Here is a 54,825-nt window from a genome sequence, read left to right as displayed (position 1 = left end):
GTGCTCGCCATCGCCGACTACAAGAAGGACCTCGGACTCGCCGAGTAACGCCGGGGGTGAGCCGCATGCCGAAGGCCCCCGCCGCACTGACCGAGGAAGAGATCGACGCCCTCGAACCGAGCTTCCTCGGGCCCACGTGGCTGCGGGAGCCGGACGGCTCGTGGACGCTTCCCGAGCACACCATCGGCTGGCAGGTGGCCGGCTGGGCCGCCGAGTACCTCAAGAGCGAGGACGGCGGCCCCTGGCGATTCACCCGCGAGCAACTGCGCTGGGTGCTCTGGTGGTACGCGGTCGACGACACCGGCCGCTTCGTCTACCGCAAGGGTGTGTTGCAGCGGCTCAAGGGCTGGGGCAAGGACCCCTTGCTGGCAGTTGTGGCCCTGGTCGAGTTCGTCGGCCCCAGCCGCTTCTCGCACTGGGACGAGGACGGCCGGCCGGTCGGCGTGCCGCACCCCCAGGCGTGGGTGCAGATCGCGGCCGTCAGCCGCGACCAGACCCGCAACACCATGACGCTGATGCCGAGCCTCATGAGCGACAAGCTCATCGAGACGTACGGCATCAAGGCCGGCGCCGAGCTGATCCGCGCCCACGGCGGACGCCAACGACTTGAGGCGGTGACAAGCAGCTACCGCGCCCTCGAAGGCGCGCGCTCCTTAGTCCACGTTCACCGTTCTCAATGAAACGCACCACTGGGTCACCGGCAATGGCGGCGACCGCATGTACGAAACGATCGACGGAAACGCGACGAAGAAAGATTCGCGCTATCTGGCGATCACCAACGCATATCTTCCCGGCGAGGATTCCGTCGCCGAGCGAATGCGCGAGGCATTCGAGAAGATCCGCGAAGGCCGGGCCTCGGACATCGGGTTCATGTACGACTCGATCGAGGCCCACCCCGCGACCCCGCTGACGCCCGAGGCGATCCGGATCGTCCTGCCGAAGATCCGCGGCGACGCCGTCTGGCTGCGGGTCGAGACGATCCTCCAGTCCATCCTCGACACCACGCTGGCGCCCTCGCGCTCGCGCCGGATGTGGCTGAACCAGATCGTCGCCTCCGAGGACGCCCTCCTCGGCCCGGCCGACTGGGACGTGCTCCGCGACGACGCCAAGGTGCTCAAGCCCGGCGACGAGATCGTGATCGGCTTCGATGGCGGCCTCCGCGACGACAGCACAGCTCTGGTGGCTCTCCGCGTGAGCGACATGACCGCCTTCGTGCTGGGCCTGTGGGAGAAGCCCGACGGCCCGCGCGGCGACGGCTGGGAGGTCCCCCGCGACCTGGTCGACTCGGCGGTGCACGACGCCTTCCGCGTTTTCAACGTCCAGGGCATGTACGCCGACGTCGCGCTCTGGGAGTCCTACATCTCCGAGTGGTCCGACACCTACGGCGAGGGCCTGGCCGTGAAGGCCCCCGGCCGGGACGCGATCGGCTGGGACATGCGCTCCTCGCTCAAGGCCAGCACCCTCGCGCACGAGCGTCTCCTGCGCTCGATCCTCGACCGCAAGCTCCGCCACGACGGCGACCGCGCCTTGCGCCGGCACGCCCTCAACGCGGTGCGCCGCACCAACAACTACGGACTGAGCTTCGGCAAGGAGTCGAAGGACAGCCCCCGCAAGGTCGACCTGTACGCGGCCCTGATGCTCGCGCACGAGTGCCTCGTCGACCTGCGCGCCCGAGGCAAGAAGGTCCGCGTCCGCTCCGGCCGCGGCTTCTTCCTGTGACCCGATGGTAAGAGTGCAACGAAGGCGGTGATTCCCCTGGCCGCCTCCGTCTCTCCTGCCGCGCTCGCGCGGCAGCTCCTCGCCGTCCTGGGCCGCGACGGTGCCCGACTGCGCCGGATCGACGACTACCTCCACGGCCAGCACGACGACCCGTACATGCCGCCGCAGGCCGACGACGAGTACCGGCTGCTGGCCCGGCGAGCGGTGTCCAACTGGATGCCCCTGCTCGTCTCGACGCCCGCCCAGGCCCTGTACGTCGACGCCTTCCGGCCCGGCGAGTCGGGCGGGGGCGTGCCGGCCGCTGCGGACTCCACGACTGTGGAGTGGGAGCACTGGCAGCGCAGTCGGCTCGACGCCCGGCAGGCCGCGGTGTACCGGGGCGCGCTGACGTACGGCCACAGCTTCACGCTGACCGAGCGGGCCCGGAACGGGCAGGTCCGCACGAAGGGCCTGTCCGCGCTGCGGACGGCCGCGCTGTTCGAGGACCCGGCCAATGACGAGACGCCCTTCGCCGCGCTGACGGTCGTGACCTGGCCGATGGGCGACGATCCGGGCCGGGCCCGGCTGTGGGACGCCCGCAACGAGTACGTGGTGCGTTTCCTGTCGCTGGACGACCCGGACAGCGTCACCGTCTCGGACCTGCGGCGGCACGGCGCGAGCGAATGCCCGGTCACCCGCTTCGCCGCCTCCGTCGACCTGGAGGGCCGCACCGTCGGCGTGATCGAGCCGATGATCGCCCTCCAGGACCGCATCAACCAGAGCGTCTTCGACCTGCTCCTCGCGCAGACCTACGGGTCCACGAAGGTGCGGACGGTCTCCGGCATGGCGCCGCCGATCCAGCGCGACCCGGAGACGGGCGAGCCGGTTCTGGACGCGGCCGGCAACCCCGTGCCGCTGCCGATCAACCACAACGCCAAGCGGTTCTTGTTCGCCGAGGACCCGGACGTCCGGTTCGGCTCGCTGGACGAGACCCCGTTGCAGGGCTTCATCGACTCGATCGACATGTCCGTGCGGCACCTGAGTGCCGTCTCCCAGACCCCGCCGCACCATCTCCTGGGCCAGATAGCCAACTTGAGTGCCGAGGCTCTCCTGGCAGCCGAGACGGCCCTGAGTAGGAAGATCGCGGAGTTCCGCGTCGCGTTCGGCGAGTCGTGGGAGAGGGTCTTCCGGCTCGCGGCCGAGCTGTCCGGCAACATCACTTCGGCCGGGGACTACCGGGGCGAGGTCATGTGGCGCGACATGGAGTCCCGCAGCCTCGCGCAGTCCGCCGACGCGCTCGGCAAGCTCCGCGAACAGCTCGGCATCCCGGCCCGCGGCCTGTGGGCCCGCGTGCCCGGAGTCACCCAGACCGAGCTGGAGGACTGGGAGCACAAGGCCGAACAGGACGACTCGGTCGGCCAGTTGGCCAGCGCTCTCAAGCGGGCAACGCCTGAGCCGGCGGCCCGGCCTGCCCCGGTGGCGGCGTGAAGCGGCAGGCCGAAGCCGACCAGGCGGCCCAGGCGTTCCACCTCGCCCTGAGCCAGATCGGCGTCGAGACCACCGCCGAGGCGTTCAAGCTCTGGTCGGAGGTCCCGGCCGCGCAACGCGCGGCTACGGCGTCGGGCTGGCTGCGTCGGGCGATCACGCTGGTGATGGGCCGCAGGCGCATGGCCCGCGACCTGGCCCGCGCCTACTACCGCCTCGCCCGCGCGCTCCAGACCGGTACGACGGTCGCCGACCCGTACCACCCGGAGCCCTCGACGGTGACGCTCGGCGACTTGCGCCGCCAGTTCGCCACCCTGGCCGGCACCTACGAGGCACCCGCCCCGGCCCCGCCCACCGGCGGCTCCGACCGCCTGGACAAGGCTGCCGACCAGCCGATCAGCGAGCAGGCCAGCCGCATCGAAGACGACGCCCGGGAGGCGCTGCAGAACGGTGACGAGCACCAGCTCGACGACCACGCGGAGGACTGGGAGCGCATCCTCGTCGAGGAGCTGGAGGGCCTGCGCGACGAAGAGGAGCGGATCGAGCGGGAGGCGGAGGAGGAACTCCGTACCGTGCTCGACGCGCTCGGCACCCGCAACCTGGACAAGCGGCTGGCGCAGGTCGACGACCAGCAGGCCGCCAAGGACGCGGACCGCCAGCGCGAGGAGGCCCACCGCCAAGCGGCCGCCCAGCAGGCCGGAGCCGCCTCCCGGGTCGCGATGAACGGCGGCCGGTCGGCGATCTGGAACCACACCAGCCGCGACCGCCGGGCTCTCGGGTACGTGCGGCTGTCCCGCACCGGCACCCCGTGCGGCTTCTGCGCGATGTTGATCAGCCGCGGAGTCGCCTACAAGAGCGAGCGGTCCGCCACCTACAAGGACGGCGACCTCTTTCACGACAACTGCCACTGCTACGCGGAGCCGGTCTTCCGCCGCGACCAGTTCGACGGCAGCGGCCTGTTCGAGCTGAACCGGCAGTACCAGGCGCTGTGGCCAGAGGTCACCAAGGGCTACAGCGGCAAGGCCGCGCTGAACGCCTGGCGCCGCTTCCTGCGCGCCCAGCAGCGCGCACACCACCAGGCCGAAGCCCAGGCGGCGCGGCCCCCCGACGACCACAGCCCAGGAGGCGTGACCCGTGTCTGAGCAGAACGACCCGAACGACCAGACCAAGCCCGACGAGCAGCCCCCGCCCGCCCCGTCGCCGGAGGACGAACTTCCCGACTGGGCTCGCAAGGAGCTGTCGAAGGTCCGCACTGAGGCTGCGTCGTATCGCACACGCCTGCGTGACGCTGAGTCGCGGCTGACCGAGGCCAAGAGCACCGAGGAGTTCGAAGCCGCGCTCGCCGAGGTGAAGGCGAAGAACGCCGAGCTGGAGCACTCCCTCGTGGTCGCCCAGGTCGTCCGCCGCTTCGAGCTGCCCGAGGCGCTCGCGGCCCGGCTTCGCGGCACGACCGTCGAGGAGCTGGAGGCCGACGCGAAGGCGCTCCAGTCCTTCCTCGCCCCGCCGGCACCCGAATCCCTGGGCGGCGGCCTGAACCCGTCCGACGAGGACGACGGGGAGATGGACCCGCGCAAGCTCGCTCGCCGCTCCCGGCGCTTCTAGCGCCATGCCCCCTTCCTTCTTCTGACCCCTGTGCCGACCGGCCGGGGGTTTTCTCATGCCCCCGGAGGTAAGCCCTAGTGGCCGTTACTCAGCACCAGGTCATCAAGCCGCAGAAGCTCGTGAACACTGCGGTCGGCATGCTCGAACAGGAGCTCGTCATCCCGCGTCTCTTCCGGCGCGAGGGCATCGACCAGTTCAAGGGCGCCGAGAACGACACCATCAACATGACCGTCGAGGGCATCCTGCCCTTCCGGGACTACGCGTTCCGCAACGACCGGTCCAGCCCGATCCAGTTCGACACCTACGCCGAGCGGAAGATCTCCGTCACCTTCGGCGGCAACGTCTACTCCGCGGTGCAGCTCACCGACGAGCAGTACGATTTCGACCTCGACGGCTGGTCCAAGCTCCTGCGCCCACAGGTCAAGGCCGTGGCTCGCGGTCTCCAGCGCCGGGCCGTGAACATCCTGACCGGCCAGACCTACCAGGTCACCATCGGCAACGCCCAGCAGAACCTTCGCGGCGCGCTGATCGAGGCCCGGCGCGTGCTGAACGCCTTCAACGTGCCGGACGGCGACCGCTACCTCCTGGTCGGCACGCAGTTCGAGTCGGCCCTGCTCAACGACGACAAGCTGAACCTCGCTCAGAACGTCGGCGAAAACGCCGCCGAGTCGGCCCTGCGCACCGCGACCCTGGGCCAGCGGTTCGGCTTCAACATCATCGTCGACCAGACCATCCCGGCCGACACCGCGTACGCCTTCGCGTCCAGCGCCTTCGTCTTCGTGACCGGCGCCCCGGCGGTGCCGCAGTCCGTCCCGTACGGCGCCACCACCTCGTTCGAGGGAATCGCCGCCCGATGGGTCCGCGACTACGACCCCACCTACATGATGGACCGCTCCGTCGTGAACACCTACGCCGGTTTCCGGTCGGTGACCGACGTCCTCGTGGGCTGGGACGGCGCGAACAACAAGGAGAAGATCAGCGCCTCCGAGTACTTCGTGCGTGGCATCCAGCTGAAGCTCGACGCGAAGTCCGACTACCCGGCCGCCGCGTCCGAGCTGGCCACCATCACCGGTGTCTCCGACGCCCAGGTGTGGACCCCCGCCGGCTACAAGGCTGAGACCGACCCGGCCAACGTCTAACCCCCCGAATGCAGGGGCCAGCCCGCTTGAGCTGGCCCCTGTCGGGCCCTGCCCGAAAGGAGGCTCGCCATGGCCTACGCCACTGTCGACGAGCTCAAGGGCCGCCTCGACTGGGAGCTCGACGAGGACGAACTGCGCATCGCCGCTGCGGCGCTGGTAGACGCGTCGGACCTGGCGGCCGAGTACGGCCGGGACTGGCCGGCCGACAAGGCGCCCCGCCTGGTGAAGACCCTCGTCCTCAAGGCCGCGGCCCGCTACCTACGCAACCCCGGCGGCTACACCCAGTCCCGCGCTGGCGACGAGACGCTGGCCTGGTCGGACATCGGCCGGGACGCCGGAACCGTCTACTTCACCCGCGAGGAGATCCGCCTCCTGGCCGAGCTCGGCGGACGCAAGCCCGGCCTGTCCAGCGTGGCCATCAGCGCCTGGGACTCCAAGATCCGCCCCGGCGCGGGCGGCCTCGTCCCCGTCAGCTACGGCGGGGACCGCTTCCCCCTCTTCTCCGACGATCGGGGGCCCTGGTGAGCGTGCAGCGCCGACGCGGCCAGAAGGCTCGGATCTGGAAGACCACCACGGTCACGGACAAACGCGGCAACCAAGTCCTCGTCGCGGACGGCGACGGGCCGCACGAGGTGCGGGCAGCCTTCATCCCCCAGCGGTCCTCGAAGGCCGAAGTGCCCGGCCAGCAGCAGATCAACATCGTCCGCATGCTCGTCGACCCCGCCCTGACCGACGTGACCCTGTGGTCCCGCGTGGAGTTCGACGGCCGGCAGTGGGACATCGTCTCCCCGCCCGCCTACCACCACGGATCGCGCCGCACCCGGCACTGGGGCATCGACATCCGGGAGCGCCCCTGATGGCCTACCTCTACGCCAGCGTGCGCGGCCGGAAGTTCGAGAAAGCCCTCGCCCTGAACGAAGGGGTGCAGGCCGCCCTGGAGGCCAAGGCGTTCGAGATCGGCGTCCGGGCCGAGGAGCTCCTCATGGCCCACCGCGCCGAGGGCATCGCGCACATCGAGCTCGACGAAGGCGACGTCGACAAGTACGTCATCCTCGTCGACTCGAACACCTCCAACCGGCCCGAGACCCCCACCGAGAGCTACGCGAACTCCGCGGCCTCGATCGAATTCGGCCGCTCCGGCTACACCGCCGTCCGCAAGGATAAGTTCGGCAACGAGTTCGAGGTCCAGGTCGGAGCCATGGAGGGCCTGTTCATCCTCACCCGGGCCTCCAACCTGCCCAAGAAGCGGCGCCCGCGCGTGAAGGTCCCCAACGAGAAGGCGAGACGCAAACCGTAGTGGCCGGCCTTCCCGACCAGATCAAGGCACTCGCCGAACTCTCCCCCGTCGAAGACCTGATGCTCGCCGTCCTGCGCGAGGGCCTGCCCGGCATCCGGGTGCAGTCCCTGATCGCCAAGGACCAGAAGTTCCCCCTCGTGCTCGTCCGCCGCGCTCCCACCTTCGGCGAGTGGAACGGCGACACCCGCTTCGTGGACTCCGCCCTCGTCACGATCCACACCTTCTGCGAAGACCCCGACGGCGACGAGGACGCGGCAATCCTCGCCGAAGCCGTCCGCGTCGTGCTCCGCGACGCATGGCTCCGCCAGAAGGTCATCCCCGGCCGAGGCCACATCACCCGCGCGGAGATCAACTCCGCGCCCCGCCGGGCAACCGACTGGGCGACCTCGACCGGGCCCGTGCAGTACGCCGACCTCCCGGTGGGGGTTTGGCGGTACGAGACCACATACCAGATCGAGATCCGGCGCCCGCGGAGCCGCCCTTAAGCCCAACCATCCCCCTGAGTAAGGAGCTTCGCTCTTGCCCATCAACGACGACGCCACACTGGTCGTCGGCTCCGGAAACTTTTTGACCGCACCGCCCGGCACGCCGATCCCCACCGACCTGCTCGCCCCCACCTCCCCCTGGGACACCGTCGGGCACACCAGCCTCGAAGACATCTTCGGAATCAGCAGCGAAGGCGGCGACGCCACCGTCATCGGCACCTTGCAGAACAAGAACCTGCGGACCAAGTACGGCGCTCGCACCGAGACGATGGCGCTGACCCTCCAGCAGTTCGACGTGGCGGGCCTGCGCCTCTTCTACGGCTCGAACGCGCCGCTCCTGCCCGACGGGAGCGTGGGCGTCCCGACCGACCCAGTCCCGACCGTGGCCGCGTTCCTCGCCCTGTTCATCGACGGCACCCACCACTTCGCCTTCTACGCCCCAAAGGCAGAGATCTACCGGGCCGATGACCTGTCCCTGTCGGACACCGAGTCCCTGGCCGGCCTGCCGATCGGCGTGAAGCCCATGGCCTACGGCTCCAACGCCTGGACGTACGCGGTGACCCCGCTCGGCGCGACCAGCCTGCCCGCGACCGGCGCGACCGCCGGAACCCCCGGCGGCTTCACCCCGACCGGCGCCATCACCCCGGCCAACCTGGCGGCCATGTCCGGCGTCGTCGCCAGCCCGGCCACGGCGTGGACCACCGGCAAGCACGTCCTCCTCGGCGACGCCTCCAAGGCGTACTGGAACGGCACCGCGTGGACTGCCGGCCAGGCCCCCTGATCCTCCCCCTCCCCTCTCCCTGACTCACCCCGGAGGTCACAACCCCCTTGGCCAGCTACACCCTTGACGACATCCGCGCCGCTGCGGACGCCAAGTACGCCTCGACCGACATCGACCTCGGCACCGGCGACGTCGTCCACCTGATCAACCCGCTCCGCCTGTCGAAGGCCAGCCGCGACAAGCTCCATGAGCTCCAGGACCAGCTCGAAGCGGACAACGCCGATCAGCAGGTCCTCCTGGAGGACGCCATCCGCCTGGTGTCCGACAACGGCCAGAAGGCCGACGCACTCCTGGCCGCGATCGGCGGCGACCTCGCGGTACTCGCCCAGATCTTCGAGACCTACGGCGCGAGCACCCAGGTGGGGGAAGCCTCGGCCTCTGCCGCCTGATCGACGAGTACGGAGAGGGGCTGTACCCCGACCTGTGGTTCCACTACGGCATCGACCTCGGTGACGTGATCGCAGGCCGGGGGCCAAGCCCCGCTCTGGTGCTCCTGCTCGCGCAGAGGCTCCCCGACACCTCCCTGACCGTCGCCCTCGCCTCCGGCGGCCGAGACTTCTTCGGCTGGGGCGTCGACCGCTACCTGAGCGCCGATCTCTTCGACGCGATCAACAGCAACACGAGGGCCACCGGCAACTGGGCCAAGGGCAAGGCGCCCAAGATTCCCCCCTGGCCCCGCCCCACCGCAAAGGCCAAGACGGCACCGGCCAAGAAGCACGTCTCCGTCGCGGGGATCTACCAGCAGTTCACCCGGAGGTGACGCATGCCCGCAGGGCAGGTGATCGGCCGCGTCTCGGTCAAGGTCCTCCCGGACACCGACGACTTCCGGGCCAAGGCCCAAGTGCAGCTCGACCGGATCGAGAAGCAGCTCAAGGTCATCGTCGGCGCGAAGATCGACGCCACCGGACTCCAGCGGGATCTGATCACCCAGATCCGCGAGGTCAACGCCAAGAACAAGACGACCGACGCGCGCAAGGTCCGCTTCTATACGACGATCGACTCCACCGGGATGAGTCGCGCCATCCAGCAGGCGGTCCGCGATCTCCAGGCCCGCGCCCGCGACCGGAAGATCAAGTTCCGGGCCGACGATGTCGAGGTCAGCGGTGACGTCAAGCTGGAGCTCGACCAGGGCAACCTCGACAAGATCAAGCACGACCTTGAGCACTGGCGGGACAAGGTCTCCCCGCTCAAGGTCGAGGTCAAGCTCGACATCGCCAATGGCACGGGCGCCGCGATCTCGGCCCGGCTCCAGGTCCTCACCCGGCCCCGCACGGTGCCGATCCTGCCCGAGCTGGACAACGCCTCGGTAGCCAAGGTCGGCGCCGCTCTCGCGGCCCTGTCGGGCGCCCGGGTGCTCACGAACATCTTCGAGGACCTCGGCAACATGATCCGGAACCTGGACAAGTCCGTTCCGATCATCGGCTCCCTGGCGCTGGCGATTGCCGGCCTCGCCGGATGGGGCCTGTCGGCCGCGTCGAACCTCGCCGCGCTGAGTGCGTCGCTGGCCCAGATCGGCCCGGCCGCGCTCCTGCTGCCCGGCCTGCTCGGCGGGATGGCGGTCGGCATCGGCGTCACGATCGCCGCCTTCAAGGACTTCAACAAGGTCCTGCCGGAGGTCAAGTCCGCCCTGTCCGGGCTCCAGGACACGATCAGCAAGAACTTCTGGGACCAGGCCGCCAAGCCGATCCGCGAGCTGGTCGACGGCCTCCTCCCGAAGTTCACCGCGGGCCTGGCCCAGACGGCGACCCAGATCGGCGGGTTCTTCGGCGGCCTGGCCGCCGGCCTCCAGGGCGCGCTCGACCCGGCGTTGAACCAGATGTTCACCGACCTCGCCGGGTCGATCACCATCGCCACCTCCGGCACCGGGGCGTTCGCGAACATCATCGCCACCCTGGGCAAGGTCGGCACGAGCTACCTGCCCGCGCTGGCGCAGTGGTTCGTCAACATCTCGACGCGTTTCTCGGACTTCCTCTCGGCGGCCGAAAGCGACGGTCGGCTCGCCACCTGGATCACGACGGCGATCCAGAACGTCAAGGACCTCGGCTCGGTCTTGTTCAACCTCGGCGGCATCCTGGCCGGTGTCGGTCGCGCCGCCCAGGAGGCGGGCGGTTCCACGCTGGGGATGCTGGCCGGCACGCTGGAGCACATCCACGCCATCGTGGACAGCCCCGGCTTCCAGGCCGGGCTGGTCGGCACGTTCAAGGCCGCCCACGAGGCGATGGCCAACCTGGCCTCCGGGTCAGGGCCTGCAGTCAAGGGCTTGTTCACCGAGCTCGCGCAGCTTGCAGAAACGATTCTGCCGCAGGTCGGCACGATCCTGGGCACGGTCATCGGCTCCATCGCCTCGGCGCTGTCTCAGCCCGCGGTGACTGGCGGCATCACCCTGCTGTTCTCCGGCATCGAGGCTGCCGTCCAGGCGCTCGCTCCGGCGATGGCCCCGCTCGGCCAGGCGCTCGGCGCCCTGATGGGCGTTGTCGCGCAGTTCATGCTCGTCCTCGGGCCGCTGGTCTCGGCCGCCCTGGTGCCGCTCGCGAACGCGTTCACCGCGCTCGCCCCGTCGATCACTCCGATCATCGCCCTGCTGGGCGGCGCCCTCACCAGCGCGATCCAGCAGCTCGCGCCGATCATCACCCAGCTCGTCCCGATAGTCGGCCAGCTCCTGTCGGCCGCGTTCCAGGCGCTGTCGGTGATCCTGCCGCCCATCGCCCAGGTCTTCACCGTCATCCTCGCGGCGGTCGCACCGCTGGTCGAGCAGCTCGTCACCGCGCTGGCGCCGATCCTGGGGGTGCTGGCCGGGCTGATCTCGACGGTCCTCACCGCGCTGACGCCGGTCGTCACAGTCCTGCTCCAGATCGTCACGGCGGTCATCACTCCGCTCCTGCCGATGCTCCAGCAGGTTATCGCGGAGTTCCTGCCCAAGCTCGGCGAGGCATTCGCGCGGGTGGCCGAGGCGATCCAGCCGTTCCTTCAAGCTCTGTTGGCGATCGTCAACTTCCTGATGCCGGTCCTGGTGCCGATCATCCAGTTCGTCATCGAGATCCTGGCGAACTCCCTGGTCAACGCGATCAATGGCGTCGGCCTGGTGCTCGAAGGTCTCAAGGAAGTCTTCGTCGGTGTCTGGAACTTCATCAAGGGGTTCTTCGAGATCTGGTGGGGCCTGTTCAAGGGCCTGTTCACCGGCAACTGGGACACCTTCAAGCGCGGCTGGTCGGATCTGTGGAATGGCATCTGCTCGTTCGTGAAGGGCATCTGGGACACGATCCTCGGCGCGATCGAGGTCGTACTCAACGTCGGCATCATCGGCCTGGTCGGCAAGGGCCTCAAGGCCGTTGGCGGCGTCGCGAAGGCTGGCTGGGAAGCCGTGTCGACGCTGTTCAAGGACGCCTGGACCGGCCTGGGGACGGCCGTCTCCGAGGGCATCTCGGCGGTCGTCACGTTCATGAAGGAGCTGCCCGGCAAGGCTCTTGAGGCGTTGGGCGACATCGGGTCCAAGCTGCTGGAGGCGGGCAAGTCCCTGATCAAGGGCTTCATCGCCGGTATCGGCTCGATGTTCGGCGACGTGAAGAAGAAGCTCGGGGATCTGACCAGCAGCCTCACCGACTGGAAGGGGCCCGAGACCCTCGACCGCGTCCTGCTGACCAATGCCGGCCAGCTCGTGATCGAGGGCTTCATCCGTGGACTTGAGTCCCGTTACGACGCCGTACGCCACTCCCTCAAGGGGCTGACCGACGACGTGGCCGGCACCCAGTTCGACTCCCCGACCATCGGTCAACTCCGCGCCGCGCGCGGGGTCTACGCCTCCGCAGCAAACGGGCTCGCCGGGGCGGCGGCGGGCGGCGGCGTCACCAAGGTCCTCAACTACTACGCCGCTCCCGGCAGCTCCCTGAGCGCGGAAGAGGACCTGTTCACGGCCGCTGGCCGGGCAAGGATGGTGGGCTGGTGATCCGACTCCAACTGGAGAGTCCGCTGGACGTCCTGAACCTCAACGAGGTGCAGGAGAAGGGCACGGGCTTGCAGGCCCTGACGGGCATGACCGGTGTCGGCCTGCCGCCCGTGTCCGTCCAGTGGCTGGAGGGAGCCGGGGACGGCTCGGTCTACCGGGGCAAGCGCGTCCTGTCCCGCGAGATCGACCTGCCGCTCGACATCGTCGGCCGGGACCGCGAGCACCTGGCGGAGCTGTTGTCCCGCCTCGCCCTGGTCCTGGCCGAGCCCTGCACCCTCGCCGTGGTCAACGACGACGGGTCGCGGTGGACGACCGAGGTGGTCCGCACCGGCGGGGGCGATGTGACGTACGGGCAGGGCACGACCGGGGAGCGCGACCTACAGACAGTCGTCACCCTCCGCGCGTCCGACCCCTACTTCACCTCGTCCGAAGCCTCCTCGCAGGTGATCGGAGGCGACACCAAGACCGGCTCGTTCCTGTCAAGCATGGTGTCCCTGCCGGTTGCCGCCTCCCAGGCGATTGGCTCGATCACCCTGGAGAACACGGGCGACGCGGTCGCCTACCCCGTGTGGGAGATCCACGGCCCCGGCCACGCGTTCCAAGCCGTTTCCCCCGACAAGGAGACGATCACGTGGAACGGCACCCTCGCAGCCGGTGAGGTGCTCACCCTCGACGCCCGCACGGGCACGGTCGTCGACCAGACCGGAGCCAACCGGTATGCGGACCTCGGCCCGGCCCCACGTTTCTGGAGCATCCGGCCGGGCCTGTCCACAGCGACTGCCCAACTCCTCGGCGTCACGGCTGACTCGAAGGTCATCTGCTCATGGCGGGCTCGGAAGTGGATGGTGATCTGAGTGAAGCTCAGTGACCTCACGGTCGAGGTCCGGGACAAGACCCTCGCCCGGCAGGGCATCATCCGCCCCGAGGAACTCGTCCTGGAGATCCAGGAGACGTTCAACAACGTCGGGACCTGGAAGCTGAGTCTGGCCGCCGAGCACCCGCTCACCCCGGTCCTGCGGACGCCCGGCTCCGGCCTGGTGGTCACCGGCCCGACTGACGTGCTGATCTCCGGCCCGACGGTGAAGCCCGAGTTCGCCTCCACCCCGGAGGACCCGGCGGGCACCGTCACCTTCGAGGGCGTGTCCGACAGCGTCGCACTCATGGACATGTTGGCCCTGCCCGAGCCGTCCAACCCGGACATGGCCAGCCAGCGCCAGGCTCACGACACCCGCACGGGCCCGGCCGAGAGCGTCATGCACGCCTACGTCAACGCCAACCTCGGCCCGGCCGCACCGGCCCCGAGGCGCCGAGTCGGGCTGACGATGGGCACCAACCTGGGCCGCGGACCCGCCGTCTCCAAGAGCGCCCGCTTCCCGGTGCTCGGCAGCCTCCTGACCGAGATCGCCGTCGTCGCCAGCCTGGGCTTTCGCATCGTCCAGCGCGGCAGCGGCCTGGTCTTCGAGACGTACCAGATCGTTGACCGCAGTCGGCAGGTCCGCCTCGACGTGCGCAACCGCACGCTCTCCGGCCAGCGCGTGGCCATCTCGCCTCCAGGCGCGACCAGAGTTCTCGTCGCGGGCCAGGGCGACCTCACCGCGCGGCAGTTCCTCGCCGTGGACACCCCGGCCTCGATCGCGGCCGAGGCCGACTGGGCCAGGCGGATCGAGCGGTTCGTCGACCAGCGCAACACCAACGACTGGACGGAGCTCCAGCAGGCCGGCAACGAGGTGATGGCCAAGGAAGGTTTCACCTCCGTCGCGGTCCAGGCCGTACCAGTCGAGGACTCCGCGATGCGGTTCGGTATCGACTGGTACCTCGGCGATCAGGTCGGCGTCGTCGTCGAGGACCAGGAGCTCGTCTCCACCGTCACCGGCATGGTCCTCAAGGCCAACGCCGACGGCTACAAGGTCGGCGCCCTGCTCGGCGACCCGGCCGGGTTCGACGTCAGGACCGCGCTAACCCGACGTGTCCAGACCACCGAGACCCGCGTCTCCGCGCTGGAGCGCACGGCCGAAGGCGGCAGCTCGGACAACCAGATCATGTCGCTGATGGGAGTGTGGTGACCACGTGGCGGCAACGCCGAAGAACTTCTTCCGGGGGCCACTGCCCTCCGCCCTGACCTCCGTCTACACGGTGCCGGCCGGGGCCTCGGCGATCGTCACGAACATCGTCGCCACCAACCCGACCGGCTCGGCCGCGAGCGTCGCCGTCAAGCTCGGCGGCGTCTACGCGCTGGCCAACGTCGGCATCGCACCCAACGGCGTGCTCACCGTCGAGATGAGCCAGGTGCTCAACCCCGGAGACAAGATCGAAGTGCAGGGCAACGCACAGGCCGCCCCCGCACACATCAGCGGAGTGGAGGCCACTTAATGGGACTCAGCATCTTCCCGTCCCCGGCGGACTCCGGCGTCGTCGGGCCGACCGGAGCCACCGGTCCGCAGGGGCCCGCCGGTCCAGCCGGCGCGACAGGCGCAACCGGGGCCAAGGGCGCGACCGGAGCCACGGGCGCAACGGGACCTGCCGGGGCCCCCGGCAGCAAGATCCTTACCGGGACGGCAGTCCCCGATCCGACCGTCGGGGCGGACGGCGACTTCTACGTCCAGCCCGAGTCGACGACCCTCTTCGGTGTCACCAGCAACTCGGCCACCCACTGGCAGCGGGCCGCTGGCGCCTGGGCCAAGGTAGGCGACATCGTTCGCGGCGCGGCCTTCTACCTCAACAGCGGAACCACGTCGAGCACGGGCACGAAGCCGGGCGACATGCTCCTCCGCACCGACACCTATGACCTATACCAGCGAGGCGCCTCCGGCTGGGGCTCGCCGGTCGGCAACCTCAAGGGACCGCCCGGCGCAACCGGCGCGACGGGCGCAACCGGCGCGACCGGCCCGGCTGGTGCCACCGGGCCGCAGGGTGCCCCCGGCCCCACCGGGGCAACCGGGCCCCAGGGGCCGAAGGGCGACCCGGGCGCCAACGGCCTCATCACCTCCGTGAACGGCAAGAGCGCGGCCAGCATCACCCTCACCGCGGCCGATGTCGGCGCCATCCCGAAGACCGGCGGTTCGGTCAGCGGCGACGTGCGGTTCGACTCCCCGACCCCTACTTACCGGACGCTGTCGTTCGCCACCAACAACGTGACCAGGTGGGAGTACCAGGTCGACAACTCGGCCGAGAGCGGCGCTGACGCTGGCTCGGACTTCGAGCTGAGCGCGTGGACGGACGCCGGCGCCTGGAAGGCGTCCATGCTCTTCGGCAAGCGGTCGACGGCCAGCCTGGGCGTGGGCACGAGCTCCCTCGCTTCGGGGGCCCGGCTGACCGTGGCCGGCGCGACGGCTCTGCGCAACGCGGCGTCGGCTCCGGCTGCCGCAGCGAGCACGGCCATCCTCTACTCCGAGAACGGCGTGCTGAAGGTCCGCCAGGCCGACGGCAAGATCCTCGTGCCGGGCGACGCCACGCTCGACGCGACGGGCAAGATCCCTCTCGCGAACCTCCCGGAGCAGTGGACGCCCGCCGACCACGGGCTGACCTCGTGGGCCTACGACCCGGCCGTGAGCTTCTCCGCTGGCCGTTACCCCGGCTCGGGCACCGTCCGCGTCACGGCCGTCGCGGTCCGGCAGGCGACCACGATCAACAAGATCGTGTGGCACTACTGCGGTTTCGCGGGCGGCCTCCAGGCCGGGTCGTGGGCGGCGATCTACGACGTGAACGGGAACCTGGTCGCCCAAGCCGGAGACATCTCCGGCGCCGCCAAGCCGCCGGTCGTGAGCAACTCCGGCGGAGTCACCGTGTCCGTGCCGCTGATCTCGCCATGGGCAGCGTCGCCGGGCACGTATTACGTCACCTGGCGCTACCTCTACAACACCTCGACCAACGACGGGCCGATGATGCTCCAACTGGAGAACAGCGGAGCCGCGCCCCCGAACTACTTCGGCCTGACGACCGTCCGGCGCTTCGGCTCGTACTCCACGATCAGCGCCACCTCGCCGCCGTCCTCGATCTCGATCGGGGCCATGGAGAACGGCTCGAACCGCTTCTGGGCCGCGCTGGCGGCCTGACTATCCGACGTGCAGCCTCCGCCGATGCGGGGGCTCTTCTGTTTCCAGGGAGAAACCCGCAGCGTGGCAACCAGCTCCTACCCGTTCGACGGCCAGGCGACGACCGAGACCGACTTCAGCCGCCTCTTCCGCGAGCTCCAGGACTCGGGCGTGGCCGGCACCGCCACCGGCCTCGACCTCAAGGTCACGGCCGACGGCTCCGCCATGAAGGTCTCCGTCCAGCCCGGCTTTGCTCTGGTGCGAGGCCACGCCTTCCTGTCGACCGCGATCGAGGCCCTCACCATCGCGACGGCCGACACCGCAGCCCGCACCGACCGCGTCGTCCTCCGCCTCAACCCGACGCTCAACAGCATCACCCTGGCCGTCCTCAAGGGCACGCCCGGAGGCAGCGCGCCCGCGCTCACCCAGACCGACACCGACCTCTACGAGGTCTCGCTCGGCCTGGTCACGGTCGCGGCGTCGGCCACCAACATCGCGCTGTCCGCGGTGACCGACGACCGGTCCTTTCTGGGCACGCGGGTCGGCACCTGGACCACCGCGACCCGCCCGGCGAACCCCCGCGTCGGCAAGCTCGGCCTGAACCGCACGACCAGCAAGTGGGAGTACTGGGACGGTGCGGCCTGGACCGACCTGGCACCGGTCGTCTCGTGGACCAGCGTCACCAACAAGCCGGCTACGTTCCCCCCGAGCACCCACACCCATACCGTCGACTACAACGACATCGTCAACAAGCCGGGCAGCTTCAACCCAACCTGGCATCAGCACTGGTGGGACCAGCTCCTCGGCGTCCCGGGCGAGTTCCCGCCGTCCTGGCACCAGCACTGGTGGGACCAGATCCTCGGCAGGCCGGGTCAGTTCCCTCCGACCGACCACTGGCACGGCCAGTACCTGGAGTCCTGGGGCACGATCAACCGCGCCAACGGCAGTGACAGGCCGCACAGTTACACCCCTGCGGGCGGCACCTGGTACGCGGTGTGGGTCGACGGAAACCACAACTTCTGCCGCAACACCTCCTCGATCCGGTTCAAGGAGAACGTCCGCGACATCCGGATCAACCCGGCAGACGTCCTCTCCCTACGACCGCGCGTCTACGACCGCAAGCCGACGACCGACGAGGACGGCAACGTCACCGAGGGCCGCAAGAACGAGTACGGCCTGATCGCTGAAGAGGTCGCCCAGACCCTCCCGGAGATCGTCGTCCACGACGAGGACGGCCAGATCGACAGCGTCCGCTACGACCTTCTCGGCGTGGCCCTGCTGCCCGTCGTCCAGGACCAGGCCCTCCGCCTCGCCGCTCTGGAGGCGCGGATCGAGGAGCTTGCGCGTGACCGTTGAGCCCTCCGTCCAGGTCGCGATGGTGTCGGCCGGCGGGGCGATCACCGCCGCACTCGTCGGCGTCCTGGTCGAGCTCGTTCGCCGCCAAGGCGCCACGATCGCCGAGGTCCGCGAGCACGCCCAGGAAGCCCGCGAGCAGGTCGCCAACTCCCACGGCACCAACCTCCGCGACGACGTCGACAGGGTGATCGAGGGCCTCGGCCGCGTCCTGGACGGCCAGGAACGGCACAGCGAGGAACTGGCAAGCCTGCGCCGGGAGATCGCCCACGAGCGGGCCGAGCGCCTGGCCGTCGCCGAACGCCTCGACTCCCACCTGAACCACCCCAACTGACTTCCGCAGCCCGCCCCTTCGGGCGGCCAGCGGCACTCCCCCAGCCCCCTGACGCTCACCGCGCCGGGGGCTTTCCCATGCCTGGAGGCACACCCTGAGCGTCAACATCATCTCCCGTGGTTCCTGGGGCGCCAAGCCGTGGACCAGCGGCGTCGCCAGCGTCCCGCTGTCCGAGCGCACCGAGTTCTACATCCACTACGACGGCGGCACCCCGATCACCCGCACCGGCAACTCGATCCCGCAGGCGATCGAGCGCGAGCACCTGAACAACGGGTGGAGCGGCATCGGCTACAGCTTCGTCGTCGACCAGGCCGGCAACATCTACGAGGGCCGTGGCTGGAACCTCCAGGGCGCGCACTGCCCGTCGCACAACCGCTCCGCGTTCGGCGTGCAGATCGCCATCGGCGGCGACCAGGCCCCCTCGGACGCGGCCCTCCGCAGCGCTCGGGCCCTGTACGACGAGGCGTGCGCGAAGACCGGCCGCCAGCTTTCCAAGCACGGCCACCGGGACGGCTTTGCCACCGAGTGCCCGGGTGGCCGCCTGTACGCCTGGGTGCAGGCCGGCATGCCCGCCCCCGGCGGTGGCGCCGGCGGCGGTGGCGGGACCGTGGCCCTGGACCCGGCGGTCAAGCCCGGCGTCAACCACCCGCAGGTCCGCCTGCTCCAAAAGCTCCTGATCAAGGCCGGTTACGGCCCGATCCCGGGCGCCGTCACCGACTACTACGGCACCAACACCCAGGCGGCAGTGGCCCGATTCCACGACCGCCACCCCGAGTTCAAGTCCGCAGGCGTCACGCACGACGTCGCTATCGGAGCCCGCGGCTTCGCGGTTCTCCAGCAGGAGGCTGGCCGATGAGCAAGCACCAGATCCCCGGCGCCAAGCCGATCACCTTCCTGAGCCTTCTGCCCGTCCGCTACCGGACTCGCGTCGGCGCGATCCTCGCCCTCGTCGGCGTGGTCGTGTCCGCTCTCGCGGTCGCGTACGCGGACCGGCCGGAGATCGCCCTGGCCGTCCAGGTCCTGACCGCGCTTGGCGTGGTCGCCCCGGACGAGCCTGGCGAGGACGAGTAACCCAACAGGCCCCACCGCTTCGCCGGTGGGGCCTGTTCTCGTTTCAACTACGTGCGCTTGAGCGCTTCAATCTCCTCGACCGTCAGTGTCTTGGTCGGGCCCCGCCGCTGGCGCGCCGTCGCCTTCTTCGCGGGCGCCTTCCCCGCGGCGACCTTGGGGGTCACCACGTCGGCCGGGGCCTGCGGGAGGATCGACGACTCTCCGGCCATCGCCTCTTCGATGGGGCGCGCATGCTCCTCGCACAGGTCCCGCTCCACCACGCGTTCGCCCTCTGTAAGGGTGTAACTACGGATGGGTCGCTTGACGTCCCTGCACTTGTCGCAGACCCTAACCTTCACGTGGACCTCAACCATGACCCCCACAACCTCTCGACGGCTTGACTGGTTCAACTCTTACATGCAAATGTAGAGGTTGAGTGCGCGACATGGAACTGCGTCGCGCGGGGGGTCGCAGACCGAAGGGGATCACATGCCCGCGAAGACTCTCGTCCAGAACGAGCAGGAGGCCATCCGCTGGATCGAAGAGGGTAAGGACTACCAGTGGATCGTCGAGAAGTACCTGGAAAAGTACAAGATCCAGACCACTACCTCGATGTGGGCCACCTTCCGGCACCGCAGGGGCCTGAAGCGGCGCCTCACACGAAACACTGACCTAATTCCCTGGGAGGTCAAGCCCGAACACCGATGGGCTTACCCCGTGGTGATGCTCCGATTCGAAGCGCGACGCCGGGACGGCAAGACACTCAAGCCGGCCGATCAGACCCGACTGGACGCTTGGAAAGCGGATCGCGAGCAGGAAAACACCGTCGTGTATTACGATCCGCACACCGAAGACGGGTTCTTCTATGTGCCGCGCGAGCCTTCCGACACCGACCTCGTTCGAGTTCCGAAAGTCGACAATTAGGTCGATAACGGCGTCGCCTAACAAGGGCCCTTCGGGGCCCTTTCTGCTACCCCGGAACAGCCCGCGCACGGGCGCCGTTCCAGTGGCCGATACAGGTCCATCGGGCATGGCGAAGCACGGCCTGGAGAGCAGGCAGGAGCCCTCTGCCGCCCCAAAACCACACGTCAGCGCCATGACCACAGTCTTGCAGAGACCACTGACAGCGGACGAGCACTTTTCAGCCACGCCCCCTCGTAGGGAACGGACGAACGCGCCAACGGGGCCGCCGACTGCCACGGGCGCGCGAGGCCGCGCGAGCCATGCGTCACATTCCTCTGAGTTGACCTTTCCCTTACTCAAAGTACAAACTCGAACGAGTGAGAAGCTGGCGCCGTGCACAAGCGTGCCCGGCGATGGGGAGAGGAGCTCTGCGCATGCAGCGCAGCCGCCTGGCGGGTGCCGCCACTGAGCTGAACCATGGTGGTGTATGGCTCCACATTGATGGCAGTTTGCTCGATTTCCATGTGTCGGTTGAACCCGGCCATAAAAAAGATGATCTTCAGTTCGTCCTCGACTTCGCCGAGCGCTGGGGGCTCTCCCTCCTCGACCAGGACGAGTGCGAGCCCGAGATCTTGGACGATGGCCGGATCCGGCTGTATCTGAAGGCCACAGCGTGACCCAGGAGGGCAACTAGGTGCTAGATCTAATCAAACTTCCGGCAAGCCAGGAGGTTCCGCGAGACGGCCATGGACGCCCGCTCGTCGTACCGAAGGCCGGCGGGAAGCCGCGGGCCCTGACCCGCACCACGACGTTCATCGACTGCATCGAGGACAAGTCCGCGCTGACCGCGTGGGGCAAGCGCATGACCCTGGTCGGCGCGGCGCGCAGACCTTCCCTCCTGACGGGTTTGCAAGACTTGGACCCCGGTAGCCGTGAGGGGAAGGCTGCCCTGGATCGCGCCGCCGAGCATGCCGTTCAGGCGGCCGGAGCGAACGACCGCAGGGAAAAGGGCACCCACCTGCACGCCCTTTCGGAACGCGTCGACCGGGGTGAGGAGCTGCCTCCAGGCACACCCGCATGCGACCTGGCCGACATGGCGGCGTACAAGATGGCCACCGCCGACTTCGGCGTGGTGGCCGTCGAGCAGTTCGTGGTCGTCGACGAGCTGGGCGCGGGCGGCACCTTCGACCGGATGCTCAGCTACAGCGGTCCCGGCCCGGACGGCGGGCATGTCGAGGGTCTGTTCATCGGCGACCTGAAAACGGGCAGCGTGGAGTATGGCGGCGTGAAGATGGCTGCTCAGCTCGCGGTGTACTCGCGCGGCGAGCTATACGACCACACGCTGTTCGCGGTGGACAGCCGCGACCGGCAGGCGCTTGCTGCCTGGAAGAAGTCCGCCGTGCCGGCCGCCCTCGCCGCAGCCGCCTACGCGCCGATCCCGGCGGTCAGCCAGGACTGGGGCGTCATCATCCACCTGCCCGCAGGTCGGGCCGAGTGCAGGCTCTACTGGGCCGATCTTCGGCTCGGCTGGGAGGCCGCGCGCCTTGCGCTGGACGTCAGGCGGATGCGGGGGCAGAAGGGTGCGTTGACCGCGTTTCCTTCTGCGGCCTGATTGAGATAGTGTAACTAGCAGAGCGAGGCAGTCAGCTTCGCCCGCGAGAGAGGGTTGTGCGCGTGGCCGACGAGGGCCGTATCACCGTGACCATCAAGTACGGCAAGGGCCACGATGACAGCTGGGCTGTCTTTCGCGGCTCCGCCGAGGTGATCCAGCGAGACATCGTGGACTTCTTCGGCATGGATGGTAAGAGTGTAACTGGGCTGCCGGTGAGCGACCTCGTCGTGGAGGCTGCTCGCGCCGCCCAGGCCACCTCGATGGTCGTCAAGGGCCTGGACGCCCGGATCATCCCGTCGCCGTTGACGCCGACGGCCCCCGTGGTGGCCGTACCGTCCGCCGGGCTGCTGGAGCAGATCGAGCGGTGCGCGACCACGGACGCGCTAAAGGAGCTGTGGGCAACCAACCAGGCTGCGTTCTCCGATCAGGCTGTCATGGATGCCTGGAAGGCCCGCGGCCGGGCTCTGAAGGCGGCAGCGTGATGGGCCGCCGCTTCCTCGTCGCGGCCGTGGCGGTCGCCCTCGCGGTCGGCTCGCTGGCCGCGCCCCAACCGAAGACCCGCAACATTCCCTACGCCGTACACCGGCAGTCTGGAGATACTCAGTGACGTTTGCCCTCGCCACCATGCCGACCGCTAACGGCGGCTGGTTCAAGGCCGCGGACAACCAGGACGCCATCGCGATCCTCCTGGAAGTGCACGGCTTCGAGCGGCAGAGGCCCACCCCCAACGGTCCGAAGGACAGCGCCATCGCTGACGTGACCGTGTTCAAGACCCCCGATCAGCTGAAGAACTGCACCCCCGAGGTCAGCCAGGGCCAGCGGATCGAGCAGACCGTCCTCGCCCGCGACCTCGAAGGTGTCGTCGGCCAGGCGGTGCTGGTGACCGTCACCCAGGTCCCGGCGAAGAAGCCGGGCGCGCACCCCGCGTGGGTGTGGAAGCAGGTCACCGACACCGGCATCAAGAACCAGGTGATCGCCTACGCCGAGCAGCGCGACGCGGCGGTGAAGGCTGCGATGGACGCGGCGCCCGACTTCGACTGACGCACGGCCGGCACGAGGGGGCGGCCTGGTGTCTGTCGCCCCCTCCCCCACCCTGACGATTGGAGCCGAGCAGTGCTCACCCCCGGACGGTCCCTGACCCTCCATGCCGAGGCCGGCCGCGAACTGCCTCGCATCGAAGCCTTCCAGGCGCTCTACAACATCGGCTGCCGCCCCCGGCACGGCGAGGTCATCATGATCGCCGGACGGTCCGGCACCCAGAAGAGCGGGCTCGCCCTGTTCTGGGTCGCGCAGATGAACCGCCCCGCCCTGTACTTCTCGGCCGACATGTCCGCCTTCACCGCCTCCTCGCGCCTGGCGTCGATGGCGACCGGCGACACGACGGAGATGGTCGAGGCCGGCATGGCGGCCGGAGGCCGATACCGCGAGACCTACCTCAACGCCCTGACCGACAGCCGGATCACGTTCAGCTTCGGCTCGCCGATCACCTGGCAGGCCGTTGACGAGGAGCTCGAAGCGCAGATAGAGCTCTGGGATGCCTACCCCGAGATCCTGGTCTTCGACAACCTGATGGACTTCGAGAACGCGGAGTCGGACTACACCGAGCAGATGGCCGTCATGTCGAACCTGACGGAGCTCGCCCGCGCGACCGGCTCGACGGTGATCGTCCTGCACCACGCCTCGGACAAGTCCTGGGAGGCGAAGTCCGACCCATGGGCCCCGCCCAGCCGGGACCAGGTCAAGGGCGGCCTGTCGGAGAAGCCCGAGCTGTCCCTGTCCGTCGCGCTGGACCCGACGAGCCTGGAGTACCGCATCGCGGTGATCAAACAGCGCATGGGCCCGTGTGACCCCACGGCCCGCCGGTACGCCACGCTGCGGTGCCACCCGGAGATCACCAGGTTCTCCGCGCTGGAGCCCCGCCTGTTCCCCGCCCCACAGCCAGCGACCAGCACCTGGTCCCCGCTGGACGCTTTGAAGTGAGGATTGTAAGAGTTGACTGATGTTGCGGCGCGAAACCGCAGGAACAAGCGGCGCGGCGCCACGTGGGAGACCGAGCTCCGCGACGAGCTACGTCGGGCCGGCCTCGACATCGAGCGCCTGCGGCTCACCGGGAAGGACGACGAGGGCGACCACGTCATCCGGCTACGGGAACCGCGTCGGCATCGCTCGTTCCTGGTGGTCGAGGCGAAGAACGCCAAGTTCGAGCCGGGAGCGTTCATTAAGGAGGCCCTGCGCGAGCGCGACGCATTCGCCCGCCATCGGGGTCTCGATCCGGCTGAGGTGGACGTGATTGTGATCGTCCGCCGCAGGGGCGCGAGCTGGCGTGACGCCTACGTGCTCTCGACCCTGGCCGAGTACTTCGATCTCCCGCCGGAGGCCGCGGCATGAGGCAGTTCGAGGAGATCGCCGAGCACCGCCGGATCGAGCGCGAGCTCGCCGAGCTGCTGGCCGACACCGAGCCCAGCGGCCTCGACGAGCTGGGCTGGGACGCCGTCAGCGAGCACTTCCGAGGTCGGCGGATCGCTTGATCGAACCCGAAGTTCTGGGCTTCGACGCATTCCTCGATGTCCTCAACGACCCCGAGTTCGACGGCCCGGAGCTCTTCGAGTTCGAGGAGTACTTCGAGGTCCACATGAACGACCTGGACGAATGGATGCTCCCGTGAGATTTGCGCCCATCGACCGGCACGACCGGGACGACGCGGACGAGCAGAAGCCCACGCTCGAAGCCGCCTTCGACCACTACGGCGTCGAGTACAACCCGCAGCGGTCGATCGGCATGGCGCCCTGCCCGCTGCACGAGGATGGCACCCCGTCCCTCTCGTACAACACCGACCGCCAGGTGTGGAAGTGCCACTCCTGCGGCCAGGGCGGGGATTCCTACAGCTTGATCATGATGAAGGAGAGCACGGACTTTGTCGGAGCGCGAGCCCTTGCGGCCTCTGTCGCCCTCGCAACGCGAGACGCTGGAGGAGGCGACGGCCTCCTATCAGGCAGCGCTTACGGGGGACGCCGAGCGCTACCTGGCCGCTCGCGGGATCGGGCGGGCCGAGCTGGATACGTTCCGGCTTGGCGTCGTCGCTGAGCCCCACCCGGGCCACGCCCGCTACCAGGGCATGCTGGCGATCCCCTACCTCGGTCACGATGGCCGCCCGCTGACGATCCGCTTCCGCTGCCTGGAAGAGCACAACCATCGCGACTATGGGCACGGCAAGTACAACACCGTGCCGGACGACCCGCCGCGCATGTACGGCGTCGACTCGATCCACCAGGCCGTGGACGAGATCCACCTCACCGAGGGCGAGCTCGACCGGATCATCCTCCGCAAGATCGGCCTCCACGCCGTGGCCGCCCCCGGCTCCGAGATGTTCTTCCCCCGACACCGCCGGATGCTCGCCGGATTCAGCCGCGTCTGGGTCTGGGGCGACCCGGACGACGCGGGCGCCAAGTTCACCAACAAGGTCTGCCGGTACCTGCGCTCCGCCAAGGGCGTGCGCCTGCGCGTCGGCGACGTGACCGAGACCTACCTGCACGGGGGCGCCCAGTCGCTCCACGACCTGATCGACGAGGAGAAGTCGAAGTGACCGAGACCACCACCGCGAAGAAGACCACCGCCCGCCGCGTGCAGCCGAAGCCGGACCTGCTCCACCTGGCGATGACCGAGGCCCGAGCCGAGGCCCGCACCCTCGCCGACCTCCCGAAGGAGCTGATCGGCGGCCAGCACCCGCACCGCGCGGCCGAGATCTACCGCAGCCGCGGTGGCGACTGGGACCTGATCAACAAGCGGCGCGAAGCGGTCGGCACCGGAGGCGTGGACGGCCTGATCGTCCAGGCCGCCTTCGAGGCGTTCAGCACCCAGGAGCCCGCCAAGGTCCGCGAGGGTCTGGTCCGCCTGGCCGCCCTCGCCGGGGCCGCCGTCGAGGACATCGACAAGGCCGCCGCTTGATCGACCTCTTCGAACACGTGCAGCTCGACTCCGAGAAGGAGTCGCTGCCGCCCGCAGGACAGCCCCACTGGCTGGTCGTGGAGAACCAGTCCGACTACTACCTGTACGCCGAGCACACGGCCGACTGCCTCGACCAGCAGAGCGAACTGCGGTGCGACGTCGCCTTCCACGAGGAGGAGGGCCTCGACTGCTGGTTCCACCGGGCAGGCATCGACGAGGGCGGTTACGACTCGGTCGGCCTCCGCCCCGGCTGCTACCTGATCGCGGCTTGGTCGTCCCGCTCCTACTGCCACTTCTACGGCACGTACGAGTACGACGGCGGTCTTGCGCTCCTGCATCCGGCGGACGCCGAGTGAGCGCGGGCCTGCCGGGCGCCCCCGGCCCCCGCCTCCAGTTCATCTGGGAGGCCCTGACCGGACCCGAGCGCGAGGCGTTCGAGCGGCACCTCCTCCAGGACACCGCAGCCGAGGACCTCGTCTGGATTCTCGGCCGCTACGGGCACCGCGTGTCCGCCTCCACCATCCGCACGTACCGGCGCCGCCTGCGCCAGGAAGAGAGCCTGCGTGACTGACACCCTGCTCGACGAGCTCCTCTCCAAGCCTGTCGGCCCCGCGATCCCCGCCCGGTCGGTCGACCCGGAGCGGGACTTCACCCGCCAGATCGAGGTGAGCGGCGACGCCGCCGAGGTGACCGTCCGGGGCTCGGTGGCCACTGTGAACGAGGATGCCGCCACCGCCTACCTGCGGGCCCAGGGCCTCGAACCCGCTGACTGGGTGGCGACGGGGTTCCGCTCCTCGGAGTGGACGATGCCGAACGGCGAGACGGGCGTCTCCACCCGCTTCGCCTTTGCCCGGAGCAAGGCCGTCACCACGGCCGATCGCCCCGACGTGGACGAACTCCTGGCCGCCGTCGATGCGTACAAGCCGTGGGCCCCCAACGCGCTGACCTCCGGCGACCACACGTTCATCGTCGCGCTCGGCGACATGCAGTTCGGCAAGATCGACGGTGACGGCCCGGCCGGCACTCTCCGCCGCACGATCGAGTGCCTGAACCGCGCGGCCGATCTGCTGGAGCTGTACAGGGGACGGTTCAGCATCGGCCACGTCCACATCGCGTGGCTCGGTGATCATGTCGAGGGGTTCCAGTCGCAGGGCGGCGCGAACACCTGGCGGACGCAGCTCACCCTCAACGAGCAGATCCGTCTGACGCGCCGGGTGATGCTGCACGCGCTCACGACTTTCGCGCCGCTCGCGGAGCGGGTGACCATGGCCGCGGTGCCCGGCAACCACGGCGAGGCCATCCGCATCAACGGCAAGGGCCTGACCCGGTACGACGACTCCCACGACACCGAGTCCCTGATCGCCGTCAAGGACGCCGCCGACCTCCACCCGGAGAAGTTCTCCCACGTCGAGTGGTACGTGCCGGACACCGACGAGCTGACCGTCGTCGTGGACTGCTCGGGCACCACCGTGGCGCACGCCCACGGCCACCAGTGGCGCCCCGGCCGACACTTCGACTGGTGGAAGGGCCAGGCGTTCAACAAGCAGTCGGCGATGCACCAGGCCGATCTCCTCCTGGCCGGCCACCTGCACCACGAACACATCGACACCGACGGCCCGCGCACCTTCGTGCAGCCTCCGGCGATGGAGTCCGAGTCCACGTGGTGGCGGCACAGCAAGGGCACCACCGGGGCCCCCGGCCTGATGGTCGCCGTCACCAAGGACGGCGAGACCTCCGTGAAGGAGGTGGTCCGATGAATCTCGTGGAACTCGAACCGGCCGAAGCCCGTGCGGCGGTCGACTGGTCCGTGCTCTCCGAGCCGCACGTCGGCAGCGTCGCCCAGGCCGTCGCCCGCTCCATCTCACGCGACTACGGGCTGACGCTGGAGTACGACGACGCCCACCAGGAGGCGCTCCTGGTGATGGCCGAGCGGGCCGGGCAGGTCCGCAGCATCCTTGCGGACGCCGGGCCGGGCTTGCTGCACCGCTGGCTCTCCCAGCGCCTCCGGGACCGCTGGCTGACGGTGGCCCGGCGCCGTGCCGGCCACGTCTCCTACGAAGCTGCCCGGTACGCGGCGGGGAAGGCGGAGGGGTGAGCGGGTACGACCGTCGCCTCGTCGAGCACCTCCTCCCGGCCGTCTGGGACAGGGAGGCGGCGTACGGGATCAGGAACCCGACCGCACCCGACGCCGACATGCCGAAGGGCTCGGTGGACAAGAAGACCGCGGGGGTCCTGGTCGCCCACCTGGCCGACATCCGGCGGGGCTGGGCAACCGCCCCGCTCTCCCTCGGTGAGCGCCAGGCCCTCCTCCTGCGGTACGGCGCGGACCTCGCGGACGACGAGGCCGGAGCCCTCCAAGGAGTCACCGGCCGGGCAGTCCGGTACCGATGCGAACGAGGGGTGGGGAAGCTCGCGGCCCACCTCAGCGGACGGGACTACGTCGAGGGGTACGACGACCTGCCGAGCGATGGCCCTGGCGGCCTCTAGGAGTCCCCAGCGATCTGAGCCCCGAAGAGGCGGAAAATGCGCTGCCCCCGAATCGACCTGATCCGACTCGGGGGCAGCGGCGTTCGCCGAGTTAGGGGACGAGAAGGTCAGGCTGCCCGTCCTGGACACCGAGCTGGTACGCCTTGTACTCGTCGTTCCAGAAGTAGAGCACCGGCCCGTTGGGGTCCGTGGAGTCCCGGATGGCCATCCCTACGTGAACACCATCTACGACGACTCGTGTGACCTCGATGCACTGATCGTTCGCGCCGTTACCGCTTCGCCTCGACTTGGTCCACACGGCCTTGGAGAGATCGGCGGAGCGAAGCACGCTCTTGTCCATGTCACTTATCCTTGATCAACTTTTCGATGCGGTGCATTGATTCCTCCGGAGAGAGTGCGAACCCGGCCATGTATTCGTACAGCCGCCGGGCGTACCGAACTGTCTTTGCATCCTCCGTAAAGGCCATCCCGCCAGTGAGGTCTGCCTGCCTCATGCTGGGATCACTCTGGAAGTCGAAGATGGAGTACGGCGCGGTGGCGCCTGCGGCTACCGGCGCCTCTCTCGGAATGATCCGGATGGTGACGTTCGAGCGTTGAGCCATCGCAAGCAAGTGTTCGAGCTGTCGGCGCATGACGTCGTTACCGCCGGTGTTCTCCCGCAGGACGCCTTCAGCCAACAGGGTGTCCAGTACAAGCGGCCGGTGGCGCGTCAGCACGTCACCCCGCAGGCGGCGAACCTTGGCAAGCATCCCAGTCTGGGCGCTGCCGAACTCTTGCGACTCGAACCGGAAGAGGGCCTCGATGTACTCCGGGATCTGAAGCAGCCCCGGGAGGGTGCCACCCCCATAGATCCAGATCTTCTCAGCCACGTCCTCAAGCTCGATCAGCTTGACAAGATCCTTAGGGAGGTCTGGGTATTGAGCCCACCAAACCTCGACGGTCTCCTGGGCTGCCTGGTACAGGCCCTCCACCAGCGCACGGGTCGCGGCGTCCACGCCGTAGAGATCAAGCAGCGTAGAGAGCTGCGCTTCGGTGGGCCACTGACCACCGCGCTCGATGAACGACACGAGGTCTCGGCTCTTGCCGATGGCCTCTCCCGCCATCTTCTGGGTGACGCGGGGCTTGGCCTGCTCGCGAAGGTCTTGCAACTGCCGGCCGAAGGCCCGGCGGGAGCGGGATGCCTGCGGGTTGACGGACACGCTTCTCCTCCCAGGGCCTTCAGTTGTCCTGGGTGCAGGGTATCGCCCCCAGGGTGTGGCACATGACTCTGGGGAGTGATTTTTCAGCGGATTCGCGCGAAGGGCTTGCGCGCGAAGTTCGCGCGAAGCCAGACTCTTAGAGCACCAAACGCGTCCACTCAGTGGCGGAGTGTAGTGCGGGCCCGCAGGCGCTCACCCCCTCCGACTGAACTTGGAGGGGCTGTGACGAGCGATCTCAAGCACGCGCACCTAACTGATCAGTTTCGGCTGGTCCAGTCCGAAAAGTTCCCGGTCGACCCACTCTCCCCCCGGAAGGCGAGGCAGCTCGTCCGCCGCTTCTGCGAAGCGATCGGGCAGCCTTCCGACACCGCCGAGTTGCTGATCAGCGAGCTCGTCACGAACGCGCTGACTCACGCCAAGTCACCTTGCCAGGTGACCTGCGTGGCTCCGTGGGGGGCCGCGGCCTGGTTCGAGGTCAAAGACGAGTCGCCGCAGCTTCCGACGCTTCGTGAAGTGGACCTCGGGGCCGCCAGCGGACGCGGACTCCTGCTCATGGACGCGCTGGCGGAGTACTGGCACGTCGAGGACGACGAGTTGCGGCGAAAGAAGATCATCTGTTTCAGATTGAAGGAGGAGTGTCGTGACGCAAGAAGCGCCCAGCAAACCGAAGTTACGGTTGCGGCAGCTGCCTCCTGAGGAGCTGGCCCATCACGCGAACCCCAAGGCTTCGGTCGAGATGGCGTTGGGGCCCATTCAGCTCGACGGACAGACCGGACCTGCCGCGCCGCTACTCCTGCGGCTGACGCCGAACCAGTTGCTTCGGTACGTTCTCGATGGCGCAGAGCTGCTCTTGCAGCAGCTCCCCGACGACCCGGCCGAACCGCTGGAGGTTCGCCAGCGAACCCTCTCGCTCGAAGAGATCCGCAGCCGTCAACGTCTCGGGGGTGTCTCCGAGGATCTCCTGCGACGCGTGATCGAGGGCCTGCGCGCCTACCCGCTCAGACCGGCGTAGGAGGCACTGACGTTGGCAACAGCGCCGATAGCCCCTACCGCTGCACCGGCAGCGGCCACCACGCGACTGCCGGCCGTGGCGGAGTACCCCTACCGCGCCGAGTCCGTTGGCCTCGCGCAACAGCTCGTCCGAACCGCCCTTCGGGACTGGGGTTTGGGCGAACTGGTCGAAGCCGCCGAGATGGTGACGACGGAGCTGGTGACCAACGCGCTTCACACCGGCTGCCTCACGCTCATGCGTGTGTCGGTGCATCAGATCGGCGCACGCGCTGTTCAGGTCGCCGTCCGCGATGGCTCGCGCAGCTTGCCCGTGATGATCCTTGCCGACGAGGCCGACGAGTCCTCGCGTGGACTGCCCCTGGTTCACAAGCTCACCCAAGGGCGCTGGGGAGCCGAGCTCGGCCCTTTCGGCAAGGTCGTTTACGCCCACCTGGGCCGAACGGGCCACCTCTCACGACCCGCGCTCTACTCTCACTGACCATTTGAATCTCGCGCCCCCGAAAGCACCCGAACTGCCGGCAGCGACGCGGCGGATCGGGCGGGGTTCGCGACCGGCGGCCCCTCACACCACCCCCGAGTGCAGGGGCCGCCCCCTGAGCCCGACCGCGCTTTCCCGCGCCCCAGACTCCCCGCGCCACCGTCTCCATTCCCACGGTGGCGCGGGGGCACCACCCCCGCCAGACAGGACGCCCGGAGCGCGCCCCGGCCGACTGCCAGCGGGGCGAGCGACGCTTCGCCCAACCGGGCCGAAGCCCATCCGCAGAAGGGACGGCACGATGCCCGAGATCAACAGTGCTGACCGAAACAACTTCGTCGACCTGCCGGGAGAGCTGGAGGAAGCTCTGACCCGGATCGGGAAGGCGCTCCCCGAGTGGAGCATGGACGGCACCTTCCTGGCCGGCTCCACGATCGAGCGGTACCGGGCCGAGCTGGCCTCGGTCCCGCACTTCGCCAAGATCGCCGAATCCCTCCGCGCCGAGGTGAGCACCGCGGGCACCGGCTACGCGGTGGTGCGGCTGGGGAACATCGCCCAAGCGCTGGGGTTCGGGGAGGAGTTCCTGCGCCTGGCCACGGCGCTTCTCGCCGAGGTGGCCACCCCGTTCCAGCCCTTCCTGCGGTGGCCGCTGTGGAAGGAGATCGGGACCAACCTGGCCGCCGACCCGGGCATGTCCACCGGAATCGGGTACAACGCGTTCCACATCGACCTGGTAAACGCCACCCTGCCGCCGGACTACTCGGTCCTGCTGTGCGTCCGCCCGGACCCGCTCGGCGCTGGGGAGAGCATCCTCTCCGACGCCCGCGCGGCCGTGGCGCGCGTGTCCCCGCAGAGCCGGGCTCTTCTGGGCGAGGCCGTGCATCGCTACGGCTCGTTCTTCGAGCTCTCCGACGTTGGCGAGGAGTTCACGCCGTTCCCCGTCCTTGACGGTGCGCCGGAGGGCTCCGGGTTCGTCCGGTTCACCGCCAAGATGCTCAACGCGGCCGGCCTGGATGAGGAGCACGCCGCGGCGGCCAGGGAGCTCGCAAAGCAGCTGGTCGCCGGGCAGGAGTCCTTCATCCTCCAGCGCGGTGACTTCCTGATCGTGAACCAGCACCGCTGGGTCCACGGCCGGGAACCGCTGGCCGCCGGCCAGCACGACGTGGCCGAGGCCGACCGCCGGCTGCTGCTCCAGCTCTTCCTGCGCGAGTCGGCCCCGGCGGCCTCGTAGGGTGCTAGATCCGCGATTTGCGGAGTGAGTGCCACACGGCCCCCGTCAGCGCCTGCGCCGACCGGGTAACCGACAGCCGTTCGTGTTCGCGGTACAGGGCCCAGTTGTACGGAACCAGGGACAGCTTGTTCGAGGACAGCGATCCCGGCCGCTGGGCCCTGTATACCGCCAGCGGCTCGTCGAGGCCCCGGGCCGGAGTGCCGTCACGCATGATCGACAGCCACAGGGCGTAGTCCTGTCGCTTGCGCATCTCCGGCATCAGCCTCGTTCCGAGGGCGGTGCGGTCGTACATGGCAGTCAGGGCGCCGATGTGATCCTGGATCAGCATCGCGCGATAGTCCACGTGCTCTCGAACGCGGACCACGCGGCCGTTCGGGATGAAGTCGGCGCCCTCGCCGTCGTAGTCGGCATCCACCTTGTAGTAGGAGGTGAAGGTCAGTGGTGCGTCCACGGTCCTCGCGAAGCTGATCTGCCGCTCAAGCTTTTCCGGGAGCCACATGTCGTCACTATCAAGAAAGGCGACGTAATCCCCCCGCGCCCGCCCGATGGCGAGGTTGCGGGCCCGTGCCGCGCCACCGCGTCCTGGCCCCGGTTTCGGCAGCACACGCTCGTCCTGTCGCGCGAATTCCATGAGCAGGTCCATCGACTCATCGGAAGACCCGTCGTCGGTAACCAGAAGCTCAAGATCGCTGTGAGTCTGCGCGAGCACCGAACGGATCGAAGCGCCGAGAGTGGCTGCCGAGTTGTACACAGGCATCACCACAGAGACCAGGGGCACAGCGCGTCTCCTTGCTAGATAGCGACGGCGGTCCGTCCAAGCAGTGGAATTGTAGTAGGGGAGTAGTCATGCATGTTGTTGTCGCTGGTCAGGGCTATGTGGGGCTCCCTCTGGCCGTGCGGGCTGCCGAGGTAGGGCATCGGGTCGTCGGGTACGACGTGGACGAGCGCCGGATCAAGCGGCTCGCGGTCGGCGAGTCGTACGTCGAGGACATCCCCGCCGAGCGGCTGCGTCCGCTGCTGGACAGCGGGGCGTACCTGCCCTCCGCCGACCCCGCGGACGTGGCCGGTTTCGACATCGCGGTGATCACCGTGCCGACGCCGCTGCGCGACGGCGTCCCGGACCTGTCGTACATCGAGTCCTCGGCCCGGCTGCTGGCCCGGCACCTGCGGCCCGGCGCCACCGTGGCGCTGGAGTCCACCACCTACCCGGGCACCACCGAGGAACTGCTCGCCCCGCTGCTGGAGGAGGGCTCCGGACTGCGTGCCGGCGTCGACTTCCACCTCGGCTACAGCCCCGAGCGGATCGACCCGGGCAATCCGCAGTGGAGGTTGGAGAACACCCCCAAGGTGGTCTCCGGCACCACCCCCGAGGGCCTGGCAGCGGTCGACGCCTTCTACGGGCAACTGGTGGAGAGCACCGTCCCGGTCTCCTCCTGCAAGGAGGCCGAGCTGGCCAAGCTGCTGGAGAACACCTTCCGGCACGTGAACATCGCCCTGGTCAACGAGCTGGCGATGTTCGCGCACGACCTCGGGATCGACGTGTGGGAGGCGATCGACGCGGCCTCCACCAAGCCGTTCGGCTTCCTGCGGTTCACCCCGGGGCCGGGCGTCGGCGGGCACTGCTTGCCGATCGACCCCTCGTACCTGTCCTGGCGGGTGGAGCGGGCACTCGGTCAGCCCTTCCGCTTCGTGGAGCTGGCCAACGACGTCAACAGCCACATGCCCGACTACGTGGTGCGGCGCCTCACCGAGGCCCTCAACCACCGGCAGCGCTCGGTCAACGGCTCCCGGGTGCTGGTGCTCGGTCTGGCGTACAAGAAGAACACCGGCGACGCCCGGGAGACCCCGGCCGCCCGGGTGGTTGAGCTGCTGAGCCGCATGGGCGCCGAGGTCCGTGGCGCCGACCCGCACGTGGTCGTGGACGTGCACGTCGCTGAACCGGCCATTCCGGGCCAGCGGACCCCCGACCACCAGGAGGGCGGTCCGCTGGCCTCGGTCCACCGCGTCGAGGCCACACCCGAAGAGCTGGCTGCGGCCGACGCGGTGATCCTGCTTGCCGACCACGACGACTTCGACTACGCGGCGGTGTCACAGCACGCGCGGTACGTGCTGGACTGCCGGCGGCGGCTCACTGGGACAACCGTCGAGGTGCTCTAGCCGCCTCACTGCTCCGAGGAAGTAGCGAGGGCCTCGGCAGCCCTTCCTTCGACGGCTGCCAGTCCGTCTGCTTCCGGGGGCACCTGTCCCGCTTGGGCGGGCGTCTCGCTCTCCGCTGGGGCCTCGTCGGGTACCTGAGAGGCCGCGACCACTGCGTCAACCACCTCGTTGATGGCCGCGTGGCTCACCTCCTGCGGGGTGTCGACGGTCCTCTCCTCGGTGGTCACAGCAACGGCGCCCGTCTCCGGGTCCGTCACCATCACGGAGATGGTGCAGGGCTGCGGCTCAGCCGCCTCATCCACAGGGGTGGTTACGGTCACTGAGACCGCCAGGTCCTCGGCGACCAACGTCGTCATGGTCACAGCGCCGGTCGACTCGTCCACCGACGTCTCGACGATCGGCGCGTAGCCCGGGGCGCTGACACCGCGCATGAAGCTCTTCAGGTGCGTCATGTGGTGCAGGAGGTCCTCGACGGGGTCGGGCACGATGTCCTTGAGCATCTGCTTGGCGTCCTCCGATGCCGACCGGGCCGCAGGCCCATCCTTGCCCTTCTTCGCCTGGCCCTTGCTCGACTCGTCCTTCTTTCCGGCTGGCGGCGTCGCGGTGAGAGGAACCGGGGCGGGGGCCTTCTGCTGGGGCTCTGCCGGCGGGGCCGGGGCCATGGGCACGGAGTCCCCGACCGTCGCAGTCACGGTCTCGGTGGGCGCTACCTCGCGGTACAGCGGCTTGGCTGCCAAGGGCAGGCTCGCACCGGGCGGGGCGGCCTGCGGGGCGTGCTCCGGCTCACCGTATGCAAGGGCCTGGGCGTCGACCTCCGACATCCCGCGTCGCTCGGCCTCCGCCACGACCGCCTTCCGTTGCTCTTCGGTCAGGGGTACTCCGGCGATCCCGCCGTGCCCGTCGAAGTAGGTCGGCACATAGCCGCGCTGCGGGGAGTCCTTGTAGACGTCGTGCTTCTCGTCGGGCCCGTTGTCGTCACCGCCCGGGTCTGGTGTCGGCTCGGGTCCCTGGTCTGGCGCCGCGGGCACAGACGTTCCCTCTGAAGTTCGCTCAGGCAGCGTGTCAGTTGCGCACATAAGACAAGTGATGGCAGTCGCTGTGGCGATTAGGCCCCAGGAGAAGATCGCGATCTTTCTGTCAGGCTGACCACGGTCAGGCAACGCAAGGAGGGTGGATATCGGCTTCCTGTGGCGGGACACGGCAACTCCATATTTCGGAGTGGTTGAGGGATCACGCACAGTAAAACACGCCAAGTTCGTGTCCGAAAACTGGCGGGGTGCCAGTTCATCCGCAGGTCGCACAGCCTCTCCGACTTGGGGCTGATATGACGTGGAGCGCCGGTGAATTTCGTTGCCGAAACTTCACACTCACCTGGGTCAACTGGATCAAGCCAGGTGATCCAGAATTTGATTGATGTTCAGTACCTCAATCGCGCAGGCGTGCGGGATTGCGATCTTGAATCCTCCCGCGACCGAGTGGATGCGAGGAACGAAGCAGGGCAGACGCCGGAACAAAGCACAGCGCAATTCCCATCGGGAGTGCCGGAATGGCCAATAGAGCGAGCGGCCAAGGCCCGAAGGTCGATATCCGCCAAGCCCGCAGTTGCGATAATTGTCGCGGGTGGGGCGGCGTCGTGATCGACGGTCGATACGAGCTGTGCCCGGCCTGTCAGCGCACCCCCGCCGAGGCGTCCGCGAAGTCAGCACCAAGTCAGCACGGGGCGGGTGGCGGGGGGTGATCCGGGGTGCTTCCAGGTCAGCACCAAGTCAGCACGGGAAACAGAAGGGGGCCTGACCCCGAAGGATCAGACCCCATCTGACCTGCATGTTTGCCAGATCAGGAGCGCCGTGCTATGGAACCCGTCACACGTTGAAGCGGAACTCCACGACGTCGCCGTCCTGCATGACGTAGTCCTTGCCCTCGATGCGGGCCTTGCCCTTGGCGCGGGCCTCGGCGATGGAGCCGGCCTCGACCAGGTCGTCGAAGGAGATGACCTCGGCCTTGATGAAGCCCTTCTGGAAGTCGGTGTGGATGACTCCGGCGGCCTCGGGGGCGGTGGCGCCCTTCTTGATGGTCCAGGCGCGGGCTTCCTTGGGGCCGGCCGTCAGGTAGGTCTGCAGGCCGAGGGTGTCGAAGCCGACGCGGGCGAGGGTGGCGAGGCCGGGCTCCTCCTGGCCCATCGACTGGAGGAGTTCGAGGGCCTCGGCGTCGTCGAGCTCGATCAGCTCGGACTCGATCTTGGCGTTGAGGAAGATCGCCTCGGCCGGGGCGACCAGCTCGCGCTGGGCGTTCTTGAAGTCCTCGTCGGCCAGCTCGGCCTCGTCGACGTTGAAGACGTAGAGGAAGGGCTTGGAGGTCAGCAGGTGCAGGTCGCGGATCGGGGTGGTGTCGAAGCCCGCCTCGAAGAGGGTCTTGCCGGTCTCCAGGATCGCCTGTGCGGCCTCGGCGGCGGCGAGCACGGGGGCGGTGTCCTTCTTGAGGCGCGCCTCCTTCTGCAGGCGCGGCAGGACCTTCTCAATGGTCTGGAGGTCGGCCAGGATCAGCTCGGTGTGGATGGTCTCGATGTCGTCCTTGGGCGACACCTTGCCGTCCACGTGCACCACGTCCGGGTCGGTGAAGGCGCGCACGACCTGGCAGATCGCGTCGGACTCCCGGATGTTGGCCAGGAACTTGTTGCCCAGGCCCTCGCCCTCGCTGGCGCCGCGCACGATGCCCGCGATGTCGACGAAGTCGACGGTGGCCGGGAGGATGCGCTGGGAGCCGAAGATCTCGGCGAGCTTGGTGAGCCGCTCGTCCGGAACGCCGACGACGCCGACGTTCGGCTCGATGGTGGCGAACGGGTAGTTGGCCGCCAGCACGTCGTTCTTGGTCAGGGCGTTGAACAGGGTCGACTTGCCGACGTTCGGCAGGCCGACGATTCCGATCGTGAGCGACATGAAGCGCAGTCCCGTGGGCTTGGAGGAGTTGGGTCGGCACCGTACGGGCCGACCCCCAAGTCTACGGGCAGCGCCTGCGCCGCCCTACGCCTCGGTCGGCGCGGGCGCCGGCTCGAGGAACTCGAGGCGGTTGCCCAGCCTGTCGTCCGTGTGGAAGCGCCGGTGGCCGGGCAGGTCGTGGTCCCAGCGCACCTCGTGGCCGTACGCGGTGAGCCGTGCCGCGAGGGCGTCCAGCGAGTGCACCAGGATGCCCGGGTGGCCCTTGCGGGACGGTCGGAAGTCCGGGGTCACGCCGAGGTGCACCTCGACTCCGCCGCCCCGGAACCAGCAGCCGCCGCGCGCCTTCAGCACCGGCGGCTTCTCCAGTTCCGTCATGCCGAGCACACCGGACCAGAAGGCGCGGCACTCGTCCTCGGCGCCGGCCGGGATGTCGAGCTGGACGTGGTCGATGCGTTCGAACGTGAAGTCGGCACCCATGAGCTCCCCCGGTGCGATGATCCGACGATCTTGGTGCGTCGACTCGTTCGGGCAGGTCAGACCCGCTGAGCGACGATCACAGGAGTACCCCATCCGGGGACACGGGACAAGACCTGAACGGTCCATTACACAGTGTGGCGATGATCGGACCGTACGTTGGGCGGGTGGAGCAGAGGATCCGAACCCAGCCGCCAGGGCCCAGACGCCGTCCGCAGCACCGGCCGGCCGCGCCCGCCGTCCCCGGTCCCGGCCGGGCTCCCGAGAGCGCCGGAGCCCCTGCCGACCGCGCGCCCGCCGACCGCGCCCCCGCATCCTCGCGGCTGCGCCCAGTGGCCGGCCGCCAAGCCCCGCCCCGCCCGTCGCCCGGGCGGCGGCTGCGGGTGTACGGGCGGCGCCGGACCGGCCGCCCGACCCGGCTGACCGCCGTCGGCACGGGCGTGGCCGCCGTGCTGGCGACGCTGGGGGTGGCGGCCGTGGACCGGCTGCTCTTCGACGACCTCGGCTGGCTGTTCGGCCTCGGCTACCTGGTGGTCTGCTTCCAGCTGGCCGTCCGGGTCCGCTACGCCGACCTGTTGGCCGCACCGATCAGCGGGCCGATCGCCTTCGCCGCCGCGCTGCTGGCGCTCGCTCCGGTCGGCTCCCCGGGTGCCACCGCCCAGGTGGTGGGGCTGGCCACCGGGCTGGCGCTGAGGGCCGGCTGGCTGTTCACCGGGACCGGCCTGGCCGCGCTCATCGTGCTCGCCCGCTTCGTCGCCCAGCGCCGGATCCACCGGTCCCGCTGACGTCCGGCGCCCCGCCGGCTCCCGGGCCCGGCGCGGCGGTCCCGCCGGTGCCGGCGGGGCCCCTCAGCCTGGCCCCGGCGGGGCCCTCAGCCCGCCGCCCGGGCCGCCGCCATGGCGGCTCCGACGATGCCGGCGTCGTTGCGCAGCTCGGCCGGCACCACCCGCGCCCCGCGCGCCCTCAGCAGCGGCAGGAACTTCTCGTGCTTGCGGCTCACCCCGCCGCCGATCACGATCAGCTGCGGCGAGAAGAGCATCTCCACCAGGTCCAGGTACTCGTCGACCCTCCCGGCCCACTGCTCCCAGTCCAGCCCGTGCCGTTCCTTGGCCGCCGAGGAGGCCCGGCGTTCGGCGTCCTTGCCGCGCAGCTCCAGGTGGCCGAGCTCGGTGTTGGGCACCAGCGTGCCGTCCACGAACAGGGCGCTGCCGATGCCGGTGCCGAAGGTGAGCACCAGGACCACGCCGCGCTCCCCGTGCCCGGCGCCGTGGGCCATCTCGGCCAGCCCGGCCGCGTCCGCGTCGTTGAGGACGGTCGCGGGCAGGTCCAGCGCCTCGCGGAACAGGCCCTCGGCGTCCAGGCCGATCCAGCCCTTGTCCACGTTGGCCGCGGTTCTGGTGTGCCCGCCGACCACCACGCCGGGGAAGGTCAGCCCGACCGGCCCCCGGTGGTCGAAGTGCCGGACCACCTCGCGCACGGCGGCGACCACGGCCTCGGGCTCGGACGGCTGCGGGGTGAGCACCTTGTAGCGCTCCTGGGCGAGCACGCCCCGGGCGAAGTCGACCGGGGCGCCCTTGATGCCCGAACCGCCGATGTCCACGCCGAATACCGCCGTCATCACTCCGCCCTCCGCGTTCCGCCGCGCGTCTTCCCGCCCGCGGCCCGCTCGTCGTCCACAGCCTGTGCACAAAGCTACGAGAGGGCGCACGGCCACGCACAGCGAAACGGCGCGCAGGGGCCGGGAAAGCACGGAACCCGGCACCCCCGCCGGGGGCACCGGGTTCCGCGGGAGGATCAGAGCTTGCCCGCGGCCTCGGCGCGCAGGTCGCGGCGCAGTTCCTTGGGCAGCGAGAAGGTCAGGTGCTCCTCGGCGGTCTTGACCGTCTCGACCGTGTCGAAGCCGCGCGCGGCCAGGAACTCCAGCACCCCTTCGACCAGGATCTCCGGCACCGAGGCGCCGCTGGTCAGGCCGACCGTGGTGACGCCCTCCAGCCAGGACTCCTGGATCTCCTCGGCGAAGTCCACCAGGTGGGCGGCCTTGGCGCCGTACTCCAGGCCGACCTCGACGAGGCGGACCGAGTTGGAGGAGTTCTTGGAGCCGACCACGATCAGCAGGTCGGTCTCCTCGGCCAGCTGCTTGACCGCGACCTGGCGGTTCTGGGTCGCATAGCAGATGTCGTCGCTGGGCGGGCTGACCAGCGCCGGGAAGCGCTTCTTCAGCTCGCCGACGGTGGCCATGGTCTCGTCCACCGACAGGGTGGTCTGGGACAGCCAGACGACCTTGGACTCGTCCCGGACCCGCACGTTGGCGACGTCCTCGGCGCCGTCCACCAGGTGGATCCGGTCCGGGGCCTCGCCCATGGTGCCGATGACCTCCTCGTGGCCCTCGTGGCCCACCAGCAGGATGTCGAAGCCCTCGTCGGCGAAGCGCACCGCCTCCTTGTGCACCTTGGTGACCAGCGGGCAGGTGGCGTCGATGGTGGCCAGCTTGCCGGCCCGCGCCTCGTCGTGGACGGACGGGGCGACACCGTGCGCCGAGAAGACCACGATCGAGCCCTCGGGCACCTCCTCCGTCTCGTCGACGAAGATCGCGCCCTTCTTCTCCAGGGTCTGCACCACGTACTTGTTGTGGACGATCTGCTTGCGGACGTAGATGGGCGCCCCGTACTGCTCCAGGGCCTTCTCCACGGCGATCACGGCGCGGTCGACGCCCGCGCAGTAGCCCCGGGGGGCGGCGAGCAGGACACGGCGCTGCGCGGTGTTGGACATGGCTCCATCGTACGGGCGGCCGCGCACCGCACCTCTCGGGGCGGGCAGCCGCGCCGACGGGCCGCACTTTCCGGTCGGATCCGGTCGCAAGTGCTCAAATGTGATGTCTATGAGCACCGTGAGCGAGCAGGCGACGCCGGGCGGCCTGCGCCGCAGTCTGGGCGTCCGCGATCTGATGGTCTACGGACTGCTGTTCATCGCCCCGATGGCCCCGGTCGGCGTGTTCGGCGTGCTCGACGCCAAGAGCCACGGGGCCGTGGCCTCCGTCTACCTGGCCGCCACCGTGGCGATGGGCTTCACCGCCCTCTCGTACGCCCAGATGGTGCGCGCCGTGCCGCAGACCGGCTCGGTCTTCGCCTACGCCCGCGCCGGCCTGGGCGAGGGGCCGGGGTTCATCGCCGGCTGGATGGCGATGCTGGACTACCTGCTGATCCCGGCGGTCGCCTACCTCTTCTCCGGGATCGCGCTGCACTCCCTGGTGCCGGACGTCCCGCGCTGGGTGTGGACGGCGCTCGCGGTCGTGGTGACCACCGCCCTCAACCTGATCGGGGTGCGCACCGCCGCCGTGGTCGGCTTCGCGGTGCTGGCGCTGGAGGTCGCGGTGCTGGTGGTGTTCGTCGCGGCGGCCGCGGTGGCGCTGGCCCAGGACGGCGCCCGGCGCGGCTGGGACACCCCGCTCACCGCCGTCGGGGACTTCTCGCTCACCGCGGTGGTCTCCGCGGTGTCCGTGGCGGTGCTCTCCTACCTGGGCTTCGACGCGATCGCCACCTTCGTCGAGGAGGCGGTCGGCGCCTCGGCGGCGGTCGCCCGGGCCGTGCTGTGGTGCCTGGCGCTGGCCGGGGTGCTGTTCGTCGCCCAGACCTACCTGGCGGCGCTGCTGGAGCCGATGACCCCGCAGCAGCTGGCCGCCGATCCCGGCGCCCAGGGCTCGGCCTTCTACGACACCGTGGAGAGCAGCACCGGGCACTGGCTGCACGTGCTCGTGGCGTCCAGCAAGGCGATCGGGGCGGCCTTCGCGGCCCTGGCCGGGCAGGCGGCGGCCGGACGGCTGGTCTACGCGATGGGCCGGGACGGGCGGCTGCCGCGGGCGCTCGGCTCGGTCGACCCGGCGAGCGCGGTGCCGCGCCGGGCGCTGCTGGCGGCGGCGGTGATCACGATGGCCGCGGCGGTCTGGGCGGCCGAGCGGGACGACGGGCTGGACCAGCTGACCTCGGTGGTGAACGTGGGCGCGCTGACGGCCTTCGCCCTGCTGCACGCCTCGGTCATCGGCTGGTACACCGTGCGGCACGGCTCGCGGGACCGGCTGCGGCACCTGATCGTCCCGCTGCTGGGGATCGCGGTGATCGGCGCGGTGGTCTACGAGGCCTCGACGACGGCGCAGGTCGCCGGGCTGGTCTGGCTGGCGGTCGGCCTGGTGGTGCTCGGCGTGCAGGGCGCCGCCGCGCCGGGTCCGCGCCGGTGACGCCGCCCTCCACACGGGCGAGGCCCCCGCGGCACCGGTGACGCCCCTTCACACCGGTGAAGCCCCTCCACGCCGGTCAGGCCGCCTCGACGAGGGTGAGGCCCCTCCAAGCCCGTAGCGGCCCCGGCGCCGGTCGGCGGCCGCGCTGTCGGCCCGCGCCGCTAGCCTCGTACGCATGGCCAACACCAGCTCCCCCGAAGCCCCGCTCCCGGTCGGCAAGGTCTCCGCGCTGATCGGCGGCTGGATCGACCGGCTCGGCGCGGTGTGGGTCGAGGGGCAGATCACCCAGCTCAGCCGTCGGCCCGGGGCGGGCGTGGTGTTCCTGACCCTGCGCGACCCGCAGGCCGACGTGTCGCTCACCGTGACCTGCTTCCGCTCGGTGTTCGAGCAGGTCGCGGACGTGGTGCAGGAGGGTTCCCGGGTCGTGGTGCACGCCAGGCCGGAGTGGTACGCGGCGCGCGGGCAGCTGTCGATGCGGGCGTCGGAGATCCGGCCGGTGGGCCTGGGCGAGCTGCTGGCCCGGCTGGAGCAGCTGAAGCGGCGGCTGGCCGGGGAGGGCCTGTTCGCGGCCGAGCGCAAGCGGCCGCTGCCGTTCCTGCCGCAGTGCATCGGGCTGGTGACGGGGCGCGGCTCGGCGGCCGAGCGGGACGTGCTGGAGAACGCCCGGCGGCGCTGGCCGGCCGTGTGCTTCGAGGTGCGCAACGTCCCGGTGCAGGGGGTCAGCGCGGTGGAGCGGGTGAGCGCGGCCGTCCGGGAGCTGGACGAGCACCCCCGGGTGGACGTGATCATCGTGGCCCGGGGCGGCGGCAGCGTGGAGGACCTGCTGCCGTTCTCGGACGAGGGCCTGGTGCGGCTGGTGGCGGCCGCCCGGACACCGGTGGTCAGCGCGATCGGGCACGAGCCGGACCAGCCGTTGCTGGACTTCGTCGCCGACCTGCGTGCCTCCACGCCGACCGATGCCGCCAAACGGGTGGTTCCGGACGTGGGCGAGGAGCTGGCCAAGGTCCGCCAGCTGCGCGACCGGGCCCGTCGGCACGTGCTGGCCAGGGTCGACCGCGAGCAGCACGGGCTGGACGGGCTGCGCAGCCGCCCGTCGCTGGCCGCCCCGCACCGGATGCTGGACGGCCGCGGCCAGGAGGTGGACGGCCTGCTGGAGCGGGCGCGCCGCACCCTGCGGCACCGGCTGGACCACGCGCAGAGCGACCTCGGGCACACCCTGGCCCGGGTGGTCGCGCTGTCCCCGGCGGCGACGCTGGAGCGCGGCTACGCGGTGCTCCAGCGGGCGGACGGCGCGGTGGTGACGGGTCCTGCGCAGGTGGCGGCCGGGGAGGAGCTGCACGCCCGGGTCGCCGGCGGCGGCTTCGGCGTCACGGTGGACGCCGGGCCCGGCACGGCGGGCGTCGAGTAGTCACGGCCCGCGTCACCCCGGCCCGCGTCGCCCTCGCCTGCCGGCCCGCGCCTGCCCGTCCTCGCCTGCCCACCCACGCGTGCGCCGCCCACGCCTGCCCGCCCACGCGTGCGCCGCCCTCGCCTGCGCCGCCCGCGTCCGCGTCGCCCAGGCCCGCGCACGGGCGCTCGCTGTCGGCGCCAGCCCCTACGCTGGCACCCATGGCAGAGCAGCAGGAGCAGGAGCAGGAGCGGAAGGACGCGGCGGCGCCGACCCCGGACGACGCGCTGGGCTACGAGCACGCCCGGGACGCGCTGCTGGACGTGGTCCGGCAGCTGGAGAACGGCGGCACCTCCCTCGAGGAGTCGCTCGCCCTCTGGGAGCGCGGCGAGCAGCTGGCGAAGGTGTGCCAGCGCTGGCTCGACGGCGCCCGGGCCCGGCTGGACGCCGCGCTGGCCGCCGAGGAGGGCGGGGCCCCGGGCGGGGAGTGAGCCCCGTCACACCCCCTTGGGGAATCGTTGAATCTTCACCTATGTTGGTGGAGGTGATCGGCCGAGCCGGTCACACCGACGAACCCCCTCCCGCATGAGGTGCAGAAGCATGACCACCGACGCCCTGGTACTCGACGCCGCCGCTCAGGACCTCCTGTTCCGCGAGGCCCGCACCGCGAACAGCTTCACCGACGAGCCGGTCACCGAGGAGCAGGTCCAGGCGATCTACGACCTGGTCAAGTACGGCCCCACCGCCTTCAACCAGCAGCCGCTGCGCGTCGTCCTGGTCCGCTCCGCCGAGGGCCGCGAGCGCCTCGTCCAGCACATGGCGGACGGCAACAAGGCCAAGACCTCCGCCGCGCCGCTGGTCGCCATCCTGGCCGTGGACAACGAGTTCCACGAGGAGCTGCCGACCCAGCTGCCGCACTTCCCGCAGGCCAAGGACATGTTCTTCTCGGAGCGCGCCGTCCGCGAGCAGTCCGCCGTCCTGAACGGCGCGCTGCAGGCCGCCTACTTCATCATCGGCGTGCGCGCGGCCGGCCTGGCCGCCGGCCCGATGACCGGCTTCGACGCCGAGGGCCTCAACAAGGAGTTCTTCGCCGACGGCGAGCACTCGGTGCTGGCCGTGGTCAACATCGGCAAGCCGGGCGCCGACGCCTGGTTCCCGCGTTCGCCGCGCCTGGAGTACGACCAGGTCGTCACCACCGTCTGAGCGCACCTCGCGACGGCGAAGGGCCCGCACCGGTTCGTCCGGTGCGGGCCCTTCCGCGTCCTCGGGCCTGCGCGCCCCGCCGTTCGCCGGCCGTGCGCCCCACCGTTCGCCGGCCGTGCCCCGCCGTTCGCCGGCCGGCCGCCGCCCCGTACCGCCGGCACGACGCGCCGGCCGCACGCCGCCGTGCGCGGTGCCCGGTACTACTTGAGCGCCTGGGCCAGCTCGGCCAGTTCCTCGTAGGAGGCGGTGCCGGTGATCACGGTGGTCGCCGAACCGGTCTGGGCGGCCAGCGCCCGGCTCTTCTCGCCCTGCACCCTGTCCCAGGTGCGCCCCGCGGCGTCCGAGGTGCCGTCCGGCTGCCCGCCCGCGACCTTGTCGGCCAGCAGCCGGTCCCGGGGGACGTCGGCCTGCTCGACCGCCGCGTACTGGCCGGAGGGCGTCACGAAGCCCAGGTGCCAGGCGTTGCCCTTGCCGGAGTTCAGGTCGGCCGGGGTGTAGCTGACCGAGGTGGCCCGCCACGTGCCGGGCAGCCCCTCCGGGGAGAGCAGCGGATACGGCGCGGCGCGCTTCGCCGAAGCCGCCGCCACCTTGTACTCGACCACGTGCACCGGGTCGCTGTCGGCGTCGTGCGGGAGGAACAGGTACCCGATCCAGACGACGAGACCGACCGCCAGCATCGACAGGACCATGTCCCGTACGGTCTGCCGACCCCTCATGCCCTTGCTCTCTGCAGCCACCCCCACATGGTGACTCATCCACCTTCCGGCCGGGTCACCCGGGGTGTCCACGTCCGGGTGAAGCCGGACGAACCAGTGCTTTTCGTCACAGGGTGGCGACCCGCGGCACAGACAGTCATCTCGTGGGCAGATACGATCGCAGAACCCTCACCACGGCGTTCGACCTGGCAGTAGTCGGGCGCTCACTGGCCGTCGCGTACAGAGAGGTAACGACGATGACCACGCAGTACCCGCACCACCTCCCCAGTGCCCTGGAGGTCGCGCCCGAGGCTCCGGACCGGAACCTCGCGCTCGAACTCGTCCGGGTCACCGAGGCGGCCGCCATGGCCGCCGGCCGATGGGTCGGCCGCGGCGACAAGAACGGCGCGGACGGTGCCGCCGTGAAGGCCATGCGCACCCTCGTCTCGACCGTCTCGATGAACGGCGTGGTCGTCATCGGCGAGGGCGAGAAGGACGAAGCCCCGATGCTCTACAACGGCGAGCGGGTCGGCGACGGCACCGGCGCCGAGTGCGACGTCGCGGTCGACCCGGTGGACGGCACCACGCTGACCGCCAAGGGCATGAACAACGCGGTGGCCGTGCTCGCCGTCGCGGACCGCGGCACCATGTTCGACCCCAGCGCCGTGTTCTACATGGACAAGCTGGTCGCCGGCCCGGAGGCCGCCGAGTTCGTCGACATCACCGCCCCGGCGGCCGTCAACATCCGCCGGGTCGCCAAGGCCAAGGGCAGCGCCGTCGAGGACGTCACGGTGGTCGTCCTCGACCGCCCGCGCCACGACGGCCTGGTCCGGGAGATCCGCGAGGCGGGCGCCCGGATCAAGTTCATCTCCGACGGCGACGTCGCCGGCGCCATCATGGCCGCCCGCGAGGGCACCGGCGTCGACCTGCTGATGGGCATCGGCGGCACCCCGGAGGGCATCATCGCGGCCTGCGCGATGAAGTGCATGGGCGGCGTCATCCAGGGCCGACTGTGGCCCAAGGACGACGCCGAGCGGCAGAAGGCCCTGGACGCCGGACACGACCTGGACCGGGTGCTCACCACGAACGACCTGGTCAGCGGCGAGAACGTGTTCTTCGTCGCCACCGGCATCACCGACGGCGAGCTGCTGCGCGGCGTGCACTACCGCTCGGAGACCGCCACCACCAGCTCGCTGGTGATGCGCTCCAGGAGCGGCACGATCCGCGAGATCAACTCCGTCCACAAGCTGGCGAAGCTGCGGGCCTACAGCGCGATCGACTTCGACCGCGCCAACTGACCCGCGCACGACGGTTCGCGGCGCGGCCTCGGCGGAATCCCCCTCCGCCGAGGCCGCGCCGCTTTCCGCCCGCCGCACCGCCTGCCGGAGGCGACTGCCGTCCCGCCGGAGGCGGATGCCGTTCCGCGGGGACGGCTGTCGCCCGGTGGACGCGACGCGTCGTCGACCCGCCGTCAGCCGGCTATCCGGCTCCCGGCCGCACCGACCCGGGCCGCCTCGCGCAGCTCCGCGTCCCGGCGGCGGCGCCGGGCCAGCACCACCCGCCGCTCGGCGGCCGTCAGCCCGCCCCAGACCCCGTACGGCTCCGGCTGGGCCAGCGCGTGCTCCCGACACTCCAGCAGCACCGGGCAGCGCGCGCACACCTGCTTGGCCTGCTCCTCGCGCGACAGCCTGGCCGCCGTCGGCTCCTTCGACGGAGCGAAGAACAGCCCCACCTCGTCCCGTCGGCAGGCCGCACCGGTGTGCCACGGGTCGTCCTCCCCCGCGGCGCCGACCGGGCCGCCCGGGGGCTGCGGCTGCGGGCGGACGGCCGGACGGCGCTCCAGCAACCGGGCGGGGGCGACTGGCGAAGTGGGGCGGGACTCGATCGGATGCAGCACGGCCGTACTCCTGACGAGGCTCTCGGACACGGGGGAACCTCGCTCCGCTGCCCGGCTGCGAGCCCCCGCTAGTCCAACCCGGGACCGGCCGCTGGGCCGCCTCCGGTGCGCAGCCGTACAAGAAGCGATGTGCGGGGTGACCTACCCCGCCCGACCGCGATTCATGCACACTGCACGCAATCGACTACGGAGTGCACTGGCGCAACGATGAACGCCCAGCCGGGAGTTGATGACCGGCCGGGCATTTCACCGGCGAATTCCGGTCAGTCGGTGCCGAGTTGCTTGCGGACCCACTCCTTGAGCTTCTTGCCCCGGCGCGGCTTGGCATTGCAACCGCCGAACAGTGCAACGCCCTTGACCCGCACCACCGGAGCGTACGGATCCGCCGCGGTCTGCTCCCGGACGTCGAACCCGCCGAAGATGCCGACCCCGGAGCCGTGCAGGCTCACGTTCTCCGGCACCCGGATCTCCACCCCGCCGAAGATCGCCGTGACGGTGATCTCCACCTCGGGGGACTCGAACACCGCGTCGCTCAGGTCGATCTCCACCCCGCCGAACGCGGTGAAGGCCGTGACGTGCGAGCCGACCCGCCAGCGGCCCTTGCGGGCGGCACCGCCGAAGATCGCCACCACCGACGGCGCCTCCTGGCGCGCGGGCGGCGCCGGCGCCGGCGCGGAGGCCGGCGCCGGGGCGTCCAGCGGCCGCTTCTCGAAGGAGAGCGGGCGGTGGGTGGGCAGGTCCCGGGTCAGCGGCGCCAGGTCGCCGAAGGTCTTGGCGGCGTACGCGGCCCCGATCCGCTCGGCGTGCTCGTCCGCGTCCAGCCGGCCCTCGGCGTAGGCGTCCCGCAGCAGCTCCGCGACCCGCTCGCGGTCGGCGTCCGAGACGCGCAGCTCGGCCTCCGCCACCGGGGCGTGCAGGGGCTGCGGCTTCGCCAAGGGCTCGGGCCGGGGCTCGAGTCCGGGTTCGGTCATCGGTACGGGGGCCGGCACCGGCGGCTGCCCCGGCTGGTCCTGCGACGGCGAGTTGTCCACGGCCCAAGCCTAGTCGCTCGCACTGGTGCCCGAGTGAGCCCCGTCACGCAAGGCTCACCTGTCCGCATGCGCGCGATCGGCGGGTCCTACCCTGGATGGTGCTTCGCCGACGCAGCCGGATCACTGGACACCTAAGGACCGCCCCGATGGCTCCCACGCCAGACTTCGAGTACAGCGACCTGCTCCCCCTGGGCGCTGACCCGACCCCGTACCGCAAGCTGACCTCCGAGGGTGTCTCCACCATCGAGGCCGGCGGTCGCACCTTCCTCCAGGTCGAGCCCGAGGCGCTGCGGCTGCTCACCGCCGAGGCGATGCACGACATCTCGCACTACCTGCGCCCCGCGCACCTCGCCCAGCTGCGCCGCATCCTGGACGACCCGGAGGCGAGCCCGAACGACCGCTTCGTGGCGCTCGACCTGCTGAAGAACGTCAACATCTCGGCCGGCGGCATCCTCCCGATGTGCCAGGACACCGGCACCGCGATCGTCATGGGCAAGCGCGGCCAGAACGTGCTCACCCGGGGCGGCGACGAGTCCGCCATCGCGCGCGGTGTGTACGACGCCTACACCAAGCTCAACCTGCGCTACTCCCAGATGGCCCCGGTGACCATGTGGGAGGAGAAGAACACCGGCAACAACCTGCCGGCCCAGATCGAGCTGTACGCCACCGACGGCGACGCGTACAAGTTCCTCTTCATGGCCAAGGGCGGCGGCTCCGCCAACAAGTCGTACCTGTACCAGGAGACCAAGGCGATCCTGAACGAGGCGAGCATGCTCTCGTTCCTGGAGCAGAAGATCCGCTCGCTCGGCACCGCCGCCTGCCCGCCGTACCACCTGGCCATCGTGATCGGCGGCACCAGCGCCGAGTTCGCGCTCAAGACCGCCAAGTACGCCTCCGCGCACTACCTGGACAACCTGCCGACCTCCGGCAACGCCAGGACCGGCCACGGCTTCCGCGACCTGGAGCTGGAGGCCAAGGTCACCGAGCTGACCCAGAAGATCGGCATCGGCGCCCAGTTCGGCGGCAAGTACTTCTGCCACGACGTGCGCGTGGTCCGCCTGCCCCGGCACGGCGCCTCGCTGCCGGTCGCGATGGCCGTCTCCTGCTCCGCCGACCGCCAGGCGCTCGGCAAGATCACCGCCGAGGGCGTGTTCCTGGAGCAGCTGGAGACCGACCCGGCGAAGTACCTGCCGGACACCACCGACGAGCACCTGGACGACGACGTGGTGCGCATCGACCTCGACCAGCCGATGTCCGCGATCCGCGCCGAGCTCTCCAAGTACCCGGTGAAGACCCGGCTCTCGCTCACCGGCACCCTGGTCGTGGCCCGGGACATCGCCCACGCCAAGATCAAGGAGCGCCTGGACGCCGGCGAGGGCATGCCCAAGTACCTCCAGGACCACCCGGTCTACTACGCGGGCCCGGCCAAGACCCCCGAGGGCTACGCCTCCGGCTCGTTCGGCCCGACCACGGCCGGCCGGATGGACTCCTACGTCGACCAGTTCCAGGCGGCCGGCGGCTCGATGGTCATGCTCGCCAAGGGCAACCGCAGCAAGCAGGTCACCGACGCCTGCGCCCGGCACGGCGGCTTCTACCTGGGCTCCATCGGCGGCCCGGCCGCCCGCCTCGCCCAGGACTGCATCAAGAAGGTCGAGGTGCTGGAGTACGCCGAACTCGGCATGGAGGCCGTCTGGCGCATCGAGGTCGAGGACTTCCCGGCCTTCATCGTCGTCGACGACAAGGGCAACGACTTCTTCCGCGAGACGACGGAGGGCCCGCTGATCACCAACCTGCGGGTCCGCTCCAAGGAGTAGTCCGCCCGCAGGGACCCCGGCAGCCAGCCGCACCCGACCGCCCCGGACGCGCCCCGCGCCCGGGGCGGTCGCGCGTCGCACGGCGGGTCGTCCGGGGACCGTCACCCCCGCCGGGGGCCGAGCCGGCCCGACCGCCGCTACGCGTCGAAGTCGTACTCCAGCACGTAGGAGGCGGCGTCGAGGATCATCTCGTTGAGCTCCACCACCTGGCCCTCGTCGGCGAAGGCGGTGCGGCAGATCAGGATGACCGGGGTGCCGGCGGAGAGTTCCAGGCGGGTCGACTCCTCGGCGCTCGGCATGCGGGAGCGGACCTCCTCGCGGAAGTGCACGGGCTTGGCGCCGATCTCGGCGAGCCGGGCGTAGGTGCCGCCGGGGCCGGTGTCCTCCCGGGTGATGGCCGTTCCGGCGACCAGGACGGCCGGCAGGTACGACGTCGAGAGCAGCACCGGCTTGCCGTCCAGGACGAAGCGGCGGTGCCGCACGCACATCGGCATGCCGGGGTCCACCCCGAGCACCCGGGCGACGTGCTCCGGCGCGCCCTGCTCGGTGACGGAGACCTGGTCGACCACCAGGCTGCGGTTGTCGATGTCCGCGGACCATATCGACCGGCCGGAGCCCCACTGCCCCTGCGCCAGCCGCTGGATGCCGCGCCGGCGCAGCGGCCGGAAGTCCCGGACGAACACCCCCGCGCCCCGGCGGGCCTCCGCGATGCCCTCGCTCTGCAGCACGCCGAGCGCCTGACGGGCGGTCATCCGCGCGACGCCGTACTCGTCCATCAGGTCGTTCTCGCCGGGCAGCCGGTCACCGGCGCGGTAGCGGCCGCCGTCGATGGCCGCCCTCAGGGAGTCGGCGATCCGCTGGTACTTGGGCTGCTTGTCGCCACTGCTGCCGGTCATCGCCGCTCCCTCTCCGCCGTCAATCCTAGGGGCGCCCGCGGTCGCCGGTAAGGAGATACGACCGTTGACATCTCTAGAGATATTAGCTTCTCTAGAGATGCTGGCCAGTCGCCTACCGGAGCGAGGAGCAGCACGGTGAGCATCCGACACCACGACACCCGGGCCTACCGGCCGCAGGTGGGCGAACTCGTCCTCGACCTCAGGACCGGACGCACCGGCGTCTACATGGGCACCATCGGCGGCGAGCACTACCTGCGCCCCGAGGGCGGCGGCCGCGAATGGACGGCCGAGCCGAGCCACGTCTCACCCGTCCCCGAGCCCCGCGATTCGGCTGATTGAGATCGGCGCCGTAATTGCGGTGAAACCCACGCAAACCACGGCATTCGGGACCGGCTAATCCCCCCGCTGAATCCGGAATTCCGGAACACCGCGCATCCGCCGCCGGGCACGTTACGGATGACGCCGGTCACCATGCGTGCACCACGGGCGCTAATCGGCCACCGCGGTGCACCCGCACACGAATTGGCGCGCACATAACCGGCAGCGCCCCGCGCCCGGACGGGGACGCGGGGCGCACGGGCCGGAAGGGCTTACGGGTGGCCGCCGATGACGCTCTCCGGCCGGTAGGGGCCGCCCGGTTCACCGGTGGCCGGTGCGGGGTCGTCCACGTGCTCGTCGCCGAACAGGTCGTCCTCGAGCGCGGCCTTCTGCGCGTCGGTCGGAGCGGTGTACTCGGTCGGGTTCGAGGACACGGCCACCGCGCCCTCGACAGCCTTGCCCGCCTCCACAGCGGCGGCCGGGGCCTCGGACGTCGCCGCATTAACGGGCGCCGCCGGCACCGGGGTCTCGCTCTGGTCGTTGGCCATTGGGCGGCCGCCTTTCGGTCATCAAATGTGTCCAGCCCGACCTCCGTGGCGCGGGCGCGCGGACAGTATCGTAGGGTTGATTAAATGTCCGATAAACATCGTGCGGCTTGCGGCGCCGTCCGGCGGAGTCGGGCGTCCGCCTAAGCTGAACCGCCACGGCGGACCGCCGAGCGCCCTTTCGCGGAATCGACACCACAGGCCATCGGGGGACTTCATGGAGCTTCGGGAGACGCCGCAGGCCCCTGCGCTGCGCTTCCAAGTCCTCGGTCCGGTCCAGGCCTGGCTCGACGGCAGACCCCTCTCGCTCGGTTCTCCCCAGCAGCAGGCGGTCCTGACCACCCTTCTCCTGCACTCCGGACGGCCGGTCACCACCCAGGACCTGGTCGACGCCCTCTGGGGGGACCGCCCGCCCACCCAGGCCGTGGCCGCGCTGCGCACCTACGTCTCCCGGCTGCGTTCCGTCATCGAACCCCGGCGGGAGGTCCGCCGCCCCGCCGAACTGCTGGTCTCGGTCGCCGACGGCTACGCCCTGCGCATCCCCGGCGAGTCCCTCGACCTGGCGGTCTTCGAACGGCTCTCCGGCGAGGCCGCGGCCGCCCGCGCCTCGGGGGACAAGCGCGAGGCGCACCGGCTGCTCGCCCAGGCGCTCGACCTGTTCAGCGGCCGCCCGCTCACCGGCGTCCCCGGGCCCTACGCCGAGGCCCAGCGGCTGCGGCTGGCCGAACGCCAGGTCGCGGCCGCCGAGGAACTGTGCGCCGCCGCCCTGGACATCGGCCTGCACGCCGAGATCGTCGGCGACCTCAACAACCTGACGGCCGAACACCCGCTGCGCGAGCGGCTGCGCGAACTGCTGATGCTGGCGCTGTACCGCTGCGGACGCCAGGCGGAGGCGCTCGGCGTCTACACCGACACCCGCAAGCTGCTGATCGAGGAGCTCGGGGTCGAACCGGGCGCGGGCCTGTCCGCGATGCACACCCGCATCCTGGCCGCCGACCCGGAACTCGTCCTCCCGGTCGCGCCCGCCCGGGCCGCCCGCGAGGACGGTCCGGCCGCACCTCACCCTCCGGCCCAACTCCCGGCGGACGTATCGGACTTCAGCGGCCGCAGCGAGCTGGTGAGCGACCTCTCGGCAGTCCTGATGAACGCCACCGGCCAGGCCGTGGTGGTCACCTCACTGGCCGGCATCGGCGGTGTCGGCAAGACCACCCTCGCGGTGCACGTCGCCCACCGCGTCCGCTGCGAGTTCCCGGACGGGCAGCTGTACGTCGACCTGCGCGGCGCCGGCGCCTCACCGGCCGACCCGGTGGTCGTGCTGGGCGACTTCCTGCACGCCCTCGGCGTCACCGACGCCCCCGACTCGCTGGACCAGCGCGCCGCCCTCTACCGTTCGCTGCTCGCCAACCGCCGGATGCTGATCCTGCTCGACAACGCGCGCGACGCGGACCAGATCCAGCCGCTCATCCCCGGGGTCTCCGGCTGCGCCGTGCTCGCCACCAGCCGTTCCCGGCTGGCCGACATCCCCGGCGCCCAGCTGTTCGACGTCGAGGAGCTGACCCCGGCCGAGGCACTGGCGCTGTTCTCGGCCATCGTCGGCGAACACCGGGTCCTCGCCGAACCGGAGGCGGCCATGAAGGTCGTCACCGCCTGCGGCTTCCTGCCGCTGGCCGTCCGCATCGCCGCCGCCCGGCTGGCCAGCAGACCACGCTGGAGCGTCTCCGACCTGGCCAGTCGGTTAGCCGACCAGCGTCGGCGGCTGGACGAGCTCCAGCTGGGCAACCTCGCCGTGGAGACCACCATCGGGCTCGGCTACGGACAGCTGTCCCCGGCCGAGGCCCGTGCCTTTCGGCTGCTCGCCCTGATCGACTCCCCCGACGTTCCGCTGGCGGCGGCGGCCGCACTGCTCGGTGTGGACGAGCGCACCGCCGAGGACCTCGCGGAGGCGCTGGTCGAGGCGAACATGCTGGAGTGCTTCACCCCCGGCCGCTACCGCTACCACGACCTGCTCCGGCTCTACGCCCAGCGGCAGAACGAGCGGATCGGGGACGCCGAGGAGCAGGAGCGGGCGGTGCTGCGGCTGCTCGACCTGCTGATCCCGACCGTCCGCAACGCGGCCCAGGTCATCGAGCCGGACGACCCGCTGCCCGAACTGCTCACCCCGCTCACCTCGCCGGGGCTCGGCCTGCCGACCAGCCGGGCCGCCGGGGACTGGCTGCGGACCGAGGGCTCCCTGCTGCTCAGCGCCGTCGAGGCCGCCGCGGGTGGCCCCGGCACCCTGCAGCGGGCGGCCGTCGACCTGCTGAACTACCTGTTCAGCATCGACCCGGACCCGACCCGCGGCCCGCGCGTCCTGCCGGTCCTCCAGGCCATGGGCGAGGACGCCCAGCGCCGCGGCGACTCGGCCGGGATCGCCCGGGTGTACTTCGCCCTCGGCACCCTGCAGTCCATCACCAGCGACTTCCACGGGTCGGAGCAGTCCTTCCGCCGGAGCCTGGACCACCAGACGGCGGACGAGCCGACCGTGCTGCTGCTGGCCACGGCGAACATGCTCGGCGTCATCCTGAGCGTCGGCAACCGCCCGGCCGAGGCACTGCCCTTCCTGGAACAGGGCCGCGCCATCAACCGGCAGGTCGGCACGTCGATCGGCGAGGCCCGGATCGTCAGCAACATGGCCCGGGTGCAGCACCGGCTCGGCATGATCGAGACGGCCGTCCAGTCCGCCGGCGAGGGTGTCGCCGCCGCACGGGCGTCCGACAACGGCCCCCTGCTCGCCCAGACGCTCTACCAGCTCGGCGTGGTGCTCTCCACCGCCGAGGCCGTCCCGCACCTGCGCGAGGCCCACCAGCTGTTCCGGTCCCAGCAGAACGCGCTCTGGGAGGGCTACGCCCTGGCCCGCCTGGCCTCCGCGCTCCTCGCCGCGGAACAGCCGGCCGAGGCCGCCGAAGCCGCCGGCGAGTCGCTCGCGATCGGGCAGGACATGGGGTCCGCCTACTGCCAGGGCCTGGCCAACGCCGCCCTGGGCGAGGCACTGCTCGCCTTGGCCCAGCCGGCCCGCGGGCTGGCCTGCCTCCAGGAGGCGCACGCGATCTTCACGAGGCTCGGTGTGCCGGAGGCCTCACCCGTGGCGGACCTCATCTCGCGCCAGCACACCGAGCCCGTTCCCTCTCCCCCCGCGCCGTG

General features: G+C 70.2%; 68 protein-coding genes (2 of these 68 cut by a window edge). 54 read left to right on the top strand and 14 right to left on the bottom strand.

The annotated features are described in order from the left end of the window. From ACGF07_RS00595 to ACGF07_RS00485, 23 genes are all read left to right on the top strand, one after another. A protein-coding gene (locus ACGF07_RS00595) for a hypothetical protein (RefSeq protein WP_392894244.1) crosses the window boundary here: on the top strand, positions 1-48 show its 3' end. The gene continues 291 nt to the left of window position 1, outside the view; only the last 48 of its 339 coding nucleotides appear in the window; its start codon lies beyond the left edge, outside the window; the stop codon is at positions 46-48. A gap of 17 nt (positions 49-65) precedes the next feature. Continuing rightward, positions 66-680, top strand: a complete 615-nt coding sequence (locus tag ACGF07_RS00590) for a hypothetical protein (protein WP_243469284.1) — start codon at positions 66-68, stop codon at positions 678-680. A gap of 136 nt (positions 681-816) precedes the next feature. Beyond that, entirely contained in the window at positions 817-1,719 is a 903-nt protein-coding gene (locus tag ACGF07_RS00585; protein ID WP_392894242.1) for a hypothetical protein, read from the top strand. A gap of 27 nt (positions 1,720-1,746) precedes the next feature. Continuing rightward, the gene (locus tag ACGF07_RS00580) at positions 1,747-3,186 is read left to right on the top strand and encodes a phage portal protein (protein ID WP_392894240.1); all 1,440 of its coding nucleotides are present in this window, start codon (positions 1,747-1,749) and stop codon (positions 3,184-3,186) included. Then, the gene (locus ACGF07_RS00575) at positions 3,183-4,325 is read left to right on the top strand and encodes a hypothetical protein (protein WP_392894238.1); all 1,143 of its coding nucleotides are present in this window, start codon (positions 3,183-3,185) and stop codon (positions 4,323-4,325) included. The genes ACGF07_RS00580 and ACGF07_RS00575 overlap by 4 nt, the downstream gene beginning before the upstream one ends. Next, complete coding sequence (locus tag ACGF07_RS00570; RefSeq protein ID WP_392894236.1) at positions 4,318-4,785, top strand: hypothetical protein; 468 nt, start codon at positions 4,318-4,320, stop codon at positions 4,783-4,785. The genes ACGF07_RS00575 and ACGF07_RS00570 overlap by 8 nt, the downstream gene beginning before the upstream one ends. Before the next feature lie 77 nt (positions 4,786-4,862). Then, positions 4,863-5,924 (top strand): hypothetical protein, encoded by a 1,062-nt coding sequence (locus tag ACGF07_RS00565; protein WP_392894235.1) that lies wholly within the window; start codon positions 4,863-4,865, stop codon positions 5,922-5,924. A 69-nt stretch (positions 5,925-5,993) separates the two neighbouring features. Continuing rightward, complete coding sequence (locus ACGF07_RS00560) at positions 5,994-6,449, top strand: hypothetical protein (RefSeq protein WP_392894233.1); 456 nt, start codon at positions 5,994-5,996, stop codon at positions 6,447-6,449. Then, positions 6,446-6,781 (top strand): phage head-tail adapter protein, encoded by a 336-nt coding sequence (locus tag ACGF07_RS00555; RefSeq protein WP_392894232.1) that lies wholly within the window; start codon positions 6,446-6,448, stop codon positions 6,779-6,781. Before ACGF07_RS00560 ends, ACGF07_RS00555 begins: the two co-directional genes overlap by 4 nt. Beyond that, positions 6,781-7,221, top strand: a complete 441-nt coding sequence (locus ACGF07_RS00550; RefSeq protein ID WP_392894230.1) for a hypothetical protein — start codon at positions 6,781-6,783, stop codon at positions 7,219-7,221. The genes ACGF07_RS00555 and ACGF07_RS00550 overlap by 1 nt, the downstream gene beginning before the upstream one ends. After that, a complete protein-coding gene (locus ACGF07_RS00545; RefSeq protein ID WP_392894228.1) occupies positions 7,221-7,706 on the top strand; it encodes a hypothetical protein in 486 nt (161 codons plus the stop codon). Before ACGF07_RS00550 ends, ACGF07_RS00545 begins: the two co-directional genes overlap by 1 nt. Before the next feature lie 34 nt (positions 7,707-7,740). Continuing rightward, positions 7,741-8,487, top strand: a complete 747-nt coding sequence (locus tag ACGF07_RS00540; RefSeq protein ID WP_392894227.1) for a hypothetical protein — start codon at positions 7,741-7,743, stop codon at positions 8,485-8,487. 47 nt (positions 8,488-8,534) lie between these two features. After that, on the top strand, positions 8,535-8,876 hold the full coding sequence (locus ACGF07_RS00535) for a phage tail assembly protein (protein ID WP_392894225.1): 342 nt from the start codon (positions 8,535-8,537) through the stop codon (positions 8,874-8,876). Between the two features lie 98 nt (positions 8,877-8,974). Beyond that, positions 8,975-9,247, top strand: coding sequence for a hypothetical protein (locus tag ACGF07_RS00530; RefSeq protein ID WP_392894223.1), 273 nt, complete (start codon positions 8,975-8,977; stop codon positions 9,245-9,247). A gap of 3 nt (positions 9,248-9,250) precedes the next feature. Further along, entirely contained in the window at positions 9,251-12,430 is a 3,180-nt protein-coding gene (locus ACGF07_RS00525; protein ID WP_392894221.1) for a hypothetical protein, read from the top strand. Next, on the top strand, positions 12,427-13,284 hold the full coding sequence (locus tag ACGF07_RS00520) for a phage tail family protein (protein ID WP_392894219.1): 858 nt from the start codon (positions 12,427-12,429) through the stop codon (positions 13,282-13,284). Before ACGF07_RS00525 ends, ACGF07_RS00520 begins: the two co-directional genes overlap by 4 nt. After that, a complete protein-coding gene (locus ACGF07_RS00515) occupies positions 13,285-14,493 on the top strand; it encodes a siphovirus ReqiPepy6 Gp37-like family protein (RefSeq protein WP_392894218.1) in 1,209 nt (402 codons plus the stop codon). Positions 14,494-14,497: 4 nt separating this feature from the next. Next, entirely contained in the window at positions 14,498-14,800 is a 303-nt protein-coding gene (locus ACGF07_RS00510) for a hypothetical protein (protein WP_392894216.1), read from the top strand. Beyond that, entirely contained in the window at positions 14,800-16,482 is a 1,683-nt protein-coding gene (locus tag ACGF07_RS00505; RefSeq protein ID WP_392894214.1) for a hypothetical protein, read from the top strand. Before ACGF07_RS00510 ends, ACGF07_RS00505 begins: the two co-directional genes overlap by 1 nt. Positions 16,483-16,545: 63 nt before the next feature. Beyond that, entirely contained in the window at positions 16,546-17,817 is a 1,272-nt protein-coding gene (locus tag ACGF07_RS00500; RefSeq protein WP_392894212.1) for a tail fiber domain-containing protein, read from the top strand. Next, a complete protein-coding gene (locus tag ACGF07_RS00495; protein WP_392894210.1) occupies positions 17,807-18,148 on the top strand; it encodes a DUF2746 domain-containing protein in 342 nt (113 codons plus the stop codon). Before ACGF07_RS00500 ends, ACGF07_RS00495 begins: the two co-directional genes overlap by 11 nt. 94 nt (positions 18,149-18,242) lie before the next feature. Next, on the top strand, positions 18,243-19,004 hold the full coding sequence (locus tag ACGF07_RS00490) for an N-acetylmuramoyl-L-alanine amidase (protein WP_392894685.1): 762 nt from the start codon (positions 18,243-18,245) through the stop codon (positions 19,002-19,004). Next, positions 19,001-19,219: a hypothetical protein gene (locus tag ACGF07_RS00485; protein ID WP_392894208.1), complete on the top strand. Its 219-nt coding sequence runs from the start codon at positions 19,001-19,003 to the stop codon at positions 19,217-19,219. Before ACGF07_RS00490 ends, ACGF07_RS00485 begins: the two co-directional genes overlap by 4 nt. Positions 19,220-19,266: 47 nt before the next feature. On the opposite strand, the gene ACGF07_RS00480 is transcribed toward ACGF07_RS00485, so the two are convergent. Further along, positions 19,267-19,572 carry a hypothetical protein gene (locus ACGF07_RS00480; RefSeq protein WP_392894207.1) on the bottom strand — a complete coding sequence of 102 codons (306 nt, stop codon included), beginning with the start codon at positions 19,570-19,572 and terminating at the stop codon, positions 19,267-19,269. Between the two features lie 115 nt (positions 19,573-19,687). Between ACGF07_RS00480 and ACGF07_RS00475 the strand changes: the two genes are divergently transcribed. The 17 genes from ACGF07_RS00475 (at position 19,688) to ACGF07_RS00395 (ending at position 28,145) form a co-directional block, all read left to right on the top strand. Continuing rightward, positions 19,688-20,122: a hypothetical protein gene (locus ACGF07_RS00475; RefSeq protein WP_392894206.1), complete on the top strand. Its 435-nt coding sequence runs from the start codon at positions 19,688-19,690 to the stop codon at positions 20,120-20,122. A gap of 413 nt (positions 20,123-20,535) precedes the next feature. After that, a complete protein-coding gene (locus ACGF07_RS00470) occupies positions 20,536-20,778 on the top strand; it encodes a hypothetical protein (protein WP_392894204.1) in 243 nt (80 codons plus the stop codon). A 17-nt stretch (positions 20,779-20,795) separates the two neighbouring features. Continuing rightward, positions 20,796-21,713: a hypothetical protein gene (locus tag ACGF07_RS00465; RefSeq protein ID WP_392894203.1), complete on the top strand. Its 918-nt coding sequence runs from the start codon at positions 20,796-20,798 to the stop codon at positions 21,711-21,713. Between the two features lie 62 nt (positions 21,714-21,775). Then, entirely contained in the window at positions 21,776-22,195 is a 420-nt protein-coding gene (locus tag ACGF07_RS00460) for a hypothetical protein (RefSeq protein ID WP_392894201.1), read from the top strand. A 142-nt stretch (positions 22,196-22,337) separates the two neighbouring features. Then, positions 22,338-22,754: a hypothetical protein gene (locus ACGF07_RS00455; protein WP_392894200.1), complete on the top strand. Its 417-nt coding sequence runs from the start codon at positions 22,338-22,340 to the stop codon at positions 22,752-22,754. Positions 22,755-22,826: 72 nt separating this feature from the next. Beyond that, positions 22,827-23,693 (top strand): AAA family ATPase, encoded by an 867-nt coding sequence (locus tag ACGF07_RS00450; RefSeq protein WP_392894199.1) that lies wholly within the window; start codon positions 22,827-22,829, stop codon positions 23,691-23,693. A 12-nt stretch (positions 23,694-23,705) separates the two neighbouring features. Continuing rightward, complete coding sequence (locus tag ACGF07_RS00445) at positions 23,706-24,101, top strand: hypothetical protein (protein WP_392894198.1); 396 nt, start codon at positions 23,706-23,708, stop codon at positions 24,099-24,101. Next, positions 24,098-24,241: a hypothetical protein gene (locus ACGF07_RS00440; RefSeq protein WP_392894196.1), complete on the top strand. Its 144-nt coding sequence runs from the start codon at positions 24,098-24,100 to the stop codon at positions 24,239-24,241. Before ACGF07_RS00445 ends, ACGF07_RS00440 begins: the two co-directional genes overlap by 4 nt. Next, complete coding sequence (locus ACGF07_RS00435; RefSeq protein ID WP_392894194.1) at positions 24,238-24,378, top strand: hypothetical protein; 141 nt, start codon at positions 24,238-24,240, stop codon at positions 24,376-24,378. Before ACGF07_RS00440 ends, ACGF07_RS00435 begins: the two co-directional genes overlap by 4 nt. Further along, positions 24,363-24,797 (top strand): CHC2 zinc finger domain-containing protein, encoded by a 435-nt coding sequence (locus tag ACGF07_RS00430; RefSeq protein WP_392894192.1) that lies wholly within the window; start codon positions 24,363-24,365, stop codon positions 24,795-24,797. The genes ACGF07_RS00435 and ACGF07_RS00430 overlap by 16 nt, the downstream gene beginning before the upstream one ends. Then, positions 24,679-25,296 (top strand): toprim domain-containing protein, encoded by a 618-nt coding sequence (locus ACGF07_RS00425; RefSeq protein ID WP_392894683.1) that lies wholly within the window; start codon positions 24,679-24,681, stop codon positions 25,294-25,296. The genes ACGF07_RS00430 and ACGF07_RS00425 overlap by 119 nt, the downstream gene beginning before the upstream one ends. Then, complete coding sequence (locus ACGF07_RS00420; RefSeq protein WP_392894191.1) at positions 25,293-25,658, top strand: hypothetical protein; 366 nt, start codon at positions 25,293-25,295, stop codon at positions 25,656-25,658. Before ACGF07_RS00425 ends, ACGF07_RS00420 begins: the two co-directional genes overlap by 4 nt. Further along, a complete protein-coding gene (locus tag ACGF07_RS00415; protein ID WP_392894189.1) occupies positions 25,655-26,014 on the top strand; it encodes a hypothetical protein in 360 nt (119 codons plus the stop codon). Before ACGF07_RS00420 ends, ACGF07_RS00415 begins: the two co-directional genes overlap by 4 nt. After that, the gene (locus ACGF07_RS00410; protein ID WP_392894188.1) at positions 26,011-26,229 is read left to right on the top strand and encodes a hypothetical protein; all 219 of its coding nucleotides are present in this window, start codon (positions 26,011-26,013) and stop codon (positions 26,227-26,229) included. The genes ACGF07_RS00415 and ACGF07_RS00410 overlap by 4 nt, the downstream gene beginning before the upstream one ends. Beyond that, on the top strand, positions 26,222-27,415 hold the full coding sequence (locus tag ACGF07_RS00405) for a hypothetical protein (RefSeq protein WP_392894186.1): 1,194 nt from the start codon (positions 26,222-26,224) through the stop codon (positions 27,413-27,415). Before ACGF07_RS00410 ends, ACGF07_RS00405 begins: the two co-directional genes overlap by 8 nt. Then, positions 27,412-27,753 carry a hypothetical protein gene (locus tag ACGF07_RS00400; RefSeq protein WP_392894184.1) on the top strand — a complete coding sequence of 114 codons (342 nt, stop codon included), beginning with the start codon at positions 27,412-27,414 and terminating at the stop codon, positions 27,751-27,753. The genes ACGF07_RS00405 and ACGF07_RS00400 overlap by 4 nt, the downstream gene beginning before the upstream one ends. Then, the gene (locus ACGF07_RS00395) at positions 27,750-28,145 is read left to right on the top strand and encodes a hypothetical protein (RefSeq protein ID WP_392894182.1); all 396 of its coding nucleotides are present in this window, start codon (positions 27,750-27,752) and stop codon (positions 28,143-28,145) included. Before ACGF07_RS00400 ends, ACGF07_RS00395 begins: the two co-directional genes overlap by 4 nt. A 91-nt stretch (positions 28,146-28,236) precedes the next feature. Here ACGF07_RS00395 and ACGF07_RS00390 read toward each other — a convergent pair whose 3' ends face one another. Together ACGF07_RS00390 and ACGF07_RS00385 are read right to left on the bottom strand one after the other, a co-directional pair. Further along, positions 28,237-28,485 (bottom strand): DUF397 domain-containing protein, encoded by a 249-nt coding sequence (locus ACGF07_RS00390; RefSeq protein ID WP_362563645.1) that lies wholly within the window; start codon positions 28,483-28,485, stop codon positions 28,237-28,239. A gap of 1 nt (position 28,486) precedes the next feature. Further along, positions 28,487-29,344 (bottom strand): helix-turn-helix domain-containing protein, encoded by an 858-nt coding sequence (locus ACGF07_RS00385; RefSeq protein WP_392894181.1) that lies wholly within the window; start codon positions 29,342-29,344, stop codon positions 28,487-28,489. Positions 29,345-29,566: 222 nt separating this feature from the next. Here ACGF07_RS00385 and ACGF07_RS00380 point away from each other — a divergent pair, with 222 nt between their 5' ends. From ACGF07_RS00380 to ACGF07_RS00365, 4 genes are all read left to right on the top strand, one after another. Continuing rightward, on the top strand, positions 29,567-30,040 hold the full coding sequence (locus ACGF07_RS00380) for an ATP-binding protein (RefSeq protein ID WP_392894179.1): 474 nt from the start codon (positions 29,567-29,569) through the stop codon (positions 30,038-30,040). After that, a complete protein-coding gene (locus ACGF07_RS00375) occupies positions 29,985-30,356 on the top strand; it encodes a hypothetical protein (RefSeq protein WP_392894177.1) in 372 nt (123 codons plus the stop codon). Before ACGF07_RS00380 ends, ACGF07_RS00375 begins: the two co-directional genes overlap by 56 nt. Positions 30,357-30,431: 75 nt before the next feature. Beyond that, positions 30,432-30,833, top strand: a complete 402-nt coding sequence (locus ACGF07_RS00370) for an ATP-binding protein (protein WP_392894175.1) — start codon at positions 30,432-30,434, stop codon at positions 30,831-30,833. Positions 30,834-31,131: 298 nt separating this feature from the next. Next, the gene (locus tag ACGF07_RS00365) at positions 31,132-32,061 is read left to right on the top strand and encodes a TauD/TfdA family dioxygenase (protein ID WP_392894173.1); all 930 of its coding nucleotides are present in this window, start codon (positions 31,132-31,134) and stop codon (positions 32,059-32,061) included. A gap of 4 nt (positions 32,062-32,065) precedes the next feature. Here the strand turns inward: ACGF07_RS00365 and ACGF07_RS00360 are convergent, their stop codons facing one another. Beyond that, on the bottom strand, positions 32,066-32,839 hold the full coding sequence (locus ACGF07_RS00360) for a glycosyltransferase family 2 protein (protein WP_392894171.1): 774 nt from the start codon (positions 32,837-32,839) through the stop codon (positions 32,066-32,068). Between the two features lie 68 nt (positions 32,840-32,907). Between ACGF07_RS00360 and ACGF07_RS00355 the strand changes: the two genes are divergently transcribed. Beyond that, positions 32,908-34,218 carry a nucleotide sugar dehydrogenase gene (locus ACGF07_RS00355; protein WP_392894170.1) on the top strand — a complete coding sequence of 437 codons (1,311 nt, stop codon included), beginning with the start codon at positions 32,908-32,910 and terminating at the stop codon, positions 34,216-34,218. Positions 34,219-34,223: 5 nt separating this feature from the next. Here the strand turns inward: ACGF07_RS00355 and ACGF07_RS00350 are convergent, their stop codons facing one another. The 3 genes from ACGF07_RS00350 to ACGF07_RS00340 all read right to left on the bottom strand — a co-directional run bounded on the left by ACGF07_RS00350 (position 34,224) and on the right by ACGF07_RS00340 (position 37,631). Further along, on the bottom strand, positions 34,224-35,417 hold the full coding sequence (locus ACGF07_RS00350; protein WP_392894168.1) for a hypothetical protein: 1,194 nt from the start codon (positions 35,415-35,417) through the stop codon (positions 34,224-34,226). 663 nt (positions 35,418-36,080) lie between these two features. Next, a complete protein-coding gene (gene ychF / locus ACGF07_RS00345) occupies positions 36,081-37,154 on the bottom strand; it encodes a redox-regulated ATPase YchF (protein WP_392894166.1) in 1,074 nt (357 codons plus the stop codon). An 84-nt stretch (positions 37,155-37,238) separates the two neighbouring features. Continuing rightward, positions 37,239-37,631 (bottom strand): VOC family protein, encoded by a 393-nt coding sequence (locus tag ACGF07_RS00340; protein WP_392894164.1) that lies wholly within the window; start codon positions 37,629-37,631, stop codon positions 37,239-37,241. A gap of 329 nt (positions 37,632-37,960) precedes the next feature. Here ACGF07_RS00340 and ACGF07_RS00335 point away from each other — a divergent pair, with 329 nt between their 5' ends. Then, positions 37,961-38,413, top strand: a complete 453-nt coding sequence (locus ACGF07_RS00335) for a DUF6542 domain-containing protein (RefSeq protein WP_392894163.1) — start codon at positions 37,961-37,963, stop codon at positions 38,411-38,413. Positions 38,414-38,499: 86 nt separating this feature from the next. Here the strand turns inward: ACGF07_RS00335 and ppgK are convergent, their stop codons facing one another. Both ppgK and ACGF07_RS00325 read right to left on the bottom strand, forming a co-directional pair. Then, positions 38,500-39,246 carry a polyphosphate--glucose phosphotransferase gene (ppgK, locus tag ACGF07_RS00330; protein WP_350743897.1) on the bottom strand — a complete coding sequence of 249 codons (747 nt, stop codon included), beginning with the start codon at positions 39,244-39,246 and terminating at the stop codon, positions 38,500-38,502. A 176-nt stretch (positions 39,247-39,422) separates the two neighbouring features. Further along, complete coding sequence (locus tag ACGF07_RS00325; protein ID WP_350743898.1) at positions 39,423-40,397, bottom strand: 4-hydroxy-3-methylbut-2-enyl diphosphate reductase; 975 nt, start codon at positions 40,395-40,397, stop codon at positions 39,423-39,425. 109 nt (positions 40,398-40,506) lie between these two features. Between ACGF07_RS00325 and ACGF07_RS00320 the strand changes: the two genes are divergently transcribed. From ACGF07_RS00320 to ACGF07_RS00305, 4 genes are all read left to right on the top strand, one after another. Next, the gene (locus tag ACGF07_RS00320; protein ID WP_392894161.1) at positions 40,507-41,859 is read left to right on the top strand and encodes an APC family permease; all 1,353 of its coding nucleotides are present in this window, start codon (positions 40,507-40,509) and stop codon (positions 41,857-41,859) included. Between the two features lie 175 nt (positions 41,860-42,034). Next, complete coding sequence (xseA, locus tag ACGF07_RS00315) at positions 42,035-43,267, top strand: exodeoxyribonuclease VII large subunit (RefSeq protein WP_392894159.1); 1,233 nt, start codon at positions 42,035-42,037, stop codon at positions 43,265-43,267. A 200-nt stretch (positions 43,268-43,467) separates the two neighbouring features. After that, entirely contained in the window at positions 43,468-43,737 is a 270-nt protein-coding gene (locus ACGF07_RS00310) for an exodeoxyribonuclease VII small subunit (RefSeq protein WP_392894157.1), read from the top strand. Positions 43,738-43,846: 109 nt separating this feature from the next. Further along, positions 43,847-44,449 (top strand): malonic semialdehyde reductase, encoded by a 603-nt coding sequence (locus ACGF07_RS00305; RefSeq protein ID WP_392894155.1) that lies wholly within the window; start codon positions 43,847-43,849, stop codon positions 44,447-44,449. Between the two features lie 200 nt (positions 44,450-44,649). Here the strand turns inward: ACGF07_RS00305 and ACGF07_RS00300 are convergent, their stop codons facing one another. After that, the gene (locus tag ACGF07_RS00300) at positions 44,650-45,186 is read right to left on the bottom strand and encodes a DUF4245 domain-containing protein (protein ID WP_392894153.1); all 537 of its coding nucleotides are present in this window, start codon (positions 45,184-45,186) and stop codon (positions 44,650-44,652) included. A gap of 215 nt (positions 45,187-45,401) precedes the next feature. On the opposite strand from ACGF07_RS00300, the gene glpX reads away from it, so the two are divergent. Further along, positions 45,402-46,442 carry a class II fructose-bisphosphatase gene (gene glpX, locus ACGF07_RS00295; RefSeq protein ID WP_392894151.1) on the top strand — a complete coding sequence of 347 codons (1,041 nt, stop codon included), beginning with the start codon at positions 45,402-45,404 and terminating at the stop codon, positions 46,440-46,442. Between the two features lie 173 nt (positions 46,443-46,615). On the opposite strand, the gene ACGF07_RS00290 is transcribed toward glpX, so the two are convergent. Continuing rightward, positions 46,616-46,990, bottom strand: a complete 375-nt coding sequence (locus ACGF07_RS00290) for a WhiB family transcriptional regulator (RefSeq protein WP_392894681.1) — start codon at positions 46,988-46,990, stop codon at positions 46,616-46,618. 314 nt (positions 46,991-47,304) lie between these two features. Further along, positions 47,305-48,012 carry a DUF1707 domain-containing protein gene (locus tag ACGF07_RS00285; protein WP_392894680.1) on the bottom strand — a complete coding sequence of 236 codons (708 nt, stop codon included), beginning with the start codon at positions 48,010-48,012 and terminating at the stop codon, positions 47,305-47,307. A gap of 206 nt (positions 48,013-48,218) precedes the next feature. On the opposite strand from ACGF07_RS00285, the gene ACGF07_RS00280 reads away from it, so the two are divergent. Continuing rightward, entirely contained in the window at positions 48,219-49,886 is a 1,668-nt protein-coding gene (locus ACGF07_RS00280; RefSeq protein ID WP_392894149.1) for a fumarate hydratase, read from the top strand. Between the two features lie 137 nt (positions 49,887-50,023). On the opposite strand, the gene ACGF07_RS00275 is transcribed toward ACGF07_RS00280, so the two are convergent. Further along, positions 50,024-50,782, bottom strand: a complete 759-nt coding sequence (locus ACGF07_RS00275) for a GntR family transcriptional regulator (protein ID WP_350743908.1) — start codon at positions 50,780-50,782, stop codon at positions 50,024-50,026. A 135-nt stretch (positions 50,783-50,917) separates the two neighbouring features. Here ACGF07_RS00275 and ACGF07_RS00270 point away from each other — a divergent pair, with 135 nt between their 5' ends. Continuing rightward, positions 50,918-51,121, top strand: a complete 204-nt coding sequence (locus tag ACGF07_RS00270; protein ID WP_392894147.1) for a hypothetical protein — start codon at positions 50,918-50,920, stop codon at positions 51,119-51,121. Positions 51,122-51,372: 251 nt separating this feature from the next. On the opposite strand, the gene ACGF07_RS00265 is transcribed toward ACGF07_RS00270, so the two are convergent. Then, the gene (locus ACGF07_RS00265) at positions 51,373-51,648 is read right to left on the bottom strand and encodes a hypothetical protein (protein WP_350743910.1); all 276 of its coding nucleotides are present in this window, start codon (positions 51,646-51,648) and stop codon (positions 51,373-51,375) included. Between the two features lie 214 nt (positions 51,649-51,862). On the opposite strand from ACGF07_RS00265, the gene ACGF07_RS00260 reads away from it, so the two are divergent. Beyond that, on the top strand, positions 51,863-54,825 hold the 5' portion of the coding sequence (locus ACGF07_RS00260; protein ID WP_392894145.1) for a BTAD domain-containing putative transcriptional regulator. Its footprint extends 1 nt past the window's final position; only the first 2,963 of its 2,964 coding nucleotides appear in the window; it begins with the start codon at positions 51,863-51,865; only part of the stop codon is in view: it crosses the right edge, with 2 bases visible at positions 54,824-54,825.

This window comes from Kitasatospora sp. NPDC048194, assembly GCF_043202455.1.
In the GTDB taxonomy this organism is placed as follows: Bacteria; Actinomycetota; Actinomycetes; order Streptomycetales; family Streptomycetaceae; genus Kitasatospora.
The sequence above is the reverse complement of the archived record's forward strand: the minus strand, read 5'-3'. Positions and strand labels throughout refer to the sequence as shown.

Excerpts from the sequence above, each read along its gene's own strand:
- ACGF07_RS00590 (WP_243469284.1), top strand. The coding sequence starts at position 66 with ATGCCGAAGGCCCCCGCCGCACTGACCGAGGAAGAGATCGACGCCCTC.
- ACGF07_RS00585 (WP_392894242.1), top strand. The coding sequence starts at position 817 with ATGCGCGAGGCATTCGAGAAGATCCGCGAAGGCCGGGCCTCGGACATC.
- ACGF07_RS00560 (WP_392894233.1), top strand. The coding sequence starts at position 5,994 with ATGGCCTACGCCACTGTCGACGAGCTCAAGGGCCGCCTCGACTGGGAG.
- ACGF07_RS00550 (WP_392894230.1), top strand. The coding sequence starts at position 6,781 with ATGGCCTACCTCTACGCCAGCGTGCGCGGCCGGAAGTTCGAGAAAGCC.
- ACGF07_RS00525 (WP_392894221.1), top strand. The coding sequence starts at position 9,251 with ATGCCCGCAGGGCAGGTGATCGGCCGCGTCTCGGTCAAGGTCCTCCCG.
- ACGF07_RS00505 (WP_392894214.1), top strand. The coding sequence starts at position 14,800 with ATGGGACTCAGCATCTTCCCGTCCCCGGCGGACTCCGGCGTCGTCGGG.
- ACGF07_RS00485 (WP_392894208.1), top strand. The coding sequence starts at position 19,001 with ATGAGCAAGCACCAGATCCCCGGCGCCAAGCCGATCACCTTCCTGAGC.
- ACGF07_RS00480 (WP_392894207.1), bottom strand. The coding sequence starts at position 19,572 with ATGGTTGAGGTCCACGTGAAGGTTAGGGTCTGCGACAAGTGCAGGGAC.
- ACGF07_RS00475 (WP_392894206.1), top strand. The coding sequence starts at position 19,688 with ATGCCCGCGAAGACTCTCGTCCAGAACGAGCAGGAGGCCATCCGCTGG.
- ACGF07_RS00470 (WP_392894204.1), top strand. The coding sequence starts at position 20,536 with ATGCAGCGCAGCCGCCTGGCGGGTGCCGCCACTGAGCTGAACCATGGT.
- ACGF07_RS00455 (WP_392894200.1), top strand. The coding sequence starts at position 22,338 with ATGCCGACCGCTAACGGCGGCTGGTTCAAGGCCGCGGACAACCAGGAC.
- ACGF07_RS00440 (WP_392894196.1), top strand. The coding sequence starts at position 24,098 with ATGAGGCAGTTCGAGGAGATCGCCGAGCACCGCCGGATCGAGCGCGAG.
- ACGF07_RS00430 (WP_392894192.1), top strand. The coding sequence starts at position 24,363 with ATGGATGCTCCCGTGAGATTTGCGCCCATCGACCGGCACGACCGGGAC.
- ACGF07_RS00400 (WP_392894184.1), top strand. The coding sequence starts at position 27,412 with ATGAATCTCGTGGAACTCGAACCGGCCGAAGCCCGTGCGGCGGTCGAC.
- ACGF07_RS00390 (WP_362563645.1), bottom strand. The coding sequence starts at position 28,485 with ATGGACAAGAGCGTGCTTCGCTCCGCCGATCTCTCCAAGGCCGTGTGG.
- ACGF07_RS00365 (WP_392894173.1), top strand. The coding sequence starts at position 31,132 with ATGCCCGAGATCAACAGTGCTGACCGAAACAACTTCGTCGACCTGCCG.
- ACGF07_RS00355 (WP_392894170.1), top strand. The coding sequence starts at position 32,908 with ATGCATGTTGTTGTCGCTGGTCAGGGCTATGTGGGGCTCCCTCTGGCC.
- ychF (WP_392894166.1), bottom strand. The coding sequence starts at position 37,154 with ATGTCGCTCACGATCGGAATCGTCGGCCTGCCGAACGTCGGCAAGTCG.
- ACGF07_RS00340 (WP_392894164.1), bottom strand. The coding sequence starts at position 37,631 with ATGGGTGCCGACTTCACGTTCGAACGCATCGACCACGTCCAGCTCGAC.
- ppgK (WP_350743897.1), bottom strand. The coding sequence starts at position 39,246 with ATGACGGCGGTATTCGGCGTGGACATCGGCGGTTCGGGCATCAAGGGC.
- ACGF07_RS00325 (WP_350743898.1), bottom strand. The coding sequence starts at position 40,397 with ATGTCCAACACCGCGCAGCGCCGTGTCCTGCTCGCCGCCCCCCGGGGC.
- ACGF07_RS00320 (WP_392894161.1), top strand. The coding sequence starts at position 40,507 with ATGAGCACCGTGAGCGAGCAGGCGACGCCGGGCGGCCTGCGCCGCAGT.
- xseA (WP_392894159.1), top strand. The coding sequence starts at position 42,035 with ATGGCCAACACCAGCTCCCCCGAAGCCCCGCTCCCGGTCGGCAAGGTC.
- ACGF07_RS00310 (WP_392894157.1), top strand. The coding sequence starts at position 43,468 with ATGGCAGAGCAGCAGGAGCAGGAGCAGGAGCGGAAGGACGCGGCGGCG.
- ACGF07_RS00305 (WP_392894155.1), top strand. The coding sequence starts at position 43,847 with ATGACCACCGACGCCCTGGTACTCGACGCCGCCGCTCAGGACCTCCTG.
- glpX (WP_392894151.1), top strand. The coding sequence starts at position 45,402 with ATGACCACGCAGTACCCGCACCACCTCCCCAGTGCCCTGGAGGTCGCG.
- ACGF07_RS00285 (WP_392894680.1), bottom strand. The coding sequence starts at position 48,012 with ATGACCGAACCCGGACTCGAGCCCCGGCCCGAGCCCTTGGCGAAGCCG.
- ACGF07_RS00280 (WP_392894149.1), top strand. The coding sequence starts at position 48,219 with ATGGCTCCCACGCCAGACTTCGAGTACAGCGACCTGCTCCCCCTGGGC.
- ACGF07_RS00275 (WP_350743908.1), bottom strand. The coding sequence starts at position 50,782 with ATGACCGGCAGCAGTGGCGACAAGCAGCCCAAGTACCAGCGGATCGCC.
- ACGF07_RS00265 (WP_350743910.1), bottom strand. The coding sequence starts at position 51,648 with ATGGCCAACGACCAGAGCGAGACCCCGGTGCCGGCGGCGCCCGTTAAT.